29 protein-coding genes and 2 pseudogenes (1 of these 31 cut by a window edge) are annotated in these 40,408 nt (G+C 59.1%); 20 read left to right on the forward strand and 11 right to left on the reverse strand.

What is annotated here, in order from left to right; genetic code table 11:
* Window positions 1–1,316, reverse strand: the 5' portion of a protein-coding gene (gene tssH, locus JZX89_RS13940) for a type VI secretion system ATPase TssH (protein ID WP_207134387.1). 1,333 nt of this gene lie to the left of the window's left edge; the window shows 1,316 of its 2,649 coding nt (coding positions 1–1,316); the start codon lies at window positions 1,314–1,316; its stop codon lies off the left edge, out of view.
* A 220-nt stretch (window positions 1,317–1,536) separates the two neighbouring features.
* Between tssH and tssA the strand changes: the two genes are divergently transcribed.
* The 14 genes from tssA to JZX89_RS14010 all read left to right on the forward strand — a co-directional run bounded on the left by tssA (window position 1,537) and on the right by JZX89_RS14010 (window position 20,205).
* Window positions 1,537–2,592, forward strand: coding sequence for a type VI secretion system protein TssA (tssA, locus tag JZX89_RS13945; protein WP_207134388.1), 1,056 nt, complete (start codon window positions 1,537–1,539; stop codon window positions 2,590–2,592).
* A gap of 60 nt (window positions 2,593–2,652) precedes the next feature.
* Entirely contained in the window at window positions 2,653–3,162 is a 510-nt protein-coding gene (tssB, locus tag JZX89_RS13950) for a type VI secretion system contractile sheath small subunit (RefSeq protein WP_149900662.1), read from the forward strand.
* A 96-nt stretch (window positions 3,163–3,258) separates the two neighbouring features.
* Window positions 3,259–4,740: a type VI secretion system contractile sheath large subunit gene (gene tssC, locus JZX89_RS13955; protein WP_149900661.1), complete on the forward strand. Its 1,482-nt coding sequence runs from the start codon at window positions 3,259–3,261 to the stop codon at window positions 4,738–4,740.
* 56 nt (window positions 4,741–4,796) lie between these two features.
* Window positions 4,797–6,191 carry a type VI secretion system contractile sheath large subunit gene (gene tssC, locus JZX89_RS13960; protein ID WP_207134389.1) on the forward strand — a complete coding sequence of 465 codons (1,395 nt, stop codon included), beginning with the start codon at window positions 4,797–4,799 and terminating at the stop codon, window positions 6,189–6,191.
* A complete protein-coding gene (locus JZX89_RS13965) occupies window positions 6,188–7,012 on the forward strand; it encodes a type VI secretion system accessory protein TagJ (protein ID WP_207134390.1) in 825 nt (274 codons plus the stop codon). Before tssC (JZX89_RS13960) ends, JZX89_RS13965 begins: the two co-directional genes overlap by 4 nt.
* Entirely contained in the window at window positions 7,005–7,514 is a 510-nt protein-coding gene (gene tssE / locus JZX89_RS13970; protein WP_207134391.1) for a type VI secretion system baseplate subunit TssE, read from the forward strand. Before JZX89_RS13965 ends, tssE begins: the two co-directional genes overlap by 8 nt.
* The gene (tssF, locus tag JZX89_RS13975) at window positions 7,507–9,288 is read left to right on the forward strand and encodes a type VI secretion system baseplate subunit TssF (RefSeq protein ID WP_207134392.1); all 1,782 of its coding nucleotides are present in this window, start codon (window positions 7,507–7,509) and stop codon (window positions 9,286–9,288) included. Before tssE ends, tssF begins: the two co-directional genes overlap by 8 nt.
* Window positions 9,289–9,297: 9 nt before the next feature.
* Window positions 9,298–10,299 carry a type VI secretion system baseplate subunit TssG gene (tssG, locus tag JZX89_RS13980; protein WP_207134393.1) on the forward strand — a complete coding sequence of 334 codons (1,002 nt, stop codon included), beginning with the start codon at window positions 9,298–9,300 and terminating at the stop codon, window positions 10,297–10,299.
* Window positions 10,300–10,302: 3 nt separating this feature from the next.
* Window positions 10,303–11,505, forward strand: a complete 1,203-nt coding sequence (locus JZX89_RS13985; RefSeq protein ID WP_207134394.1) for a type VI secretion system-associated FHA domain protein — start codon at window positions 10,303–10,305, stop codon at window positions 11,503–11,505.
* Window positions 11,495–12,835, forward strand: coding sequence for a type VI secretion system baseplate subunit TssK (gene tssK, locus JZX89_RS13990; RefSeq protein WP_149900654.1), 1,341 nt, complete (start codon window positions 11,495–11,497; stop codon window positions 12,833–12,835). Before JZX89_RS13985 ends, tssK begins: the two co-directional genes overlap by 11 nt.
* A complete protein-coding gene (gene tssL, locus JZX89_RS13995; protein WP_207134395.1) occupies window positions 12,832–14,334 on the forward strand; it encodes a type VI secretion system protein TssL, long form in 1,503 nt (500 codons plus the stop codon). The genes tssK and tssL overlap by 4 nt, the downstream gene beginning before the upstream one ends.
* Entirely contained in the window at window positions 14,331–17,819 is a 3,489-nt protein-coding gene (gene tssM, locus JZX89_RS14000) for a type VI secretion system membrane subunit TssM (protein WP_207134396.1), read from the forward strand. The genes tssL and tssM overlap by 4 nt, the downstream gene beginning before the upstream one ends.
* Before the next feature lie 81 nt (window positions 17,820–17,900).
* Window positions 17,901–19,313, forward strand: coding sequence for a type VI secretion system-associated protein TagF (gene tagF, locus JZX89_RS14005; RefSeq protein WP_207134397.1), 1,413 nt, complete (start codon window positions 17,901–17,903; stop codon window positions 19,311–19,313).
* The gene (locus JZX89_RS14010) at window positions 19,300–20,205 is read left to right on the forward strand and encodes a protein kinase domain-containing protein (protein ID WP_207134398.1); all 906 of its coding nucleotides are present in this window, start codon (window positions 19,300–19,302) and stop codon (window positions 20,203–20,205) included. The genes tagF and JZX89_RS14010 overlap by 14 nt, the downstream gene beginning before the upstream one ends.
* A gap of 9 nt (window positions 20,206–20,214) precedes the next feature.
* Here JZX89_RS14010 and JZX89_RS14015 read toward each other — a convergent pair whose 3' ends face one another.
* The 7 genes from JZX89_RS14015 to JZX89_RS14045 all read right to left on the reverse strand — a co-directional run bounded on the left by JZX89_RS14015 (window position 20,215) and on the right by JZX89_RS14045 (window position 28,193).
* Window positions 20,215–21,351, reverse strand: a complete 1,137-nt coding sequence (locus JZX89_RS14015) for a polysaccharide biosynthesis/export family protein (RefSeq protein WP_174374399.1) — start codon at window positions 21,349–21,351, stop codon at window positions 20,215–20,217.
* 808 nt (window positions 21,352–22,159) lie between these two features.
* The gene (gene prpB / locus JZX89_RS14020; protein WP_207134399.1) at window positions 22,160–23,065 is read right to left on the reverse strand and encodes a methylisocitrate lyase; all 906 of its coding nucleotides are present in this window, start codon (window positions 23,063–23,065) and stop codon (window positions 22,160–22,162) included.
* Window positions 23,066–23,080: 15 nt separating this feature from the next.
* On the reverse strand, window positions 23,081–24,610 hold the full coding sequence (locus JZX89_RS14025; RefSeq protein WP_149900647.1) for a tripartite tricarboxylate transporter permease: 1,530 nt from the start codon (window positions 24,608–24,610) through the stop codon (window positions 23,081–23,083).
* A complete protein-coding gene (locus tag JZX89_RS14030) occupies window positions 24,610–25,050 on the reverse strand; it encodes a tripartite tricarboxylate transporter TctB family protein (RefSeq protein ID WP_207134400.1) in 441 nt (146 codons plus the stop codon). Before JZX89_RS14030 ends, JZX89_RS14025 begins: the two co-directional genes overlap by 1 nt.
* Before the next feature lie 12 nt (window positions 25,051–25,062).
* On the reverse strand, window positions 25,063–26,055 hold the full coding sequence (locus tag JZX89_RS14035) for a Bug family tripartite tricarboxylate transporter substrate binding protein (protein WP_207134401.1): 993 nt from the start codon (window positions 26,053–26,055) through the stop codon (window positions 25,063–25,065).
* An 81-nt stretch (window positions 26,056–26,136) separates the two neighbouring features.
* Complete coding sequence (locus JZX89_RS14040) at window positions 26,137–27,540, reverse strand: sensor histidine kinase (protein ID WP_207134402.1); 1,404 nt, start codon at window positions 27,538–27,540, stop codon at window positions 26,137–26,139.
* Complete coding sequence (locus JZX89_RS14045) at window positions 27,537–28,193, reverse strand: response regulator (protein WP_369809553.1); 657 nt, start codon at window positions 28,191–28,193, stop codon at window positions 27,537–27,539. Before JZX89_RS14045 ends, JZX89_RS14040 begins: the two co-directional genes overlap by 4 nt.
* A 479-nt stretch (window positions 28,194–28,672) precedes the next feature.
* Between JZX89_RS14045 and JZX89_RS14050 the strand changes: the two are divergent.
* The 3 genes and pseudogenes from JZX89_RS14050 to rsgA form a co-directional block, all read left to right on the forward strand.
* A pseudogene (locus JZX89_RS14050) lies at window positions 28,673–30,256 on the forward strand (ABC-F family ATP-binding cassette domain-containing protein); the annotation flags it as partial.
* Between the two features lie 220 nt (window positions 30,257–30,476).
* Window positions 30,477–30,650 (forward strand): hypothetical protein, encoded by a 174-nt coding sequence (locus JZX89_RS14055; protein ID WP_174374394.1) that lies wholly within the window; start codon window positions 30,477–30,479, stop codon window positions 30,648–30,650.
* A gap of 15 nt (window positions 30,651–30,665) precedes the next feature.
* On the forward strand, window positions 30,666–31,679 hold the full coding sequence (rsgA, locus tag JZX89_RS14060; RefSeq protein WP_207134403.1) for a ribosome small subunit-dependent GTPase A: 1,014 nt from the start codon (window positions 30,666–30,668) through the stop codon (window positions 31,677–31,679).
* A 136-nt stretch (window positions 31,680–31,815) separates the two neighbouring features.
* Here rsgA and JZX89_RS14065 read toward each other — a convergent pair whose 3' ends face one another.
* Entirely contained in the window at window positions 31,816–32,319 is a 504-nt protein-coding gene (locus JZX89_RS14065; RefSeq protein ID WP_174374392.1) for an Lrp/AsnC family transcriptional regulator, read from the reverse strand.
* Between the two features lie 86 nt (window positions 32,320–32,405).
* On the opposite strand from JZX89_RS14065, the gene JZX89_RS14070 reads away from it, so the two are divergent.
* A complete protein-coding gene (locus JZX89_RS14070) occupies window positions 32,406–33,578 on the forward strand; it encodes an MFS transporter (RefSeq protein ID WP_207134404.1) in 1,173 nt (390 codons plus the stop codon).
* A gap of 265 nt (window positions 33,579–33,843) precedes the next feature.
* Here JZX89_RS14070 and JZX89_RS14075 read toward each other — a convergent pair.
* Both JZX89_RS14075 and uppW read right to left on the reverse strand, forming a co-directional pair.
* Window positions 33,844–34,532 (reverse strand): annotated as a pseudogene (locus JZX89_RS14075) (IS6 family transposase).
* A gap of 43 nt (window positions 34,533–34,575) precedes the next feature.
* Window positions 34,576–35,976: a Wzy-type polysaccharide biosynthesis protein UppW gene (gene uppW / locus JZX89_RS14080; protein WP_246746700.1), complete on the reverse strand. Its 1,401-nt coding sequence runs from the start codon at window positions 35,974–35,976 to the stop codon at window positions 34,576–34,578.
* Between the two features lie 473 nt (window positions 35,977–36,449).
* Here uppW and JZX89_RS28890 point away from each other — a divergent pair, with 473 nt between their 5' ends.
* On the forward strand, window positions 36,450–38,078 hold the full coding sequence (locus JZX89_RS28890) for a glycoside hydrolase family 16 protein (protein WP_207134405.1): 1,629 nt from the start codon (window positions 36,450–36,452) through the stop codon (window positions 38,076–38,078).
* Window positions 38,079–38,302: 224 nt separating this feature from the next.
* Complete coding sequence (gene uppZ, locus JZX89_RS14090) at window positions 38,303–39,286, forward strand: polysaccharide biosynthesis acyltransferase UppZ (protein WP_207134406.1); 984 nt, start codon at window positions 38,303–38,305, stop codon at window positions 39,284–39,286.
* Window positions 39,287–40,408: the final 1,122 nt, after the last annotated feature.

Here is a 40,408-nt window from a genome sequence, read left to right on the forward strand (position 1 = left end):
AGCCAGTTCAACTCGTCGGACAGAAGGCGTCGTTCGCTTTCCATGGCGCGCAGCCGCTGCGGCAGGGTCTGCCGCGCCAGCGAAACGGCAGCGGCAGCCGTGTCGAGAAGGCTTACCGCCTTGTCCGGCAATTGCCTTGCCGGCATGTAACGCGCGGATAATTGCACCGCCGCCACGATCGCCTCGTCACGAACGGTGACGTTGTGATGGCTGACGAAAGTATCCGCAACACCCCGCAGCATCCGTATTGCGGTCGCCTCGTCTGGCTCGCGCACGTGCACGGGCTGGAAACGACGCGTCAGCGCCGCGTCCTTCTCGAAATATTTCTTGTATTCGCTCCAGGTCGTGGCCGCGACGGTCCGCACCTCGCCTCTTGCGAGGGCGGGCTTGAGAATATTGGCCGCATCGCCGCCTGCACCGACAAGGCCATGCGCCTCATCGATGAACAGGATGACCGGTTCGGCCGAGCGTTTTACCGCATCGATCACGCCGTGAAGACGCCGTTCGAACTCGCCCTTAACGCCGGCACCGGCCTGAAGCAGCGAAATATCAAGGTTCAGCAGGCGGACGTTGCGCAGTTTCTCAGGAACATTTCCCGACACGATCTCAAGCGCCAGCGCCTCCGCAACCGCGGTTTTGCCGACACCCGCCTCGCCCACTAGGATGGGGTTGTTCTGTCTGCGGCGCGTCAGAATATCAACGAGCTGGCGCAGCTCGTCATCGCGGCCGATCACCGGATCGACCTTGCCGTTCCGGGCATCGGCGGTCATGTCCTGGGTATAAAGGCGCAGAAAGTCGTTCTGGCCGGCGGCCGGTCCCGAACTGGCGGGCGTGGCGGAAAAATCCCCGCCCTTTTTGTCGTCAACCGCACTGCGAAGGCGTTCGAGCGCTGCCCGATCCATCGCCTTCAGGGACGGGAATGCCGAACGGACGAAGGAGCGAAGTGAGGTTTCCTCATCCATCGCCAGCAGCAGGTCGCAAAGCGTCACCCGGTCACGTCCGGCCTCCAGCGAAGCCAGAACCCAGGCCTCCCGGCCCGCCGTCAGGATGTTCTGGGAGAGCGACAACGCCTCCCCATCGCCGATAATCGCCTCTTCGAGGCTGCGGCCGATTTCAGCCTGCAACACCGGAAGTGGAATTTTTAATTCCTCGAATGTTTCCGCATAGATACCGGCATCTACAACCGCCAGCAGCCAATGCGGGATATCCACGTACCTGTGCCCCATACGCACCGCAATGGAAGCCGCAGCTTCAAGGGTGACGCGCAGGTCAGGCTCAAGCGCTTCAACGAGGCGATTGATATCGATATGCGACATGCAATGAGCCTCCTGCCCCGGTCCATTCCACAACGTGACGTGGAATAACTATGATGATGAAACCCGGTTGTCCACCCCGAAGTTTATTTTTTGTCAGGTGAGATTAAGCGATAGACGCCACAATTTAGACACATTTAGAATAAGTCTGTCTGAGGAATAGCCTTACGTAAGGGAAGTAACTACAAAAAATCCATTACTATTTTCTGGGGATAGACTGCTCTTGAACGCGCCGCAAGTTAAAAGAGATGTAGAATTGTTTGGAGATTGCGGAGAAAATATCCGCATCGATTCAAGAACGCGTGAAATATACTATAGAATTAAGGATGAAAGAAACCATGCACGCACAGAAGAGCGTGCCGCTTCCCCTCAAGATAACTTGAAGATCTCCAGTAGCTGGGACAGTGTCAGCAATCTGGGATTGCAGATTATATATTCCGAAAGCAAGGATATAGAAATATTGGCATGGCTTGCCGAAGCAAGCCTACGGCTGCGCGGCTTTCATGGACTGCGCGAAATCTATGACCTCTGCCACGATCTTTTTTGCAACCAGTGGGACTCATTGCGGTCGATCAGCGACGACAATGATGAAGAAAAATTTGCACCTTTTGCGGGATTGAACGGCATTGGCAGCGAGGGAACACTTGTTCAACCGCTCCGGCTTGCGCCCCTGATCGCGGGAGGCAAATTCGCGGAACACAGTCTCTGGGATTTCCAGCTGGCGCAGCGGCCGAACGAGAGCAAACGCCGCGAGGAACTGTATCGCGCCGCCTCCGAAGCCGGCGTTGCCGCCATGTCTTCCCATCTGGCGGAAGTGACAGCCTGTCTCGCCGCATTTGACGCCATCACCGCTGTTCTTTCCGAGCGCTGCGGCCAGGCCGCGCCGCCGAGTTCCAACATACGAAATACGCTCATCGAGGCCGCCGCCGCCATTCGAACGCTTGGCGGGCGGGATCAGGAACCGGCACCCGTCGCGCAGGCGACAGCCGCGGTTCCGGGTGCGGACGACGATGGGCAACCGGCGGCAAGAGCGCCCTCGGCCTCCCCGGAAGGCATATCATCGCGGGATGAGGCGTTTGAAACTCTTCTCTCGGTTGCGCGTTACTTTCGCCGTACCGAGCCGCATTCACCGATTTCCCTGTCCATCGAAACGCTGGTTCGCAGGGGACGCATGGATTTCTCGGAGCTGCTGGCCGAGCTTTTGCCGGAAACGCAGGCCCGCAACGCAGTTCTGACGGCCGCCGGCATCAAACCCGGCGGAGAAAACAACGGGAAATAACGGGACGAGACGCCGTCCCGAAACAGTCATCTATGCCAACGGGGCATCAAGGAGGTTGAAATGGCAAGTGTACATGAAAAGCTGGAGCGGGTTCGCAAGCCCCGGGTCCACATCAAATACGAAGTCGAGACCGAAGGCGCGATGGTGGTCAAGGAACTGCCCTTCGTTGTCGGCGTGCTCGGTGATTTCTCCGGCAACCCGACCCAGCCGCTCAAGCCGTTCGGCGAACGCAAATTCGTTCAGATCGACCGCGACAATTTCGACGAGGTGATGCGCCGCATGACGCCAGGCCTCAACATCGCCGTTCCCAATACGCTGCAGAAAGACGGGACGGATATGCAGGTCAACCTGAAATTCGAGAGCATGGACGACTTCGAACCCGGCGCCGTCGTGCAGCAGGTACCGGCCCTGAAGGCGCTTCTGGATGCTCGCAACGAGTTGCGCGACCTGCTTTCCAAGGCCGACCGTTCGGAGGATCTGGAGCGGATGCTCGAGGATATTCTCCAGAACAAGACTGATCTCGCAACGCTGGTTTCCGAACTGAAGGAAAAAAACGGCGCGAGCGAATAATCGCCTGTGCGGAGGAAAACCTCCCCGAACGGCCCCATGGCGGGGCTTCAACTGTTCAAGCGGCATTTCCAAAGCCGCATGTGGAAGGACTGAAACATGAGCGCTGAAAGCCTGCTAAAAAACGAGGCACAGGCAACAACCGCCGAAGAGAACGGATTACTGTCCAAGGTGGTTGCCGCAACCCGCCAGACCGAACCGGACCGCGCGCAAAATCTGCTGCGCACGCTGACCGACCAGGCCCTGAAAGGAACGGTCAAATACGACCGCAACCTCACCGTCACCCTCAACCACGCCATTGCCGAACTGGACCGGACGATCTCCGAACAGCTTGCCGCCATCATGCAGGCCCCGGAATTCGCCAAGCTGGAAGGCACCTGGCGGGGGCTCAACTACCTCGTCAAGAATTCCGAAACGAGCGTTAATCTCAAGATCCGCGTCATGAATGCCGGCAAGCGGGAACTGGCGCGGGATCTGGAAAAAGCCGTGGAATTCGACCAGTCCCGCCTCTTCAAGGCGATTTACGAAGACGAATTCGGCACTCCCGGCGGCGAACCGCTCGGGGCCATCATCGGCGATTACGAATTCGACAATTCCTTCGATAATGTGCAGTTGCTGCAGGGTGTTTCGTCGATTGCGGCAGCAGCCTTCGCGCCGTTCATCTCTGCGGCGAGCCCGCACATGTTCGGCTTTGAAGATTATCGTGATCTTGCCCGGCCGCGCGACCTGGAGAAAATCTTCGATACGGTGGAATATGCCAAGTGGCGCAGCTTCCGCGAAAGCGACGATTCCCGTTTCGTCACGCTCGCCCTGCCGCGTGTTCTGGCGCGCATGCCCTATGGCCCGAAGACCAATCCCATCGACGACTTCGCCTATGATGAGACAAAAGGCGCCGCCAATGGCGACCTGCAGCATGATGAATATTGCTGGATGAACGCCGCCTACGTCATGGGCACGAAGCTGACCGAGGCGTTTGCAAAAAGCGGCTGGTGCACGGCAATCCGCGGTGCGGAAAACGGCGGCCGGGTGGAAAATCTGCCCATGCACGTCTTCTCCAGCGACGATGGCGATCTTGATCTGAAATGCCCGACCGAAGTGGGCATTACCGACCGTCGCGACGCCGAACTCGGCAAGCTCGGTTTCCTGCCGCTCTGCCACTACAAGAACACGGATTACGCCGTATTCTTCGGTGCCCAGACCGCGCACAAGCCGAAGCTTTACGACAAGCCGGAAGCGACGGCAAACGCCGCCGTTTCGGCCCGCCTGCCCTATATCATGGCCACATCGCGCTTCGCGCATTATCTCAAAGTGATGGGCCGCGATAAGATCGGCTCCTTCATGGAGGCGTCGGATTGCGAGGTCTGGCTCAATCGCTGGATCGCCAACTACGTCAACGCCAATGACGAGGCCGGTGAGGAAAGCCGGGCGAAATATCCACTGCGCGACGCCAAGGTAACGGTGCAGGAAGTGCCGGGCAAACCCGGCGCGTACAACGCCGTCGCATGGATGCGACCCTGGTTGCAGATGGAAGAACTGACGACCTCGCTACGCATGGTCGCTCGTATTCCGTCCAAGAACTGAACCCGGACCGGGGTGGTTCGCCACCCCGTCACCCGTTCTTCACCCGGAGCCCATCCATGGCGCATCAGTCCTTTCCAGACGCCCGCATTTTTGCCGACCAGCTTATCGCCCTCATCGATGAGGCGCTGACCGGCCAGGTGAACGCCATTCTCCATCATCCTGATTTTCAGGCGATGGAAGCAAGATGGCGCGGGCTTGCCATGGTCGTGCGCGAAGCGGGCCGGAGCACCGACGTCAAGGTGAAACTGCTGAACGCCAGCTGGCGCGACCTCGCCCGCAACACGGAACGCGCCACCGATTTCGACCAGAGCCATCTGTTCGAGGTTGTTTATAATCGCGAATTCGGCATGCCGGGCGGCGAACCGGTCGGCTTGCTGATCGGCGACTATGCATTTTCGCCCGGTGATGTTCAGGGCGCAGATTCCATCACAACGCTCTCGCAGATCGGCATGGTGGCGGCAGCCGCCTTCTGCCCCTTCGTTGCCGCTGCGGCCCCCTCCTCAGTGGGCCTGCAGGATTTTTCCGAACTCAGCCGGGTTCATGACTTTTCCTCCCTGAAACAGGATAAATCGCGCCTGCGGTGGAATGCGCTTCGTGCGCGCGACGATTCCCGTTTCGTGGGCCTCGTTGCCCCGCGTGTCCTGCTTCGTTCTCCCTACAGTCCCTATGCGCGCGGGCGGGATGACGGGTTTCCCTTCCGTGAGCATGTGGCGGAAAGCGGTGAAACCCTGCTTTGGGGCAACGCCGCCTTCGCCTTCGCCACGGTGGTCGTGCGAAACTTCGTCGATTCCGGCTGGTTCTCGGATCTGCGCGGCGTCACGCAGGATGCGGTTGACGGTGGCATGCTCTCCTCCCGACAACTGCCTCCGCTCGATCTGGGTATCGAAAGCAACGGTCTCTCCGCACAGCCCCCCGTCGAAGTGCAGCTGACGACGGGACAGGAACAGCAGTTTTCGGATCTCGGGATCGTGCCCGTCTCCACCACCTATCTTTCCGGTATGGCGATTTTCAACGCCAACCAGTCGCTCCATGCGCCCGGCCATTATTCCAGCGAGGCCGCGCGGCAGAACGCCCGTCTGGCCGCCATGCTGCAATATGTCCTCTGCGCGTCGCGGTTCTCCCACTACCTCAAGGTCATCATGCGCGACGACATCGGCCAGTTGAGCGATGCCTCCACAATCGAGCGCAAGCTGGAAGGGTGGCTTTCCTCCTACACCCTCGGCAACGACGACGCCGAGGCCGCCCTGCGCGCTCGTTATCCGCTGCGCTCCGCCGGGATCAAGGTCTTCGAGGTTCCCGGCAAGCCCGGAACATTCTCCTGCACCGTGCGTCTTCAGCCGCACTTCCAACTGGACGACGTCTCCACGAGCTTCCATCTCATTGCCGAAGCCATGATGCCGCCTGCCGCCACATCAAGGCCTTCGGCCGAGCCGCAAAGGATATCCGCATGACGCTGCGCGACGACATTTCCCGCCTTCTCGACGATAACAGGCTGCAGGAAGCGATCGGCCTTGCGCGCGAGCACGTAAAGACCAAGCCCACCGACAAGGACGGCCGTCATTTCTACATCGACCTGCTTGTCCTTGCCGGCGAATACGAGAAAGCCGATGCGCAGTGCAATCTCGCCGCGACATTTTCGCCGCAGGACAGTGTCGGCTTTTCCCTTTTTCGCCACCAGCTGCGCGCCATGGCGGCGCGAAACGCCTGGTTCGAAACCGGTGCGGTGCCGGATTTTCCCGGCGGCCCGTCCGAACTCGATCAACTGGCGATCAAGGCGAACCTCGCCGCACGCAGCGGCGATGGTCAAGGCGCCAGAAGCGCCTTGACTGAACTGGATGAAAAACGCGGCGAAATGCCGATCGGCCACGATGGCAAGCGCGCCGCCGATATCCGCGACCTGGACGATCGGATTCCGCATGCGATGGAGGTGCTGACCAATGGCGGCCGCTATCTGTGGATCGATTACGATCGCATCGAGAGCCTGAGGATCGACCCCATGAGTCGCCCGCGCGACCTTGCTTTCCGCGATGCCGAACTGACGCTGCGCGATGGCGCGGTCGCATCCGTACTGCTCCCCGCGATCTATCATGGCGCGCAGGACGATGTCAGCCTCCTCCTCGGCCGGGAAACACGGTGGAGCGAGGAAAGCCAGCCTCTGGCGACCGGGCAAGGCCAACGCTGCCTTCTGATTGGCGACGACGTGGTCCCGTTCCATGAAATCGGCACCCTTTCCGCCATATCCGACGATGAAAGGCGGGCGGCGCGTGGTTGATCCGCTGGAGCAATATCGCACACGGCAGAGAACGCTGTCCCGCTCCATTCTGGACCGGCTGCTGGATGACGCGCCGGATGCGGAAACGGATGCGCTCGTCAGCCTCAAGGATCAGGCGCGTGAAATGCGCGAGGTGATCCGCCGCGATCTCGAGGCATTGCTCAACACCCGCCGCAATCCCGCCGGCCCACCGGCGGCGCTGAAGGAGCTTTCCGACGCGCTGGTCAGCTATGGCGTCGATGGCATTCTTTCCGCCAATCTGGTGACGGATGCTTCCAAAGCCCGGCTTGCGCGTAGTATCGAACGGCGGATTTCCCTGTTCGAAACACGCCTTGCGGACGTGCATGTCACGATCCTGAAGAACCGCACGGATGGCGACCGCGCGCTGCGCATGCGCATTCAGGCGACCTTCCGTCTTCAGGAAGGCATTCCGCCGATCAGCTTTGAATCCCGGATCGATCCGTCCACGCAACGGTTTCTGGTGGAGGCGACGAATGGCTGACGGCTTTCTCGAAAAATACAATGACGAACTTTTCGCGCTGCGAAAACGGGCGTCGCGTTTCGCGGCAGCGTTTCCGAAAATCGCCGGCAGGCTGCGCATGACGGGCGATGTCGCCGACGATCCGCATGTCGAACGGCTGATCCAGAGTTTCGCCTACTCCGCCGCCCGCGTTCGCCAGAAACTGGATGACGAGTTCCCTGAACTGTCGGACAGCCTGCTGGAAACGCTCTACCCCCATTATCTTGCTCCGATCCCATCGATGAGCGTCGTGCAGTTTGCCCAGAGCCCGGCGCTGGCAACCGTGCAGACCCTGCCGCGTCATAGCGAAATCCTCGCCGAACCGGTGGGGGGCGAGAGCTGCCGTTTCCGCACGACGCAGGAGGTGGAGATCGTTCCGCTGCAGATTTCCGCAGCGACCCTGGCCGGACAGCCGATCGACGCGCCATTTTCGCCGTCCTTCGCCGGCGCGGCCAGCTGCCTGCGGCTTTCCCTGCGCAGCACCGCGCCGCGCGGCAGCACATTCCCCGAAATGGGCGTGACGAAACTCCAGCTATTCCTGTCCGCCGCGTGGCAGCAGGCAACTGCGCTTTACGAGCTTTTGACCAATCACTGCGTGGGGATGGCGCTTGCGCGTCACCCGGAAGACAAGGAGGCTGTCTTCCTGCCCGCCGGCAATCTCAGGCCTTCCGGCTACACACGTGATCAGGCCATGCTGCCCTATCCCGCCAATAGTTTCGACGGATACCGGCTGCTCACCGAGTTCTTCGCCTTGCCGCAGAAGTTTCTCTTTCTCGATATTGACGGGCTGCACAGATGGAGCGGCGGCGATTGCGAACTCTACATCTATCTGGATGCGGCGGACACGCGGCTGGAGCGGATGGTCTCCGTCAAGGATTTCGTGCTCAATGCCTCCCCGGTCATCAACCTGTTCAAGCAGAGTTGCGAGCCGCTCAGCCTTGACGGAACGCGCACGGAATATCGCCTTCTGCCGGATGCGAGGCGGCAGCGGACACGGGAGATTTACGCCGTCGAAAATGTCCAGCTGACCAGCCGCTCCGGCCAGACCGAAAAGACCTCCCCCTTTTTCGGACGCACCCAGCGTAACAACGGCTCGAATGTGTTCTGGCAGATCCAGCGCCGTTTCGATGACGATGGCTCTTCCGATACCGACATCGCCTTCGTCGATCAAAAACGCGGGCCTCTGGGACCACTCGATATGGTGGCAAGCATCGATACGCTGTGTCTCAACCGTGAGCTGCCGAGCCAGCTTCCCTTCGGCGGCGGCCACCCGTTCCTGCAGCTTTCGGCGGGCAATGAGGCGGTGGGCTCGGTTCAGGCGCTGATGCCGCCAACCGCCGCCATACGCGTGAACGAACGCTCGGCGCGTGAATGGCGGCTCATCTCGCATCTGCTGCTCAATCACCTTTCCCTCGCCGACAATGGCGGAGCGCCGCTGAAGGATATTCTGTCGCTCTATTCCTTCAGGGACAGTCCCGAAACCCGGCAACTGGTTGAATCGATCAGCAATGTCGAGGCGCAGAATTCCCATGCCCGGATCGGCTCGGTGATGGTGCCGGGAACGGACATAGCCGTGGAGTTCGACCCGGCGCTGATCGCGCGCCCCGTCGCCTTCGTTTTCGCCAATGTCCTCAACCATTTCTTCGGCCTCTACACCTCGATCAACAGTTTCACGCGGCTGACGGCGACAATGCGCGGCCATTCCAAACCCATCGCCCGATGGCCAGCCCGCGCGGCTGACCGGCCGCTGCTCTAGGAGACCGGGATGGGATTGCAAACGCCGGATATGAAAGATCAACAGGCCACGCTTCTCGGCACCGATCCCGGTCGCTTCGAACCGGCCACCGCTTTTCGCGTTGCCCAGCACGTGTCGGATGACGGGCTGACGATTGCGGCGCATGGCGGTGTGCAGCCCACGGCGCTGGCGGTCAGCGGCTTCGGCCGCAAACACGGTGCTGCCGAACTGAAATCCGCATTCGCGCCGATTGTCGGGCCGCTCGGGTCGCTGCCGCCAGCTTACGGCGAATTGCTGCAGCGGGAAGAGCGCAACCGTTCCGGCGCGCTGACGAGCTTCTTCAACCTGTTTGCCGCAAGGTTCAGCGAGCTTTTTGTATCGGCGACGGAAAAATATCGCCTCGCAAGGGCATTGCGCTGGTCAGACCAGCGCAAGCGCAACGGTTTCCGCAAGACCTTGCTGGCCCTCACCGGGTTCCGCACCGCCGGCCTGACGCGGAAGGCCGGCGTGAGCGAAGATGCGCTTCTGCGTTTCAGCGGGTTTCTGGCCAGCCGCAATCGCAATGTCTCTGCCCTGACCTCCGTGCTCTGCGAATTTACCGGGCTTCCCGTCGCCATTGAACAGTTCCGCAGGCGATGGGTACCCCTGCCGCTTCACGAGCAGAGCCAGCTCGGGCAGGCATCCGGGCTTCGGCTGGGGCAGAACACGACGGCGGGAAGCGCCGTGGAGGATATGAGCGGCGGTTTCCGGGTCGTCATCGGGCCGGTTGCCTATGCGGATTATCTGGCGCTGACGCCCGGATCGAAACGGCTGGCAGAGATATTTTCGCTGACGCGGCTGTTTGTCGGAAGCGCGCTCGATTTCGATGTGCAGGTGATCCTGAAAAAGGAAGACATTCCCTTCTGCCGACTGGGCCAGCTCGATGCTCCCGCCCGTCTTGGCTGGAACAGCTGGGCCCGCGTGGCGCCCGCACAAAAAGACAGCACCGACGCCATAGTGACCGAGCGGGAAGGCTCGGCGATTTCCGCGTGAGGCATGGATATGAAGCTGGCGCTCAAGGACACAAAAAACAGCCGGTCCGCAAGATCCACCCCGTGGAGTTTCGAGCGGGGCCGCCGCGTGATTGGCCGGTCACAGGATTGCGACTGGCAGATCGACGATAATCAGAGGCGCGTTTCCAAGCTGCACTGCACCCTCAGCCGCGACGGTGAAGGCTTCACCATTCTTGACCAGAGCGCAAACGGCACGCTGGTTGACGGCCGCCTGCTGCTGGAAGGTGAAAGCGCGCGCCTCAGGGACGGTTCGCAGATCAATATCGGCGGGGAGATTTTTCAGGTCACCATCAGCGGCGATGCCGAGCTGGATTTCAGCGATCCGGACGCATCGTTGCGCATGAGTGACGAGCCCCTGACCATTTCGGCGATCCTTGCGGATATCGCGCCCAACGGCCGCTCGGCGGGCGGTGTGCTGGGCAACACCATATCCCTCGACGACTGGCCCGAAACCCACCGCGACAGCTCCGGCCGGAAAGCCAGATCCATCTCGCGAAATGTCGAGATCGGCTGGAACGCTCCCCCCTCGGCGGGCGGACTAGACTCTGTTCTCCCGGAAGACTGGGACGACGAGCCGGTTGCAAGCAGCGAGCACGAGCACACCGATGCACTGAACACGCCTGTCATGATCGCACGTCCGGCGGTGATGCCGCAGGCAGAGGATTTCGACAGCGTTTTCCCGGATGGAAGCGGAGCCCCGGACACGCGGGAGACATCGCCTGCGGGCGTCTCCACGGCGCAGGCGGAGATCGCCGGCCTTCTGGCCGTATTGGAAAGGGAAAGCACCGATTGTCTCGCCATTCTCGGCATCGAAGGCGATCAGGTTTCCGCAGGGCCGCACGCATCATTGAGCGAGCGTATGGAAAAGCTCGTTCATCAGCAGCGCCGTCTGGCCGCGTCTCTCGAAACGCTCATCCACACCTGCACGCAAAAACTCGAGCCCAGGCTTCTGGAGGCCTCGGTCGATGCGGGCAACGACATTCGCTCGAAAATCGGGCGCAAGGACTGGCAGGCGCTGATCACCAAGACTGATTACTGGTCCGCCTACAAAAAACAATTCGAAGAAAACGGTCGTCAATTGCCGGTCAGGCAGTTTCTGCAACGGGCGGCGCGCGCAAACACCGCGCCGGAGCATGACGTGATTGCGACCGATGCCAAGGGGGTAAACAACAACGATGAGACATGAAAACCGTGTTGCCTGGAGCGAGGGCATGTTTCTGCGCGTTCAACATTTCCAGCAATCCGACCGCTGGACCGAACGCCTGGTGCGCAATACCACCCGCAACCTTTCCCCCTACCCCTGGGGGATTGCCGAGATCGGTCTGGATCGCAGCGCGCTCTCCATCGGGCAATTCGCCCTTTCGAACCTGCGCGGCGTCCTGCCTGACGGTACACCCTTCGAAGCGCCTGAAGATTCCGATCTGCCGCCGCCGCTCGATCTTGATGACAGCGTCAAGAACGCCGTCATCTACCTGGCCCTGCCAGCCCGGCAGCCCGGCAAGGCGGACATGTCCGCAACAGGCCGGAACGACACGAACAACGTGCGCTTCACCGCCTCCACCTATGAAGTCACGGATACCAACATCGAAACGGACTTCGTGGCGCCGATCGATGTTGGCCGTTTGAGCTTGAAATTCCTCAAGACCGGCGACGATCTCTCCGGTTACGATCTCATCGGTCTCGCACGGGTGATCGAGGTCCGGTCCGACCGGGCGGTCATTCTCGATCCGGATTTCATTCCACCCAGCCTCACCTGCGCGGCCGCTCCACGTCTCAACGAATTGATGACCGAGCTTCTTGGGATCGTGCGCCATCGCGCCCAGGCAATCGCGGAGCGCATCGGCGACCCGACGATCAGGGGAACCGCGGAAGTCGGCGATTATTTCCTGCTGCAGATTCTCAACCGGGCCGATCCGCTGCTGGCGCATCGCGGCGCCAACGCCACGCGTTTTCATCCCATCCGCTTTTACGAGGACTGCATCCAGCTTGCCGGTGAGCTTGCCACTTTCACGACGGACAAAAAACGAGCGACGGATTTTCCGCCCTATCGGCATGACGATCTGAAAGCCACCTTCGGCGCGGTTTTCGACGATCTGCGCACCTCGCTTTCAGCGGTTCTGGAGCAGGCGGCGGTGGCCATCGAACTGGTGGAGCGCCGTCACGGCGTCCGCGTCGGCACCATTCACGATCGCACCCTGCTGCGCGATGCCGGTTTCGTGCTCGCCGTGCGCGCGGATATGGCCGCCGAAGACATTCGCCGCAGGCTGCCCGCACAGATCAAGGTCGGGCCGGTCGAGCGGATTTCGGAACTGGTCAACGTGGCGCTGCCGGGCATTCCCGTGCGCTCCCTGCCCGTTCTGCCGCGGCAGCTGCCCTATCGATCCGGCACCATCTATTTCGAAATCGATACGACATCACCGCTTTGGAAACAGCTCGAGACCTCCGGCGCCATCGCCCTGCATCTGGCGGGCGAATTTCCCGGACTTGAGATGGAAATGTGGGCGTTACGCGAATGAGCAATGAAAAGTCTTCCTCCTGGCAGGATTTACCCACGGTGGTCGAAATCACCGAGGAGAGCCGCCGTCGCAACCAGAACGCCCGCAACATGGCGACGATCCTCGAAGATATCATCGAGACCGACGAGCCGGCGGGGCGGGCCAGGGGCATCGCGGCCGCCATGCCGGTTGACGAACTGCTTTCCGGTTTCCGCTTCGGTGGCGACGACGTGCCGACGCTTGTGCAATCCGCAGCCCCCCTTCTCAATCTCGCGCATCTGTTGCGCTTCAGCGATGCCGAACCGGACCCGGATCATCTTCGCCGCGCCTGCCTTGAAGCGATCACCCGCTATGAGCGCGATCTCGCTTCCGCCCGCATCAGCGCCGAACGTGCACGGGCGGCGCATTATGTCGTCTGCGCGACGGTGGATGATGTCGTTCTCAGCAAGCCCTGGGGCGTGCGCGCAGGCTGGGCGCGCTCCGGTCTGGTGTCCACCTTCCACAACGATGTCACCGGCGGCGACCGGGTTTTCGACATTCTCGACCATTTTCACCAGTCGCCCGGCGCCAACAAGGATCTGCTGCTGCTGATCTATCTGTGCCTGTCGCTGGCTTTCGAAGGACGCACCCGCGTTTCTCCGAAAGGCGCATTGGAGCTTTCGCGTATCCGCGACAGTCTCTACAAGACGCTGATCGGCCAATACGGCGCCTTCGAACGGGAGCTTTCACCGCACTGGAAAGGTGTCGAGGCCCGGCATACGCCGTTGCGGACGATGGCCGCACTCTGGACGTTGCTGTCGCTGATGGCGCTTGCCTTCGCGCTTGGCTATCTTTTCTTCACGCTGTCGCTCAACAACGCATCCGATGTCACTTTCGAAAGGCTGGCGCATCTGCCGCCGACGGAAACGCCGAGCGTGCTTATCGCCAGCCCCCCGCCGCCACCGGTGAAAACCGAAGTCCCGAAGGTTGTCGAACCACCGAAAATCGTGGAGCCAAGGCAACCCTCGCGGCTTGAAAAGCTGATGGCCTTCCTTCAGCCGGAAGTCGAGAAGAAGCTGGTCACGCTGGCGGATGTGAACGGGCGGCTACGCGTACGCATCAACAATTCCGGCCTTTTCGCCACCGGCAGCGCCGAGGTCAGCCCGCAATTCCGCGATCTGATCCAGCGTATCGGCGGCGCGCTCGCGGCTGAAAAATTCCGCGCCGTCGTCATTGGCTATACCGACAATGTGCCGATCAAAACCGTGGAATTTCCTTCCAACTGGCATCTTTCCGAAGCGCGGGCGAAAGCAGTCGGAACCATTCTCTCGCAATTTGCCGGCCCTGAAGCAATCCTGACCGAAGGGCGCGCCGACAGCGATCCCATTGCCGACAACAAGACGCAGGAAGGCCGCGAGACGAACCGCAGAACCGAGATCATGGTCCTGACCAACCCCGATGAAAAATTGAGCGACGCCGGCATTCTCTCGCCGACCATTGAGAACAGTTCGGGACAGCAGCCGGGAGAGGCCAGCCCATGAATCCGCTGAGTTATTTTTATACGATCCGTTCCTATGTCGAGAGCTATGCCGCCCTTGTCGGACGTCGCTTCCTGTCGCTGTTATGGGTGATCGCGCTTTGCGTCGTCATCTGGTTCTACGGCTATCTGGTCGCACTGGGCGATTTCAAGCCGCTGGGAACGACGCAATCGCGGCTTATCGCCATCGGCATCATTCTGGCGATCTGGCTTGTTTATATCGTCGTCACGATTTATCGCGGCCGCAAGCAGGACAAGGAACTCGTCGACAGCATCGAGCGGGAGGCTCTCGCCAACCGTCAGGCCGAAATAGGTGAAATCCAGACGCGTCTGAAGGAAGCGCTGGCGTTGTTGCGGCGGGTCACGAAAAAGCGGTTCGGTTATATATACGACCTGCCGTGGTACGTGATCTTCGGTGCACCGGGCTCCGGCAAGACCACGGCGCTGACCAATTCCGGCCTGCAATTTCCGCTTGGCGATGCGCTTGGCGAAAACGCGGTGAAAGGCATCGGCGGCACGCGCAACTGCAACTGGTGGTTCGCCGACGAGGCGATATTGATCGATACCGCCGGCCGCTATACCACCCAGGATGATCTCGACGGCTCCTCGAAAGCCGGCTGGGAGGGTTTCCTTGGCCTTCTGAGACGATATCGCCGTTCGCAACCGATCAACGGCGCGCTGGTGACCCTGTCCATCCCCGATCTCCTGACCCGCGATCCCGAGGAACAGCGGCAGGAACTGCGCTCCATCCGCCAGCGGCTTTCGGAACTGGATGAATATTTGCACGCGCGCGTGCCGGTCTATATCGTGTTGACAAAGGCCGACCTGCTGCACGGTTTCGTGGAATTCTTCGACAGCTTCAACAAGACCGATCGCCAGCAGGTGTGGGGCACGACCTTCAAGCTGGATGAGAGCTATGCCGCCAAGGACCTGCCGCAACGGCTGACGGAGGAATTCGAACTGCTGCAACAGCGCGTCGACGCGATGTTGATCGAGCGCCTGCAGCAGGAACAGAATGCGGAGATACGCGGTCGCATCTTCCGTTTTCCGGCAGAACTCGCACGGCTGAAAGACCGGTTGCATGAGGCCTTGAGCGAGCTTTGCGCAAGCTCGCCTCTCATCGAAGCGCCGCTTTTGCGCGGCGTCTATCTCGCTTCGGGAACCCAGCCGGAAACGGATAGGCCCGTCAGTGCGCCGAAGGCCCGCCGAAGCTACTTCCTGTCGCGGCTCTTCCAGGATGTCATCTTCCCCGAGGCCGCGCTGGTGACCCGTGACAAACGCCTTTCAGGGCGGCAACTGCTTGTCCGGCGCATTGCCTATGCGGCCTGCACCGTGGCGGTCGCCGTCGTCTTCACCGGCTGGATATTCACCTATTTCGCCAATACGCAGGCGCTGGCGGAGGCCGATCGCAAACTCGGCGCTTATGAACAGCTGGTTCAGGGCATTCCCGTGCGTGATGTCTCGGACGCCGACTTCCTGCGCATCCTTCCGGCACTCGACAATCTGCGCGGCGTCAATTCCGGCTTTGCCCGGGAAAGAGTGTGGAATGTCAGCTTCGGTCTCGATCAGGAAGACAAGATTGCCGGGCGGCAGCGCGATGCCTATCAACGTGCGCTCAATGCCCTTCTCCTGCCGCGCATGATCGTGCAGCTGCAAAAACAGCTCAAAGACGAAAAGGATGTCACCCGCACGTTCAACTCGCTGAAACTCTATGGAATGCTCGGCGGAATGGGTGCACTGGACCGGGATTTCCTGACCACGCAGACGCATCAGATGTTTGCATCGCTTTATCCCGGTGATGGCAGGGCGGCGGCCAGAGAAGCTCTCGACCAGCACGCAAGGGCGCTGGCGGACGGCGTTCTCGCCCCGATCGAACTTGACGCGCGGCTTATCGCCACCGCACGCGACACGATCCGCGATCAGGCGATCGGCACGCGCGCCTATGATATTCTCGCCGGCCTTCCGCAGGCGCAGGAATTGATGGAATGGACACCGGCGACGGCCTTCGGCCCGCTCGGAGAACGCGCCTTCGAACGCCGCAGCAAAGCGCCGATGGCGGATGGCATCGAAGGCCTCTTCACCGCGCAAGGGTATCGCAACGTCGTCATTCCGCAGGTCGCCAATGCGGCGCGTATCGCGCTTTCCGAAGGGTGGGTGCGCGGTTCCGACGATCCAATCCGCGGCGCAACGGTCGAACAGGTGGCGCAGGCCGCGCTGCAAATCTATTTCGACCGGTTCGAGAAAAAATGGACCGACACCCTCACCGATCTCAGGGTCAAACCGTCCCAAACGCTGGGCGACGCGGTGGAAACAACCCGAACTCTTGCCAATGAGCGAAACATTCTGGCGGAGGCTGCGAAATCGATCGCGGATGCGACCGATCTTCGTCCCGATGTCGGGGCCAACCCTGCGACCCTCGCTTCCGCCGCCGAAGGCGACACGACCGCAGCCGTCCTTGCTGCCACCGTCAATGCCGCAGACCCCTATGCGAGATTGCGGGATATGCTGGCAGCCAAAAGCGGCACACCCCCGGCAGGCGGAGAAACCAGTGCGGGCAAGGGCGCGGCCTCTCCATCAGAGCAGCTGCTTGCGAATTTCAAGATGCTGAACGAGCAGCTCGCCCGCTCGGCAACCACCTCCGACGAGGTCGCCAGGGTGTTCGATGTCGACAGTCAGCTGACCAAGGCCAATCAGGATCTGTTGCAGCAGGCCCGCGATTTGCCGGCACCGCTTGATGTGTGGGTGGCGGGCGTGGCCGCGGATGTCGGCTCGCTTGCGGTGAAATCCGCCCGCGGCCGCATCGCCGAACTCTGGGCGGCCGATTCAGCGTCCCTGTGCTCTTCGATCGTGACCGGCCGTTATCCGTTCGACAGGTCGTCTTCCCGCGATGTCGCGATCGCGGATTTCACACGCCTATTCGGCCCGACCGGGGTTTTCCAGACCTTCTTCAAGCAGCGCATGGAGCCTTTCGTCGACAAGACGACGACCCCCTGGAGCTGGAAAGGCACCTTTGGCGCCGCCGGCATTCCCAGCAGCGCCATCGCCCAGTTCGAAAATGCCGACAGGATTTCTCGCGCCTTTTTTCCGAATGGCAGCGAGACGCCGGCGGTCGCGATCAATGTCAAACCCGTTTCGCTCTCCAATGCCTCAACTGCTGTGATGCTGGAGATCGAGGGGGAACGGGTCGTCTATTATCACGGGCCGATACAGGCGAAGTCGATCACCTGGCCATCCCGGGAGAACACGGCCAGCCTGTCCCGCATCGCTTTCCAGCCGGGCGGCTGGCAGCAGGCGAAAACCGAAAACGGCGACTGGTCGCCATTCCGCCTGTTCGACGGTGCGAATATCGAAAGCCAGTCCGGTGATCTTTTGCGGGTACGGTTTGAGAATGGCGGCCAGAGGGCCGAATTCGATATTCAGTTCGGGTCGGTTCTCAATCCATTCAGGCTGGAGGCGATGTCCAGCTTCGCCTGCCCTCAGCAATTTTGACGGCAGGCGGGATATGGATTTGCAACGGAGGGGATTCATGATTGTAGCGATAATGGCAAACTCAGCGGTCATTCCCGTCTGATGGCCAATCAAGCATCGAGACCCGCGGAAACCGCTGCGGAAAGCGATCGCATCGGTTTTTTCGGCAAGGTTCCCAGCCATGGCGATTTCATCTCCGACGGTCTTGAACGGGAATTGATCGGCACCTTTGACGACTGGATGCGGTCCGGCCTGCATGCCTGCGCTGAAATGTTCTCCGGCCGCTGGCCAACAATATTCTCGTCATCGCCGCCCATTCGCTTCATCATCGAGAGGGGCATATGGGGAAACTGCGCCTATGCGGGTGTCCTGGTGCCCAGTACGGACCGGGTGGGGCGCAAATATCCCCTCGCCATCATCGCCCAGCTCAACGGCTTCAGACGACATCCAAGAACGCTTTATCTGGACGATACCTGGTTCATGGCTGCCGAAGCGCTGGCCGAGACATCCATGGCGGGTGATTTCGATATGTCCCGCTTCAACGCCGCGGTCAAGAAACTCCGCTTGCCAAAACCACGGGAAGAAGACGACGCCCCGGAGACGATGCGCGGCCGCGCGCCGACGAGCCTCTGGTGGCATATCGAACCTCTCAGCCGGCGCGCGCGCGGTTTGAAATTCGACGGCAAGCCGCAGGCGGCCGATTTCGTGCGCCTGTTCAGCGAGATAGGAGCAAAGGGCGAGGAAGACGGGGTGAGCGCCACGCGCGCACAAGCGCCGTCGCGCGATGGCGCGTCCCCCCAAAAGCCTGCGGTAACGCGGCCTGCACCATCAGCCGAACACCCGTCATCGGTCACCTACAGCTATGCAACCCATCCCGGAACACGACTTTCCCTCAATGCGGATTCGCTGTTCGTTTCACGAAACCCCGACCTCTTCGCCATAGCCGACGGACAGGGCGATACCCATGGCGCGGTGGAGGCCGCACGTCTGGCCACCAGCATTCTGGCGGAGATACAGGCGGCCCCAAACCCGGAGATGATGACACAGCAGATCAGGGGAAAGCTCGGCACCGTCAACAGCCTTCTCCTCTCGCGGCAGATTGCAGGGGCCGACGGCAGGCCCATGGCCAGCCTCGTCATCGCCCACATCATCGGCGACGGGCTGAGCATCGTGTGGTCCGGTGACGCGCGCGCCTACCTCCTGAAAAACGGGACAATGCATCAACTTTCCCGCGATCACGTCATCGTCGGCATGAAAAAACAGCTGTCCCAATGTGTCGGGCTTTCCCAGCAGTTCCGGCCGGATATCGTCCATGAGGACTGGAGCCCGCGCGACAGGCTGCTTCTGTGCAGTTACCCGCTGGTACAAATCCTGAAAGAGCGCACGATCGCCGAAATCGTCAGCGACACTCCGGTCAAGGACTGCGCCAACGCCCTCATTCAAGAGGCGCTCATCGAAGACGCGCGCGAGAATATCAGCGCCATCGTGATTGGAAACGGGCGTGAAGAAGGGTGAACGGGAAGGCCGAAATCCGGTCCATCCGCAGGTGGGCGAGCGATTTTCGCACCTTTGGCAAAGCATTCGCTATGACGGCACGCGCGAGAGACCCGATGACGAACAGAGAGACCTGATCGATCAGCTCAGAAATGCACTGGATCGGAAGGTCTCGCAGCTTTCCGCAGCAAAACCCGACTGGATCGCCGACAGCTTCGCCGTCGAGCGGATTGCCTATGAGAGTGAGACCACGCTGCTGCTGCAATTGCGGCACCGGGATCTCGGCTCCCTCCATGCCCTGAAAACGGTGCCGCCGGCATTGCGAGACGACGCGGCGCTGCTGCAAAGACTGCGGGAGGAGGCCGGGATCGGATTGGCCCTGCGCCACCCGTGTCTGGTGGAAACTTCCGTGCTGCTGCGACTGCCGGACGGGCGCCCCGGCCTTCTGCAACCCTGGTTCCCGCACTCACTGGCGTCGCGAGCATCCGCCCTGCCGGTCACCGGGCAGAATGTAGTGGTGATCCTTCGTCGCACGCTGGAGGGGCTGAACGCCATGCATACGCAAGGATACGTTCATTGCGATGTGACGCCTGCCAATATTCTTATGCGGGGTGATGATTTCGAAACCGGCAGGCTCGGTGATTTCGGCATTGCGCTGGAGATTGGCCGACGGCATGGGGAACGGGGCATGGCATTCGCCGGCTCCACGGGGTTTGCAGCACCGGAGCAGATGCGGGGTGCTGCCGCAAACCCCAATCAGGATATATTTTCGGTCGGGCGGCTTGCCTCACGCCTCATGGCGACAACGGGAGCGCAGACGACGGAAAGGCTGGCGCATTTCGCCGATGCCTGTTGCCATGACGATCCCGCCTTGCGTCCGCAATCGGCAATGGATGCGCTACAGCTCTTGTAGCGCCGCCTGTCAGTTGCCGCTGCCGGGCAGCGGCGCGGCCGCCGTCGACGCGCTCTTCTGGAACACGGTCAAGAGCTTTGCCGAATCCACCAGCGGGGCGTTGCTGGCATAAAGCACATCGCCCTTCTGCATCTGGAACAGTTGCATGAGCGCAATGCTCGACGCATCGCGCATATTGACGTGGTAGATCACCGGCCGCATCGTCGTGGCGGTCGCGACCGGGCCTTTTGCACCCGACGCGGATGTGGACGGAACCTGAATGATCTCGTTGCGGAAGACGTAGACATTGCGCGCATCGGCGCGGTCATCCAGCAGCCCGCCGGCGCGACCGACAGCCTGCGCCAAGGTCAGTTTTCCAGCTTCGAACTGGAATTCACCGGCGCTCTTGAAAGCGCCGAGCGCGGTATAACTTGCGGCATCGCCATCGATCATGATCTGATCATCCGGCGAAAGACGGATATTCTGGCGGTCTTCCCGCATGACGCGATCAAGCGATGCGCTGGCCCTCTGCGAACCACGAACCACGGTCACCGTTGCCGCGCCCGGAGCGACAGTCGGGCCGCCGGCCTGATTGAGCGCATCGAGCACGCGCTCCTGACGGGCGGTGAGCGTGATCTTTCCGGGGCTCTTCACCGCACCGCTGAGCATCACGGCGCTCGTCGGCTTATCGACGACGGTGACGACAGCCTGCGGGTTCACGGCCGAACCCTTGAGTCCTGCGACGACCTGAGACTGCAGCCCCTCGGGCGTGGAATCCACCACCCTCTGTTTGCCGACAAAAGGAATATTGACCGATCCACTCTGGTCCACCGTAAAGCGGCCAAGGTTGAGGGTCTTGCTCTGCGTTGGCGAGAAAAGCCCGTCCTCACCCGTATCCAGCACGGTGATGTCGACCACATCCCCGCGTCGCAATCTCTGGGCATTATAGCCGGTGTTGCGAAGCGCGGTGAGCCCCGGGCCGGAAGCGCCTTGCAGGCTGGTCGCGGATACGGTCGCCGCCGGCGCATTCGCCAGTTCGATGACGGGTATTTTTTCGTTGGTTCGAGGGAAAGTCGCCGACCGGATATTGCCCGCGGTCGGCCCGTCAGATGGTTTTGCACATGCGCTCAGCAGAGCCACCAGCAGAACCGCCCCCAACTTCTTCATACCTCATCCCCTCGATGATTCAACTTAACGCAGAGATAGCATCAAGCTGCGTCATCGCAACAACTTTGGCGGTTGTAAATCTGTGAAAACTTACCCTCCAATCCACGGTGTGACCATTCGGCAACCTTTCCGTAATCTAGCCAGCGGCGGCTCAAGTCGCGAGGAGACGGATTGATCGCCACCCTCTGGAATTGATTCTTTTGGGTAAAGACCGACAAAACAGCAATGATAGCGAATACGAAGCCAGCGCGCTTGGTCCAACGCCGAAGGTTCGTTCAACGGCTCTGCTGCAAATATTGCAGCAAGAACTGATTGCCGGGGGCCTGTTTTTCCAGCCCTTTTTTCGAAACCGCCATCCCCCTCACCCAACGTTACTGACGTAGGTTTGCATTTAATCGTGAGATTCCGCCCCAACACTTTCAACAAGTTAGCCCGGCACTAATTCGTTGATGAAATCTGCGGTGCTTCAGGATGGATGCTCAGTTCCCAGACGAGATTGACGAAACTCTTTGGGACGAGGCGTGTCGACGCGCCGAGGCAATCCGAGAGTTTCTGAAGCGCCGGTCTGGCGATGTAACTTCCGGGGATATGGGAGCCAGAATTCGACGCCGACGCAGCGTTCGCGTGAAGACGAACTTATACGCCCTGCCCTCTCGGCAGGTGTGGCCATTGTTCAGCATGCCGGGTCTGCCAAACGACACCAGTCCTTGTCGTCGAACGAGAGGAAGAACCTCGCCAGCAGACAATAGTCCTCTCCGCTTTAATACCCACGCTGGTCACTGGTGTCTCCTCGTATCGGCTTTGATGATCAGGACGGAAGTCTGGTTGCCACGATATTGGCGTCAAGAGCTTCATAGCCATTGAGATCAATAAGATCGTAGAGCTCGGCCCTTGTCTGCATGGAGTCAAGGATGTCGCTGGTCGTCCCTGTCCGGCTGATCTCTCCATATAGTGCCTGCTGCGCCTTGTTCGCTACGCGCAAGGACGACACTGGCCAAATAACCATCTTGTATCCAAGCGCTTCCAGTCTGTCCGCGGTCATCGGCGGCGAGCGACCGAATTCCGTCATATTAGCGAGCAGCGGCACGTCTCCCATCGCCGATACGAATTCCGAAAACATCGCCTCGGTCTTCAACGCTTCCGGAAATATGGCGTCGGCACCAGCCCGGACATACAGCCTCGCCCGGTCGATAGCCTTGTCGATCCCTTCGTCGGCGGCGGCATCCGTGCGGGCGACGATCAGCAGCGAGCGCCGAGCCTTGGCGGCGGCCGCGACCTTGGCTGCCATATCCTGCGGTGTTGCCAACTTCTTGTCGTTGAGATGCCCGCACTTCTTCGGGAGGATTTGGTCCTCGATCTGGATGGCGGCGGCACCAGCCTCCTCAAGACGACGAACGGTGTTCATGACGTTGAGCGCTTCGCCGAAGCCCGTGTCTCCATCCACAAGCAGTGGAAGCCCAGATGCCCGAACGATCTGCCGTGTAAAGAACAGCACATCGTCCAAGGTTAGTATCCCAAGATCAGGCATGCCCATGGATGCGCTAACCGCCGCGCCGGACAGATAAAGCGCCTGGAAACCGCTAGCCTTTGCCTGCAGCGCAGCCAGTCCGTTGTGGGCACCAGGCATCCGGACGATTTCGGTGCCGTCAAGCATCCGGCGCAGCCGAAGACCTGACGGCACGTCCTCATCGTGTGAAGGAACAAGATACGACATGCGATAACCCCTCTCTCAGTCCGTCTCGACGATCGTCTTGTGGCGCCAGCTTCTGAATTTCGGCATCAGCAGGGGGACCAGCAGAACGCCTGCAGCCATGATCCAGAGCGTGATGGAAATCGGGCTCGACCAGAGGATGGAAACATCGCCAGCCGACAGGGACAGTGCTCTGCGAAGGCTTTGCTCGAGGATCTTGCCCAGTACCAGCCCCAGGATCAGGGGGGCCATCGGCACGCCGACGCGGCGAAGGAAATAGGCTCCGACCCCGAGCGCGACCATCAGAACGAGGTCGAATGTCGTCGACTTCCCCGAATAGACGCCGATCGCACTGACCACGACGATGAAGGGGACAAGGACCCACGCCGGAACCGACAGCATCTTCGCGAACAGGCCGACGAGCGGAATGTTTATCGCAAGCAGTATGATGTTGCCGATGAACAGCGAGGCGATGAGACCCCATACGAGGTCGGGCTGCGACCGGAAAAGGGCGGGCCCGGGCGTCAGGTTGTAGAGGGTGAGGACACCGAGCATGATTGCCGTGGTCCCGGAGCTCGGGATGCCCAATGTCAGCATCGGAATGAAGTTGCTGTTCGAAGCGCTGTTGTTGGCGGCCTCGACGGACGCAAGGCCACGGATGTCACCGTCACCGAAACGGCTGCCTTCCGGGTCGCTCTTTTCGACAACGCGCTTCTCGGTTGTATAGGCAAGAGCGGAGGCGACAGTGCCGCCTGCCCCCGGAAGGATGCCGACGAAGAAGCCGATCAGCGACCCGCGCAGCGTCGCCATGTTGGTGAAACGCATTTCAGCACGGTTGAAGAGACTGCGGCCGAGTTGCTCGATGCGGATCGACGCGCCTCCGTGCATCGTGTCCAGCATGATCAGCAGTTCGCTGATGGCGAAGAGGCCGATGACGACGGTCGCAAACTGAACGCCGTCTGCAAGGTTCGGCGAGCCGAACGTGTATCTGTAGACGCCGGAATTTGCATCGATGCCGATCGTCGAGATGGCGAGCCCGAGCATGATCGCCAGCAGCGCCTTCACGGGCTGGTCAGTAAGCAGGCCCGTCAGGCAGGAAAAGGCGAAGATCATCAACGCGACATATTCCACCGGTCCGAAGGCGAGCGCCCAACGCGCAAGCACGGGCGCGGCAAGCACGATACCGAATGTCGCGATCGCCGAGCCGACGAAGGAAGTCCAGGCCGACAGGGAGAGCGCAATTCCCGCCTTTCCCTGCCGCGCCAGCGGATAGCCTTCGAGCGCCGTCATGACGGCCGAAGCTTCACCGGGGACGTTGAGCAGGATGGCGCTGATGCGGCCGCCGTATTCGGAGCCGATATAGATGGCGGCCATGAGGATCAGAGAACCTTCAGGCGGCAGTCCAAGCGCGAAGACGACCGGGACAAGCATGGCGACGGCGTTAATCGGACCCAGTCCCGGGAGGACGCCGACCATTGTGCCGACAATGGCCCCCAGGGTTGCGAGAAGAAGATTGGTGGGAGCCAGGGCAACCCCAAAGCCATGGGCAAGATAGCCGAGTGTGTCCATCAGATAATTCCTCCAAGTGGGCCGCCCGGTAAAACGACCTCGAGAACGTGGTCGAACAGAAGATAGGAAGCAAGGCCAAGAACCACTCCCGTCACAGCCCCCTGCCACCACTTGGCTCCGAAGATCATGGCAATCGGAACCATGAAGATCGCTGTCGAGATCACGAAGCCGAGGGGCTGGAATAGAACCGCATAAGCCAGCAGCGACGCGGAAAGCGCAGCAATCGCCATGCCGGCCCCGGCCTTGTGAGCCTGATCCGGTTTTCCGGGCTTCAGCAGCAACATGATGCCGCAGATGGCGATCACTGCCGCTGCCAGAAGCGGGAAGGTCCGGGGACCGACAGGTTCATATGCGAACGGTGCCTGAAGCCCATAGCCGAAGGCGAGCATCGATGCTGCGACCGCGAGTGCGGTCGCTCCCAGGAGACGGTCGGTATTCATGACAAGTGCCCCTTACTTGGTGGCGAGACCGAATTCGGTCGCAAGCGTCTTGTATGCAGCGACCTGCTTCTCGACGAAGGCTGCCGTCTCTTCACCTGTCATCGGCAAGGGAAGGAGGTTACGCTTCTGAAGAGCGGCCTCGTAGCCAGGCGCCTTCATGGTCGCGGCGAACGCATCGGACCACCACTTATAATCCGCGTCGCTGACATCCGGACCGACATAGAAGCCACGCACGATCGGCCATTTGATGTCGAATCCCTGTTCGGCGGCGGTCGGCACTTCGGCGAGCTTGCCCGGCAGTCTTTTCTCGGAGAAGATCGCCAGAAGCGTGAGCGGCGCGCCGCCATCGATGGCTGCCTGGCTGTCCCCGACGTCGTTCATGCAGACATTGACATGGCCGCCCTGAAGGGCCGTGGCGCAGTCACCGCCGCCCTCGAATGCCACGAACCGCATCGTCTTGTAGTCGATGCCGGCCGCACGTGCCGTCATGGCCGCCTTCATCCAGTCCTGGCTGCCGATCGTGCCGCCGGCACCGATGATGACGGATGAAGGATCCTTCTTGATCGCTTCCATCAGTTCTATAAGCGACTTGTATTCGCTGTTATCCTGCACCACGACCGCGCCATAATCCGTGCCGACGCTGGCAACCCAGCGCACGTCCTTCTCGGTATAAGCGCCAAACTTGCCCTGTGCGAGGTTAAGGAGCGATCCGGCAGAAAAAGCGACGATCGTTCCGGGCTCTGCACGACGCTGGCCTACGATCGAGTTATAGGCGACCGCTCCGATGCCGCCCGGCATGTATGACACGCGCATCGGCGACTTCACGGCACCGGATTCCCGCAACGCCGCCTGGGCAAGCTTGCAGGTGATGTCGAACCCGCCGCCGGGCTGAGCCGGAGCAACACATTCGGGGCTTTTCGGTTCGGCAAGCGATGTGGAAGGCGTGGCCGAAAACGCAGCCGACGCGAGCGTGGCCGCGAAGGCGGCGCGGGAAATAGAAGTCATTGTTCTCTCCTCCATATGACGTGTGCAGACCTCCAATCTGCAACGCTGCTATAACTGACCCAAGCTTTCAACTGGCTTTCATCAAGTTGCCGGAAGCACAATCCGTACGATAAGCCCCGATCTATCCTGGCGATTTTCCGCCGTCATAGTACCTCCGCTCGCCCGAGCTACGGTCAGTGCGATCGCCAGTCCCAGTCCGCTGCCGCTCGATTTGCGATTTCCACTCCGAAACCTTGTGCCCGCGAATGCGAGTTCCTCCGCACTCATTCCGGCCCCCTCGTCAATCACCTCGAGGGTGCAGCTTTCGCGCTGCTTTTGCACCGTGACAGTGATCAGCGTGCCTTCCGGCGCATAGGTAATCGCATTGTCGATGATATTCATGCAGGCCTCTTGCAGAAGCCCCTCGTTCGCCCTGACTTTGACCGGCACCTCCGAAGCTTCAAGGACACAGTTCATCCGTCTTGCACGGATCCGCGGCCACAGCATCCGTATCGTGTCGGCAGCAATCTCCGTGACATCGAGCTGCGCTTGGGGATAAATATCCGTTCCTTGCGATGTTCGCGCCTTGGCGAGAGATAGAAGCTGGTTGGTGGTTCTGATGGAGCGATCGAGAACGTCTCGTGATGCGCGAAGTGTCTGATGGACGTCCTTGAAATCCGTTTGATGCAGAGCGTAGTCGATTTGAGTTCTGAGGATCGCCATGGGCGTCCTGAGCTGGTGCGACGCGTCGTCGAGAAACCGGCGTTGCTGCTCGGCTTCATCGACCGTCCGTTGTATCAACCGGTTCATCGCCTGCACCAGTGGCCTTACTTCCAAGGGCAGTGACGCGGCCTCGACCGGTTTGAGATCGTCCGGATCCCTGGCATCGATCATTTCACGCAGTCTGTTGAGGGGCTTCACCGCCAGATAGACACCGATACTGAGGAGCGCGGCGAGCACGAGAACAACAAGAAGATCGCGCAGCACCGCCCGCAATATCAATTCGTTCTGGAAGGAGGTCCTTGAGACCTTCGTTTCCGCCACCTGGATCGTCACCTGCGTGCCGTCGGGTTTCGAAGGATCAAGCGGCCGTGTCAGCGTCCCGATCCGAACCTCCTTTCCGAAATAAGATGCATCCTCGAAGCTGAGCTCGCCACTCGTAAGGCTTTGCGCCTTTGGCAGCAGAACGTCCCCTATCTGCACGAAGCCATCGCTTGTCGAGATGTTGAAGTAGACAGCACCCTGAGCCGTCAGCTGGAAGAATTCGAAGAGGTTGTAGGGAAGCTCTACGCCCACGCCTCCGCTCTCCGTCGAAATATTGCCGTCGATGGCTCGGACTGCTCCCGCCAGCGAACGGTCGTAAGCGCTGTCGGCCATCTCTGCGATCGTGGTCGCACTGAACCAGAGCGTGGACGCCATCGCAGTGATGATTGCCGGCACGATCCAGAAACCGAGCGAAATAGCCAGACGATGACCGGGCCTTTCACTAGGCGATTGCCCACTCATGCCCCGGCGTCCTCCAAAACATAGCCGATGCCTCTCAGGGTCTTGATCTGTGCCGAGCCGGGAAGCTTCTTGCGAAGTCGATGGGCAATGACTTCTATGGCCTCCAGCTGTATTTCGGCATCGTAGGAGAACATGCGGTCGAGGATTTTCTGCTTCGACATCGGCTCGCCGGCGTGTTGGATCAGGATCCGCAGCATCGAATGTTCTCTGGGCGTCAATTCCAGGGCGGAGCCTGCGAGCGTGAACCTCTGCTCGGATGAAGAAAAGTACAGGTCTCCGCAGGTGAACATTCCCGCGTGACGGCCATGGGCGCGGCGCACTAACGCAACAAGGCGCGCTTCCAGTTCCTCGATCGCGAAGGGCTTGGCCAGAAAGTCGTCGGCACCCTGGTGCAGACTGTCGATCCGCTCGGTCAAGGTGTCGCGTGCGGTCAGGATGAGAGCCGGTGTATTGTCCTGCCTTGCCCGCATCGCAGCCAGAACCGATCGGCCGTCCATTAACGGCAGGCCAAGATCGAGGATGAGGATGTCGAATTCCTCGTTGCGCAACCGGGCGTCGGCGGCGCGACCGTCTTCCGCCCATTCGATGATGAACTCGTAGCGCTGGTTCATCGCCTTGATGAGCCACTGGGCCAGCTCGACATCATCTTCCACGAGAAGGATTTTCACTTGAGCCTCAAAGTGACGTTTCGATGCCTCACTTGAAGCAGCGGTTTTGTATAGGGTCAAGTCAAACGCTATTCCGCGACTAACCTTAGCAGTTTATCACCTCGACTGTGGGAGGTAGATCTTCCACCACAAGGTTCACGGCCAGCCTGTCGAATATTGGGATGGGGAAGAAAACGGTACATTTAATCTCTGACACTGCGTCAATAATCGAAGGCCCTTGCGAGGAAGTGCCTGCGTGACCATCCAGAGCAATGCTCGGGTACGCCGACGCCAGATCTACGGTACGCGGACAACGGAAAAGGGAATTGGAAGAGATCATAGCTGATCAGACCCACGTCTGAACTCGATATAGATACCAACCATTTGTTGCAGCGCAGCATCCACGATCACTTATGTTTTCCGTGGCGATTGCCAATATGCTCATTGAGCTTGCTATAACGCAGCGGTTTCGCCAAAACGGCGCCATGATTTCAATTACCGATCTTTCCACCCGCATTGCCGGACGCCTTCTCCTTGATAAAGCCAATGTGACGCTACCAAGCGGCACCAAGGCCGGCCTGGTTGGCCGAAATGGTGCTGGCAAATCCACCCTGTTCAAGGTCATCACCGGCGATCACGGTCCCGAAACCGGTTCGATATCGATCCCTCGAAATGCAAGGATCGGACAGGTGGCGCAGGAGGCCCCCGGCACCGAAGATAGTCTCATCGAGATCGTCATGGCAGCCGACAAGGAACGCGCCGCGCTGATGCTGGAATCGGAGACCGCGACCGACCCTGAACGCATCGCCGACATCCAGATGCGGCTCGTCGACATCGACGCGCATTCGGCGGAAGCGCGCGCTTCAAGCATTCTGGCCGGGCTCGGCTTCGATCAGGAAGCCCAGCTTCGTCCGGCTTCGTCCTTCTCAGGCGGCTGGCGCATGCGCGTGGCACTGGCATCGGTGCTGTTTGCCGAACCTGACCTGCTGCTGCTCGACGAGCCGACCAACTATCTCGATCTGGAAGGCACCCTCTGGCTTGAGGATTACATCCGCCGTTATCCCTATACGGTGATCATCATCAGCCATGACCGCGACCTGTTGAACAACGCCGTCAATGCCATCGTGCATCTCGATCAGAAGAAACTGACCTTCTATCGCGGCGGTTACGACCAGTTCGAGCGCCAGAAGGCCGAAAACGACGAATTGCAGACTAAGGCCAAAGTCAAGAACGATGCCGCGCGCAAGCACCTGCAGAGCTTCATCGACCGCTTCAAGGCCAAGGCATCAAAGGCCAAACAGGCACAATCGCGCGTCAAGGCGCTGGAGCGCATGGGAACGGTTTCTTCGGTCATCGAAGATCACGTTCAGCCGATCACGTTTCCGACCCCGGAAAAGCAGCCTGCCTCCCCCATCGTCGCCATCAATGGCGGTTCTGTCGGGTACGAACCCGGCAGTCCCATCCTCAAGGGCATCGATTTGCGCATCGACAATGATGACCGCATCGCGCTGCTGGGCTCGAATGGCAACGGCAAATCGACGTTCGCCAAGTTCATCTCCGGCCGTCTTTCGCCAGAAACGGGTGATCTGCGCACGGCCCCGTCCCTGAAGGTCGGCTTTTTTGCCCAGCACCAGCTGGATGATCTGGTGCCTGAGGAATCCGCCGTCGAGCATGTGCGCAAACTGATGCCACAGGCACCGGAAGCCAAGGTGCGCGCCCGCGTGGCACAGATGGGCCTTGCCACAGAGAAGATGGCAACTGCTGCCAAGGATCTGTCGGGTGGAGAAAAGGCTCGCCTGCTGATGGGTCTGGCGGCATTCCATGCACCGAACCTGCTGATCCTCGACGAACCGACCAACCACCTCGACATCGACAGCCGCCGCGCGCTGATCGAGGCTCTGAACGATTATGATGGTGCGGTGATCCTGATTTCGCATGATCGCCATCTGATTGAAGCGACCGTCGACCGCCTGTGGCTCGTCAACAACGGCACCGTCACCACCTTTGAAGGTGATATGGACGAGTACCGGGATATCGTCGTGTCTTCCGGGAAAAAGAAGAAGAAGAAGAAAAACTGACGTCATAATCGCTTCTGTTTCTGAAGCGCATCGGTGCGGGCATCTACAGCAGCCTGCACTGTTGCGGCGACCACGCAGACCAGTATTGATTCACTCAGGAATTTCACCGGTCGTATTTTGCGCCGCAACCTGATAGATCGACGGTTCAATAGGTAACATTGTCCGGTATCATTTCGAGACCAGAAATGCTGGACCGACGGAAGGACTTCCGATGGGCTGGAAAACGCCGAAATTCGAGTACGTCAATGGCTACAAAATCGTCGAAACCGATGGCCCGGTCTTCAAGGTGTTCGATGGCGATCGTCAATCGGGCGACGATTTTCCCTATTCCGGCGAGGCCGCTGCGCACGCCAAGTCCTTGCCGAAACGCGATCCTCATCAGTAGGCGAGACGACAGTCGATGACGATACCGATGACCTTGGCGCTGGAAGAACTCGGTTGGTCCGCCTTTTTTGCGGATCAGGTGAAAGACAGCGAAGCCGGCCTCTTGCCCAGACGGATAGCATCGGTCCACCGCTCGCGCATAGAGGCGATCGATATCGCAGGACCCGTTGCACTGGAGCTGCCGGGCAATAGTAGTACGGCCGACTTCGCAGTCGGGGACTGGGTCCTTGCCGATCCGCTGACCGGTATGTTCGTTACCCGTCTCGACCGGAAAAGCCTGTTCCAGCGAAGGCCTGAAGGCGGACATGGCCAGCAATTGGTTGCCGCCAATATCGACACCCTGCTGATCGTCACCTCATGCAATGCAGATTTCGATCCCGCGCGTCTCGAACGTTATTTGATCATGGCGAACCAGGCCGGAAGCGATGCAATCATCGTGCTGACCAAGGCCGATACTGCGGAAGACGTCGGCCAGTTTCAGTCAGAAGCCGAGGCACTGCAACGCGGTCTGCCAGTCATAGCGCTTAATGGACGCTCCGCCGATGCCGTCCCCTTGTTGAGGCCCTGGTTGGGCCTAGGCCAGACCGTTGCGCTGGTAGGGTCCTCCGGTGTTGGAAAGTCAACGCTTGTAAACACTTTGGCCGGATCTGATACGAAGCAGAAAACCGGGACCATCCGTGAATACGACGCGCAGGGCCGGCACACCACAACGGCGCGATCCCTGCATGCTGTTCCAGGCGGCGGCTGGGTCATCGATACGCCGGGGATCAGGACGCTCTATCTCAGCGACATTACCGACGGAATAGATACGCTGTTTGCCGAAATCACCGATCTGGCGCCGTTGTGCCGGTTTCGCGATTGCACCCATGCACATGAACCAGGATGCGCCATCCGAGGCGCTATCGCCAGCGGCGAGCTTAGTGCCGATCGCCTTGAACGTTGGCGAGGTTTGCACGCTGAAAATTGCAACCGGACGCCAGTCGTGAGCGGACCACGCGGCAACAAGGTCATCAAGAAGAAGAAATATTAGCCGCTTCGACCATCGGCATGCGACCCGTTCAGGGGGCAACTAGTCTTGCAGCCCTGAACCCTTCGTCTTGAAGGGATATGAACCAACGACCCTGTTCAAGCTCGCACTCGATACCCGGCCACCAAGATCGAGCCAACTATCGATCTGGCATCGGTCCGCGTTCCAAGAACGTCGACAATGCGATGTAACTGCGTACAGAGCGCACGCCGTCGAGGCTCTGGACTTCCATCAGGAAATTTTCCAAGGACTCGGTGTCGGCTGCCCGCACCTTCACGAGAACGCAGCCGTCACCCGCCACCGTGTGGACTTCCTCGACCTCCGGTCTTTCGGTGAACGCGAGAAGCGCACGAGTGGCGCTATAGCTGCTGGTGTCGATGACCAGAAATGTCAGAAGTGAGCGGCCGAGCTTGCATCCGTCGAGTTTCGCGACGGTGCCTCTGATCACGCCGTCCCGCTTCAGCCGCTTCACGCGATCATGCACCGCAGGCGCTGACAGGTTCACGATCGTGCTGAGTTCAGCGTAGCTTCGAGAAGCGTCCTCTGCGAGCGCGCCTAATATCTTTCGGTCGAAAGTGTCCAGCTCTACGGGCCGATGCTTCGTTTGCCGAATAACATCTGTTTCTTTTGCAGTCGAAGCCATTTTGGCTTTACTCCCGAATTTCATATCCGATATCGGCATTATCGCCGAACTCTATTCGGCAAACAATATCGCATCTGGAGTATTTTATGCCTCTCGCTCTTTTCGCGCTGGCCATTGGCGCATTCGGTATAGGTTTAACCGAGTTTGTCGTTGCCGGCATCCTCCCTCAGATAGCTCGCGACTTTAGCTTAGACATCCCGACCGCCGGCCTGATGGCGACGACCTACGCTCTCGGTGTTTTTGTTGGTGCACCAATCCTGACCGTTGCGGGTTCACGGGTCCCGCGCAAAACGATGCTGATCGGACTGGCAGTGCTGTTCACGTTCGGAAACGTGCTGACGGCCCTCGCTCCAAATTTAACAATTGCTCTGGTTGGTCGCGTACTGACGGCCCTTAACCACGGCACGTTTTTCGGTCTCGGTTCGATCATCGCTGCGTCGCTGGTGACCAAGGACCGACAGGCGAGCGCAATTGCCGTCATGTTCTCCGGGCTGACTTTAGCGAACCTTTTCGGTGTTCCGCTGGGCACCTGGCTTGCGCAGGTTTATGATTGGCGTCTGGTGTTCTGGTTGGTCGCTGGTATTGGCGTGGTGACCATCGTCAGCATCGCGATGTTGGTTCCCCGGATAGAAGCGGGCAAGCCGATCGCACTGAAGACGGAACTGCGCGCGTTTGTGGACCCGCAGGTATTGCTCGCGATGGGCATTACAATCTTCGGACCCGCCGCGTTCTTCACTTCCATCACCTATATCGCTCCGATGATGGTCTCCGAAGCCGGATTTTCCGACACGGGTATCGCGTGGCTGATGGTCCTGTTCGGCCTCGGTCTGGCCGTTGGCAATTGGATTGGGGGCCGGTTTGCGGACCGCTCTTTGTTCGGCACATTGTTCGTGACGCTCGCCGCCCAAGCAGCGGTGCTCCTGGTGTTTTGGATCGGCGTCGGCAGCCCTGTCGTTGCCTCGGCAGCCGTGTTCCTTATGGCCGCCTTCGGCTTTGCTACCGTCTCTCCGATCCAGAAACTGGTGATGGACCGCGCAGATTATGCCGGCGCGCCCACCATGGCTGCGTCCGTCAACATAGGTATGTTCAATCTTGGTAACGCAATTGGCGCCTGGGCGGGCGGGGCGACGATTGCAGCAGGGTTCGGCCTCGCATCACCAAACTGGGCAGGCGCGATCCTCTCGCTGATGGCTCTTGCCTTGGCATTGGTGGCGTGGGCATCGTCGAGGAAACAGCTTTCGAAAGCGCTTGCCAAGTGATTTTGTCGGTTAGATAAAGACCGTTGCGGGTAACATAAGGGGCGCCACATCAGGTGAGCCCCTTGTACCTTGCAAGCCGTGGTTTTCTCCTTCACGTTCAAGCTCTTGAGCGGATACGAACCAACGTCCCTGCGGTTAGCAATTGTAGAGAAATAATTATTCTACGGTTTATCAGTGAAGCGAACGAGACGGCGTTAGGCTTGGACATCGCCAGATGGTGTGAAAAGGCGCACCTTGTTTCGTCACGGCGTGCAACTACTGGATTTCAGAGATTGACGGTGACCCGCAGGATGCAGGTGGGCGCGAGTGCCTTGCGAGGCGTTGTCACGTTGTTTCGCCCATGCCAGGAGGAGTATCCGCGCATAGATGAGGCAAGTGCGCCGGTCACAGCTTTCCGCTGCGCCATGGCGCGGATACGGTGAATGTGGGTGGCCAGAGCCGAGCGCTTCTGGCGTGGTGCGACGAAGAGATTTCGAACGACCGAAAAGATCGAGACGAAGCGTTGCAAACCGCCGACCGATCGAAATCCCTGCATCATCCGTTCTCGCTTTCGCAGTGGCAGGTGAGAATTCTCCGCTCGATTGTTCAAGCCCTTGTGCGATCGATGTTCGACACTGGGTATGACATTCCGTTTTGCGGCGCGGTAGGAGCGCAATTTATCGGTGATGATGCGCTTCGGCGTTAGGCCTTGCTTCTTCAGCAGCCTGAGCAGCAGTCGCTTGGCAGCCTTGGTATCGCGACACGCCTCTTTCTGCGCAACTGTTTTGCGTAGGCCGGACCGAATTTTCGACCCCATCGGCGGATCGTTTCATAAGAAACGACGATGCCGCGCTCCAGCAGAATTTCCTCGACAAGCCGCAGGCTCAAAGGGAACCGGAAATACAGCCACACAGCACGGGCAATGATCTGTGGTGGAAAGCGGTGGTTCTTATAGCTGATTGTCGGCGTGCTCATCCTGAGCAAGCCAACAGAAACACAACTATATGATTTCACTCAATCATTTTCGAGTAGATTCTGAGTTTCGTACCGACCGAACAGTCGTGAACGTCTTTCGAGCAACGGGTAATCGCAAGTGGGGTGTCGTGTCGGCATCACCGACGGTTCGGGCAGATTCCGGCTCTGCCTCGTCTTCGGCAAGGCTGGCGTTCGCCTGCAGATGCAGGCCCATTACCGCCACGAGGAGAAAAAACCAGACGGAGCCCGAACTGAGCAAGAATAGCGTTTCCAGAAAGCCGTAGAGCAGCACATAAAGCCAGATACCGACGTAAAGGCGGGTCAGCGGACTTTTGCGCGTCGCCTCGTTCATTTTGCCGAGATAGTGAAGCGGTAGCAGATAAATCCACATCATCACCAGCACCAGACCGGGGATGCCACCCGCAAGCAGCAGATCGAAATATCCACTGTGGGCCGCTGGCGCGGTCGTTGCCCAACTGTTGCTATCCATGCTCGACATCAGGGCGTCGCTGCGCCAAAAGGCCTGATAGCCATATCCGAGGATCGGACTTTTGCGGATGTAATCGATGGCGACGATCCAGATATCGGTTCTGCCAGTAAAACTGGCATCGACACCCATCCTAGTCAGCATCTGCGAAAACACCGGATCGACCGTGGTGCCGACGGTCACGACGGTGAAGACCAACAGAAGCAGGGCCAAGACCACATAACGCCACTGGGGCCAGTGCACGATGAACCAGCCCGCCGCGACGACGATCGGCATCAGGCCGAGCACCGTCTTGCCGCCTGACTTGATCAGGAAGAACAGCGACAACAGCAGCACCAGCAGGCCGCCGATGAAGGACCAGCGCCTGCAGAGATAAATCGCCACGATGATCAGCACCGCCATGACCGAGGCAGCCTCGTTCTTGTGCTGGAAGACTCCGCGCCAGTTACCCGCCAGAAGCGGCTCCAGCGCGTCGCTTGCCTGATGGATAGATCGTGACGGCAGGGCGATGACGCCGAAATAACACAGGAAAAGGATAATCATCGCGCAGCTGGCAAGCAGCGTGGTGAAATGCCGTTCCGTGCGCGGCAATTGCAAAAAGCAACCGGCAAGCACGCAGATGATGGCGCACATGACAAGCCGGCGCAGCGAAAACATCGGCGCCTCCCCCACGACAGAGGTGAAGGCGTACCAGCCGAAAATCGTCGCCATCAGCAGACGCGGCGTGAAGACGATGGAGAAAGACCGTTCCTTCACCATGAACACCATGAAACTGAAAAGCAGGATGATCGCGGTGAGCTGGTTCAACAGGTTGGACCCCTCCGCCATGGCAGAGCCCTGATAGGTCGACGAGAGTGAAATATAGGGTGAGAAACCGACCGTAAAATAAAGGAACGTCACATAAAACAGTGTATTCCGCCAATTTCCACGCGTCTGTTCTTCGTGCGCTGCATCCATAAGGGGATCTTCTCTGCCATTTTTCCCATGTGTGCCCGATGCTTCATTCCGGTGACATCAATATCCCGAGAAAACCCTATTTTTTAGTTATTCCGAATGCACGGATGAATAGCAAATCCGTCATGAAGAAAAGAGGCCTAAGCGGAAAAACAGACGCTTTCTGCAATCAAACGGTGCGCAGATTCTGGCTCGGGTTAGTTTCTTTCATCATCGCGATAAAAATGTACCTTTTCGACGAATCCCCAACTCCGCACTTGACGAGAAGATGCCAGTTCAGGCTTATTGGAATTCAACTATAAGGTGTCTTTGTTGGGGGTGCCATGAGAGGTTCTTTACTGACCTGGCTACTTGCCATGATTTTGTATGCTGCGGGCTCTCCAGCTCACGCTGTAAGTGTAGATTGCGGGGAGAACCAGTCATTTTCGGCCGGGCTCGGAGGCTGGGGACCATGGTGGAGCGGGTCGACTCCCGTCGTGGATACGTCCGTCGGCCACACGGATTCACAATCCTTGCGCTTACAGGGCGGTCCTGGCACGGCAAACAGATACATATTGCCCACCGAATGCCCACTCGGCATCGCTTATGTGAATTATTGGGTGCGCACCCAAACGGGTAGCGCTCGTATTTACACAAAGCTCGTTGATCAGGTGACCGACGCCGTCCTGTACGATTCGGTCAACGCCGGACCGACCGTTGTGGGGACGACTTGGACCAGGATTTCGATTCCCGTCATGATCACCAATGAGACACTCATTGGCATTACCGCCGAGCCGGTTTCGCCGGCAACCAACACAACAGTTTATATTGATGATGTCGTCGTTGCGAACGATGCCTACGCAAACCAGTCTTTCACGCAAGACACGGGCGGGTTTGTGGTTTGGTGGAGCGGCAATGCGGTGGCCATAACCTCTCCCGGACGAACAGATGACTGGTCGCTTAAACTGAGCGGTTCTCCATATGGCACCGCCAAGCGAGATATAAGCCCCGGCGAATGCCCTCAGCCATTAACCCGAGTTGCTTATTATGTCCGAGCGGAGACGGGAAGCGCTCTTGTTCACACAAAACTCGTCGATCAGGTAACTGACGAAACACTACGGGATACCAACACCGGCCCGATTGCCGTTTCTTCAACGGCCTGGACGCGCGTCGTTATTGACGTTCCGATGCCGAATACAACATTGATCGGTATTACAGCCGAAAGACAGGATGGCGGTGCGGTCTCGGTGCTGGTGGACGATGTCATGCTGAATCCAGGCATCGCCGCCTCCCCCCCAACTCAGCCAGACAATGTACCCGTTCCCGTTCGCGATGGTTGGGCTCTGACTTTTTCGGATGAATTCTCGAATGGTACACTTGATCCCGCAAAGTGGGTGGCAATCACCACGGGCCCAACATACGGGTCTAGCACGGATGGTTTTGGCGAGACCTGGGGAACGGAGTGCTATGATGCTTCGCAAGTAGCGATCAAAAACGGATCGTTACAGTTGACCGCAAAGCAGAAGTCCGTGAGCTGCCTGGGGATCACCAAATCGTGGCTCAGCGGGCTTGTCATCTCGAAAGACCGCTTTTCGCAGGCTTTTGGCCGTCTGGAGGCACGGATCAGAATGCCAGTCGCAAGGGGGGCCTGGCCAGCGTTCTGGATGATGCCGCAGTTACAAAAGAACTGGGGAACTTGCGGCATGTACTGGCCCTGCGGCGGCGAAATCGACATTCTTGAATATGTAGGGCAACTCAACTCGACGACCAATGCCACTGAAGACAAAACAGTGCACAGTACTTTGCACTGGGGTACATCGACTGGTGGACATACACAGGACTCCGGTTCGGCAAACGTTATCCCCAGCGTCGACCGTTGGACGGTATACGCCGCCGAATGGGATACGACAGGAATCTCGTTCTTCATTGATGACAACTTTGTCAAGAAGACCACATTTCCCCTTCCCAACAGCTCAGGACTTTACGCCCGAGCAGAACCATTCGATGTTCCGTTCTACTTCATCCTGAACCAGTCAGTGGGAGGCGTTTGGCCAGGGACGCCAGACCCGGCAGATTATCCCAACACTGTCAAAATCGACTACGTTGCGGCATATAAACGTTTGTAACCAGGGCATTTACTCAATTACACATGAGATGGCTGCTTCTGGTAAGAATAATTCTGGTCATCTGGCTCTTCAGATTTTAGGTATTTTTTGAACGTATCCCTCATCAATTCTTGCAAGCATCGAAATCAGGAGAGTTCTGCGACTTTTTCGAGTTGGTGCGAATCGCTGCCTCTGTCTGCATTTGAGGCGAAGGACGTGAACGGTTGAGTACTTCAGGAGCGGTAATGCAAAAGGTTTATTCCATCCAGTTTCTGAGGGCGCTCGCGGCGTTTTCGGTCCTGCTGTTTCATATAGTCGGTGACCCATTTACGATTGGGGCGGCAGGTGTGGATGTCTTTTTTGTCATCTCCGGCCTCATCATGGGTTCTTTCGCAACGGCGGGGGGACCGGGGGCGTTTTTATATCACAGGCTGGTCCGTATTGTGCCCTTATACTGGGCCGTGACCTTGGTGATGTGCGCCGGTGCGATGGCGGGCGTTTTTTCTACCTTTACCTTTACCCTCGAGCATTTATGGAAATCGCTGCTTTTTATTCCCTATACAGGCGATAACGGCGAGGTAGCTCCCCTTTTGGTCGTGGGCTGGACCCTTAATATGGAAATGTTCTTCTATATTGTCTTCGCGCTTGGACTTGCCGTGCGCGCACCGCTGGCTGTAACGGTCGGCATCCTGTCCGTCATGGCCTTGGCGGGACAGGTTTTACCCTCACAATCCCCCTTCATACAAACCTGGACCTCGCCGCTCTTGCTGGAGTTCCTCGGCGGGCTTCTGCTGTCGCGCTTTATGTTCCAGGGCGGACAAGCGGGTATCGCCGCACTTGTCATATCACTGACGGGTTTTGTTGCCGCGGCTATGATAAGCGAGCAATCTGGAATGCTGCGCCTGATGACGTGGGGCGTACCTGCCTTTTTCCTTGTGGCCGGATGCGTGTGGCTCGAAAATGCCGGACTATGGCCGCGACGTCTGCTGAAACCAATCGAGATTATCGGGGACTCGTCCTACGCCCTCTATCTTCTGCATGGCCTGGTGATCTCAATCATTCATAAGATATTGGCACCCGGTATTCTCGCTGGAGCGGTCATCATCATCGTTGCACTGGCCGTGTCGGTCTTGGCGCATTTCCTGTTCGAGAAACCGCTTATCAAGCTTTTCAGACGCAAGTATGGCGGCGGGCCGCGCCGGCAAGACCATGCCGTACCGGTGCGCTGACCTGAAGATTGGCCACAGGAAAAACATGCAGGCCGAAGCTTTTCCTCCTGCTCGGCTTCAAGGACTGGATGTTTGCATACAATCCATCACCGATGCAGTCGAACGCATGGCTGTTGCGCCGGCGATTGCGACCGCAACCGTTTCTTTATAACGTCAAGGCCAATGAATTTCATGCGTCATCGTCACTCTCCTAGTTGGTGGCACGGACGCTTCTATTCCACCCACCGCTCGCATAGTTGGGAGGGAAGGAGATCATCGGGTCTAGTACCGCTCACGCTGCCATTTTTTAGCGCGATGGACACCCGTAAAATCTGAGAGGGAGGCACTATTGTGGCGAGTTTGTCATCAGAACGGAAGATGATCAAGATCTTGGCTTCCTCCTGTTTGGAAAGCAACAAGGCGAATAGGCACCTGCAGGGCCAAATGAATGCGTCTTCAGCGGTTCCTCATATAACCATTGCCCTTGAACGACCCCAGCGGGCGTTTTGTGACGGAGCATAGAGGACAGGAGTGGGATCGCAGCCGTGAACTACACGGACACCGAAATCACTGTGCTGATTGATCTCGATATGGGCTGGACATTTGAACTGCGCAGCAACGAGGATAGGTAGCCTGCGATCTCAGGCAGGAAATTGCTCGGCCGCGATATCGTCTTCACACAGCAACGCAATGAACGCTTCTCTCAGATTCCGGTAACGATGAAGCAAATCGGGCATTTTCACCTTTTAATCGCCGCAGGAGGGCCAACTCTCTGTCGTTGGCGTCGTTCGACATTGCCCGAAGTCGAAGATCGGTTTCGATCTCTCGAACTGCCATTTCGCAGGCCGCGATCTCCCTGAGCAGCCGCTCCCAGGTGTTTCTCCAACACAAAGCTCACATCGTTGGTCCGCCAATCGCCCCTGTTTACCAACGGTTAACATAACTGAAGCGGACTTGATGTGGCGGTTTCCAATATGGTTAACGCTGCAGAGTGGGATGTGTACCAACGACACCCAAAATCAATACGCCAATTAGCATTTCAGAAGGGAAATTGCGGAGCGCCGACTGAACCGCACCGGGTTTGCCGGAGGCCATTTGGTTTGAGTTATGCGGCCATGGCTGGTTCGTCCAGCATGGCGTAGT

Origin of the sequence: Agrobacterium burrii, assembly GCF_017313405.1 — a bacterium.
Lineage (GTDB): Bacteria > Pseudomonadota > Alphaproteobacteria > Rhizobiales > Rhizobiaceae > Agrobacterium > Agrobacterium burrii.

Coding starts and splice junctions, on each gene's coding strand:
- JZX89_RS14055 (WP_174374394.1), top strand. CDS start 30,477: ATGGGCTGGAAAACGCCGAAATTCGAGTACGTCAATGGCTACAAAATC.
- JZX89_RS14015 (WP_174374399.1), bottom strand. CDS start 21,351: ATGAAGAAGTTGGGGGCGGTTCTGCTGGTGGCTCTGCTGAGCGCATGT.
- tssL (WP_207134395.1), top strand. CDS start 12,832: ATGAGCAATGAAAAGTCTTCCTCCTGGCAGGATTTACCCACGGTGGTC.
- JZX89_RS13985 (WP_207134394.1), top strand. CDS start 10,303: ATGGATATGAAGCTGGCGCTCAAGGACACAAAAAACAGCCGGTCCGCA.
- tssB (WP_149900662.1), top strand. CDS start 2,653: ATGGCAAGTGTACATGAAAAGCTGGAGCGGGTTCGCAAGCCCCGGGTC.
- tssC (WP_149900661.1), top strand. CDS start 3,259: ATGAGCGCTGAAAGCCTGCTAAAAAACGAGGCACAGGCAACAACCGCC.
- JZX89_RS14065 (WP_174374392.1), bottom strand. CDS start 32,319: ATGGCTTCGACTGCAAAAGAAACAGATGTTATTCGGCAAACGAAGCAT.
- tssM (WP_207134396.1), top strand. CDS start 14,331: ATGAATCCGCTGAGTTATTTTTATACGATCCGTTCCTATGTCGAGAGC.
- prpB (WP_207134399.1), bottom strand. CDS start 23,065: ATGTCGTATCTTGTTCCTTCACACGATGAGGACGTGCCGTCAGGTCTT.
- tssG (WP_207134393.1), top strand. CDS start 9,298: ATGGGATTGCAAACGCCGGATATGAAAGATCAACAGGCCACGCTTCTC.
- tssF (WP_207134392.1), top strand. CDS start 7,507: ATGGCTGACGGCTTTCTCGAAAAATACAATGACGAACTTTTCGCGCTG.
- tssK (WP_149900654.1), top strand. CDS start 11,495: ATGAGACATGAAAACCGTGTTGCCTGGAGCGAGGGCATGTTTCTGCGC.
- tagF (WP_207134397.1), top strand. CDS start 17,901: ATGGCCAATCAAGCATCGAGACCCGCGGAAACCGCTGCGGAAAGCGAT.
- uppZ (WP_207134406.1), top strand. CDS start 38,303: ATGCAAAAGGTTTATTCCATCCAGTTTCTGAGGGCGCTCGCGGCGTTT.
- JZX89_RS14025 (WP_149900647.1), bottom strand. CDS start 24,610: ATGGACACACTCGGCTATCTTGCCCATGGCTTTGGGGTTGCCCTGGCT.
- JZX89_RS13965 (WP_207134390.1), top strand. CDS start 6,188: ATGACGCTGCGCGACGACATTTCCCGCCTTCTCGACGATAACAGGCTG.
- JZX89_RS14040 (WP_207134402.1), bottom strand. CDS start 27,540: ATGAGTGGGCAATCGCCTAGTGAAAGGCCCGGTCATCGTCTGGCTATT.
- uppW (WP_246746700.1), bottom strand. CDS start 35,976: ATGGATGCAGCGCACGAAGAACAGACGCGTGGAAATTGGCGGAATACA.
- JZX89_RS14070 (WP_207134404.1), top strand. CDS start 32,406: ATGCCTCTCGCTCTTTTCGCGCTGGCCATTGGCGCATTCGGTATAGGT.
- tssC (WP_207134389.1), top strand. CDS start 4,797: ATGGCGCATCAGTCCTTTCCAGACGCCCGCATTTTTGCCGACCAGCTT.
- JZX89_RS14030 (WP_207134400.1), bottom strand. CDS start 25,050: ATGAATACCGACCGTCTCCTGGGAGCGACCGCACTCGCGGTCGCAGCA.
- JZX89_RS14035 (WP_207134401.1), bottom strand. CDS start 26,055: ATGACTTCTATTTCCCGCGCCGCCTTCGCGGCCACGCTCGCGTCGGCT.
- rsgA (WP_207134403.1), top strand. CDS start 30,666: ATGACGATACCGATGACCTTGGCGCTGGAAGAACTCGGTTGGTCCGCC.